The sequence below is a fragment of the Kordiimonas sp. genome (genome assembly GCF_048260245.1).
In the GTDB taxonomy this organism is placed as follows: domain Bacteria; phylum Pseudomonadota; class Alphaproteobacteria; order Sphingomonadales; family Kordiimonadaceae; genus Kordiimonas.
On record NZ_JBLXGZ010000005.1, the window covers coordinates 57,672 to 115,342 of the forward strand.

At 54.3% G+C, this 57,671-nt stretch carries 51 protein-coding genes (2 of these 51 cut by a window edge); 14 read left to right on the forward strand and 37 right to left on the reverse strand.

The window, feature by feature from the left end:
• The 7 genes from ACN0VM_RS04395 to ACN0VM_RS04425 all read left to right on the forward strand — a co-directional run.
• Positions 1–2,077, forward strand: the 3' portion of a protein-coding gene (locus ACN0VM_RS04395) for a TonB-dependent receptor family protein (RefSeq protein ID WP_417449632.1). The gene continues 146 nt to the left of window position 1, outside the view; the window shows 2,077 of its 2,223 coding nt (coding positions 147–2,223); its start codon lies beyond the left edge, outside the window; it ends in the stop codon at positions 2,075–2,077.
• 511 nt (positions 2,078–2,588) lie between these two features.
• Complete coding sequence (locus ACN0VM_RS04400) at positions 2,589–3,815, forward strand: 3-methyl-2-oxobutanoate dehydrogenase (2-methylpropanoyl-transferring) subunit alpha (RefSeq protein ID WP_417449633.1); 1,227 nt, start codon at positions 2,589–2,591, stop codon at positions 3,813–3,815.
• A 2-nt stretch (positions 3,816–3,817) separates the two neighbouring features.
• A complete protein-coding gene (locus ACN0VM_RS04405) occupies positions 3,818–4,831 on the forward strand; it encodes an alpha-ketoacid dehydrogenase subunit beta (protein WP_417449634.1) in 1,014 nt (337 codons plus the stop codon).
• Between the two features lie 2 nt (positions 4,832–4,833).
• Positions 4,834–6,135 carry a dihydrolipoamide acetyltransferase family protein gene (locus ACN0VM_RS04410; RefSeq protein ID WP_417449635.1) on the forward strand — a complete coding sequence of 434 codons (1,302 nt, stop codon included), beginning with the start codon at positions 4,834–4,836 and terminating at the stop codon, positions 6,133–6,135.
• A complete protein-coding gene (lpdA, locus tag ACN0VM_RS04415; protein ID WP_417449636.1) occupies positions 6,136–7,533 on the forward strand; it encodes a dihydrolipoyl dehydrogenase in 1,398 nt (465 codons plus the stop codon).
• Positions 7,534–7,942: 409 nt separating this feature from the next.
• Positions 7,943–9,067 (forward strand): Glu/Leu/Phe/Val family dehydrogenase, encoded by a 1,125-nt coding sequence (locus ACN0VM_RS04420; RefSeq protein ID WP_417449637.1) that lies wholly within the window; start codon positions 7,943–7,945, stop codon positions 9,065–9,067.
• 84 nt (positions 9,068–9,151) lie between these two features.
• Positions 9,152–9,481: a helix-turn-helix domain-containing protein gene (locus ACN0VM_RS04425; protein ID WP_417449638.1), complete on the forward strand. Its 330-nt coding sequence runs from the start codon at positions 9,152–9,154 to the stop codon at positions 9,479–9,481.
• Positions 9,482–9,638: 157 nt separating this feature from the next.
• On the opposite strand, the gene phhA is transcribed toward ACN0VM_RS04425, so the two are convergent.
• The 5 genes from phhA to hppD all read right to left on the reverse strand — a co-directional run bounded on the left by phhA (position 9,639) and on the right by hppD (position 13,993).
• Positions 9,639–10,520 (reverse strand): phenylalanine 4-monooxygenase, encoded by an 882-nt coding sequence (phhA, locus tag ACN0VM_RS04430; protein ID WP_417449639.1) that lies wholly within the window; start codon positions 10,518–10,520, stop codon positions 9,639–9,641.
• Positions 10,521–10,568: 48 nt separating this feature from the next.
• Positions 10,569–11,222 carry a maleylacetoacetate isomerase gene (gene maiA / locus ACN0VM_RS04435; RefSeq protein ID WP_417449640.1) on the reverse strand — a complete coding sequence of 218 codons (654 nt, stop codon included), beginning with the start codon at positions 11,220–11,222 and terminating at the stop codon, positions 10,569–10,571.
• Positions 11,223–11,232: 10 nt separating this feature from the next.
• Positions 11,233–12,240 (reverse strand): fumarylacetoacetate hydrolase family protein, encoded by a 1,008-nt coding sequence (locus ACN0VM_RS04440; protein ID WP_417449641.1) that lies wholly within the window; start codon positions 12,238–12,240, stop codon positions 11,233–11,235.
• Positions 12,241–12,290: 50 nt separating this feature from the next.
• A complete protein-coding gene (locus ACN0VM_RS04445) occupies positions 12,291–12,839 on the reverse strand; it encodes a VOC family protein (protein WP_417449642.1) in 549 nt (182 codons plus the stop codon).
• 65 nt (positions 12,840–12,904) lie between these two features.
• A complete protein-coding gene (gene hppD, locus ACN0VM_RS04450; protein ID WP_417449643.1) occupies positions 12,905–13,993 on the reverse strand; it encodes a 4-hydroxyphenylpyruvate dioxygenase in 1,089 nt (362 codons plus the stop codon).
• A gap of 153 nt (positions 13,994–14,146) precedes the next feature.
• On the opposite strand from hppD, the gene ACN0VM_RS04455 reads away from it, so the two are divergent.
• On the forward strand, positions 14,147–14,596 hold the full coding sequence (locus ACN0VM_RS04455) for a MarR family winged helix-turn-helix transcriptional regulator (RefSeq protein ID WP_417449644.1): 450 nt from the start codon (positions 14,147–14,149) through the stop codon (positions 14,594–14,596).
• A 2-nt stretch (positions 14,597–14,598) separates the two neighbouring features.
• Here ACN0VM_RS04455 and ACN0VM_RS04460 read toward each other — a convergent pair whose 3' ends face one another.
• The 3 genes from ACN0VM_RS04460 to ald form a co-directional block, all read right to left on the reverse strand.
• A complete protein-coding gene (locus ACN0VM_RS04460) occupies positions 14,599–15,534 on the reverse strand; it encodes an EAL domain-containing protein (protein ID WP_417449645.1) in 936 nt (311 codons plus the stop codon).
• A 149-nt stretch (positions 15,535–15,683) separates the two neighbouring features.
• Positions 15,684–16,649, reverse strand: a complete 966-nt coding sequence (locus ACN0VM_RS04465) for an asparaginase (RefSeq protein WP_417449646.1) — start codon at positions 16,647–16,649, stop codon at positions 15,684–15,686.
• A 24-nt stretch (positions 16,650–16,673) separates the two neighbouring features.
• Positions 16,674–17,792 (reverse strand): alanine dehydrogenase, encoded by a 1,119-nt coding sequence (gene ald / locus ACN0VM_RS04470; protein ID WP_417449647.1) that lies wholly within the window; start codon positions 17,790–17,792, stop codon positions 16,674–16,676.
• A gap of 173 nt (positions 17,793–17,965) precedes the next feature.
• Between ald and ACN0VM_RS04475 the strand changes: the two genes are divergently transcribed.
• Positions 17,966–18,439 carry an Lrp/AsnC family transcriptional regulator gene (locus ACN0VM_RS04475; RefSeq protein ID WP_417449648.1) on the forward strand — a complete coding sequence of 158 codons (474 nt, stop codon included), beginning with the start codon at positions 17,966–17,968 and terminating at the stop codon, positions 18,437–18,439.
• Positions 18,440–18,442: 3 nt separating this feature from the next.
• Here ACN0VM_RS04475 and ACN0VM_RS04480 read toward each other — a convergent pair whose 3' ends face one another.
• Both ACN0VM_RS04480 and ACN0VM_RS04485 read right to left on the reverse strand, forming a co-directional pair.
• Complete coding sequence (locus ACN0VM_RS04480) at positions 18,443–19,441, reverse strand: cysteine synthase A (RefSeq protein WP_417449649.1); 999 nt, start codon at positions 19,439–19,441, stop codon at positions 18,443–18,445.
• A 178-nt stretch (positions 19,442–19,619) separates the two neighbouring features.
• Positions 19,620–21,413: a DUF885 domain-containing protein gene (locus ACN0VM_RS04485; RefSeq protein ID WP_417449650.1), complete on the reverse strand. Its 1,794-nt coding sequence runs from the start codon at positions 21,411–21,413 to the stop codon at positions 19,620–19,622.
• A gap of 178 nt (positions 21,414–21,591) precedes the next feature.
• On the opposite strand from ACN0VM_RS04485, the gene ACN0VM_RS04490 reads away from it, so the two are divergent.
• The gene (locus tag ACN0VM_RS04490) at positions 21,592–22,578 is read left to right on the forward strand and encodes an isoaspartyl peptidase/L-asparaginase family protein (protein ID WP_417449718.1); all 987 of its coding nucleotides are present in this window, start codon (positions 21,592–21,594) and stop codon (positions 22,576–22,578) included.
• A 72-nt stretch (positions 22,579–22,650) separates the two neighbouring features.
• Here ACN0VM_RS04490 and ACN0VM_RS04495 read toward each other — a convergent pair whose 3' ends face one another.
• The 18 genes from ACN0VM_RS04495 to ACN0VM_RS04580 form a co-directional block, all read right to left on the reverse strand.
• Positions 22,651–24,864 carry a TonB-dependent receptor gene (locus ACN0VM_RS04495; protein WP_417449651.1) on the reverse strand — a complete coding sequence of 738 codons (2,214 nt, stop codon included), beginning with the start codon at positions 24,862–24,864 and terminating at the stop codon, positions 22,651–22,653.
• A gap of 74 nt (positions 24,865–24,938) precedes the next feature.
• Positions 24,939–25,235, reverse strand: a complete 297-nt coding sequence (locus tag ACN0VM_RS04500) for a hypothetical protein (RefSeq protein ID WP_417449652.1) — start codon at positions 25,233–25,235, stop codon at positions 24,939–24,941.
• 91 nt (positions 25,236–25,326) lie between these two features.
• A complete protein-coding gene (locus ACN0VM_RS04505) occupies positions 25,327–25,641 on the reverse strand; it encodes a hypothetical protein (RefSeq protein ID WP_417449653.1) in 315 nt (104 codons plus the stop codon).
• 113 nt (positions 25,642–25,754) lie between these two features.
• Positions 25,755–27,518, reverse strand: coding sequence for an ATP-binding protein (locus ACN0VM_RS04510; protein WP_417449654.1), 1,764 nt, complete (start codon positions 27,516–27,518; stop codon positions 25,755–25,757).
• 88 nt (positions 27,519–27,606) lie between these two features.
• A complete protein-coding gene (locus ACN0VM_RS04515; RefSeq protein WP_417449655.1) occupies positions 27,607–28,365 on the reverse strand; it encodes an SDR family NAD(P)-dependent oxidoreductase in 759 nt (252 codons plus the stop codon).
• A gap of 32 nt (positions 28,366–28,397) precedes the next feature.
• Complete coding sequence (locus tag ACN0VM_RS04520; protein ID WP_417449656.1) at positions 28,398–30,107, reverse strand: long-chain-fatty-acid--CoA ligase; 1,710 nt, start codon at positions 30,105–30,107, stop codon at positions 28,398–28,400.
• A 34-nt stretch (positions 30,108–30,141) separates the two neighbouring features.
• Positions 30,142–31,209, reverse strand: a complete 1,068-nt coding sequence (locus tag ACN0VM_RS04525) for a patatin-like phospholipase family protein (RefSeq protein WP_417449657.1) — start codon at positions 31,207–31,209, stop codon at positions 30,142–30,144.
• 104 nt (positions 31,210–31,313) lie between these two features.
• On the reverse strand, positions 31,314–32,630 hold the full coding sequence (locus ACN0VM_RS04530) for an NDP-hexose 2,3-dehydratase family protein (RefSeq protein ID WP_417449658.1): 1,317 nt from the start codon (positions 32,628–32,630) through the stop codon (positions 31,314–31,316).
• Positions 32,617–33,687, reverse strand: a complete 1,071-nt coding sequence (locus tag ACN0VM_RS04535; protein ID WP_417449659.1) for a glycosyltransferase family 2 protein — start codon at positions 33,685–33,687, stop codon at positions 32,617–32,619. Before ACN0VM_RS04535 ends, ACN0VM_RS04530 begins: the two co-directional genes overlap by 14 nt.
• 87 nt (positions 33,688–33,774) lie before the next feature.
• Complete coding sequence (locus ACN0VM_RS04540; protein WP_417449719.1) at positions 33,775–34,749, reverse strand: NADPH:quinone oxidoreductase family protein; 975 nt, start codon at positions 34,747–34,749, stop codon at positions 33,775–33,777.
• Positions 34,750–34,826: 77 nt separating this feature from the next.
• Complete coding sequence (locus ACN0VM_RS04545) at positions 34,827–36,008, reverse strand: acetyl-CoA C-acyltransferase (RefSeq protein ID WP_417449660.1); 1,182 nt, start codon at positions 36,006–36,008, stop codon at positions 34,827–34,829.
• A gap of 11 nt (positions 36,009–36,019) precedes the next feature.
• Complete coding sequence (locus tag ACN0VM_RS04550; RefSeq protein ID WP_417449661.1) at positions 36,020–36,940, reverse strand: SDR family NAD(P)-dependent oxidoreductase; 921 nt, start codon at positions 36,938–36,940, stop codon at positions 36,020–36,022.
• A 34-nt stretch (positions 36,941–36,974) separates the two neighbouring features.
• Positions 36,975–37,439 carry a MaoC family dehydratase gene (locus ACN0VM_RS04555; protein ID WP_417449662.1) on the reverse strand — a complete coding sequence of 155 codons (465 nt, stop codon included), beginning with the start codon at positions 37,437–37,439 and terminating at the stop codon, positions 36,975–36,977.
• Positions 37,440–37,471: 32 nt separating this feature from the next.
• On the reverse strand, positions 37,472–38,260 hold the full coding sequence (locus tag ACN0VM_RS04560; RefSeq protein ID WP_417449663.1) for an SDR family oxidoreductase: 789 nt from the start codon (positions 38,258–38,260) through the stop codon (positions 37,472–37,474).
• A 9-nt stretch (positions 38,261–38,269) separates the two neighbouring features.
• On the reverse strand, positions 38,270–39,505 hold the full coding sequence (locus tag ACN0VM_RS04565) for an acyl-CoA dehydrogenase family protein (RefSeq protein ID WP_417449664.1): 1,236 nt from the start codon (positions 39,503–39,505) through the stop codon (positions 38,270–38,272).
• A gap of 14 nt (positions 39,506–39,519) precedes the next feature.
• Positions 39,520–41,256 (reverse strand): class I adenylate-forming enzyme family protein, encoded by a 1,737-nt coding sequence (locus tag ACN0VM_RS04570; protein ID WP_417449665.1) that lies wholly within the window; start codon positions 41,254–41,256, stop codon positions 39,520–39,522.
• Positions 41,257–41,264: 8 nt separating this feature from the next.
• Positions 41,265–42,401, reverse strand: coding sequence for an acyl-CoA dehydrogenase family protein (locus ACN0VM_RS04575; protein WP_417449666.1), 1,137 nt, complete (start codon positions 42,399–42,401; stop codon positions 41,265–41,267).
• Positions 42,402–42,415: 14 nt separating this feature from the next.
• Positions 42,416–43,582, reverse strand: coding sequence for an acyl-CoA dehydrogenase family protein (locus ACN0VM_RS04580; protein WP_417449667.1), 1,167 nt, complete (start codon positions 43,580–43,582; stop codon positions 42,416–42,418).
• A gap of 254 nt (positions 43,583–43,836) precedes the next feature.
• Between ACN0VM_RS04580 and ACN0VM_RS04585 the strand changes: the two genes are divergently transcribed.
• The 3 genes from ACN0VM_RS04585 to ACN0VM_RS04595 all read left to right on the forward strand — a co-directional run bounded on the left by ACN0VM_RS04585 (position 43,837) and on the right by ACN0VM_RS04595 (position 47,024).
• A complete protein-coding gene (locus ACN0VM_RS04585; RefSeq protein ID WP_417449668.1) occupies positions 43,837–45,264 on the forward strand; it encodes an MATE family efflux transporter in 1,428 nt (475 codons plus the stop codon).
• 87 nt (positions 45,265–45,351) lie between these two features.
• A complete protein-coding gene (locus ACN0VM_RS04590) occupies positions 45,352–46,131 on the forward strand; it encodes a class II aldolase/adducin family protein (RefSeq protein WP_417449669.1) in 780 nt (259 codons plus the stop codon).
• Between the two features lie 29 nt (positions 46,132–46,160).
• Positions 46,161–47,024: an acyl-CoA thioesterase gene (locus ACN0VM_RS04595; protein WP_417449670.1), complete on the forward strand. Its 864-nt coding sequence runs from the start codon at positions 46,161–46,163 to the stop codon at positions 47,022–47,024.
• 54 nt (positions 47,025–47,078) lie between these two features.
• On the opposite strand, the gene ACN0VM_RS04600 is transcribed toward ACN0VM_RS04595, so the two are convergent.
• From ACN0VM_RS04600 to pdxH, 9 genes are all read right to left on the reverse strand, one after another.
• Positions 47,079–47,828, reverse strand: a complete 750-nt coding sequence (locus ACN0VM_RS04600; RefSeq protein WP_417449671.1) for a hypothetical protein — start codon at positions 47,826–47,828, stop codon at positions 47,079–47,081.
• 181 nt (positions 47,829–48,009) lie between these two features.
• On the reverse strand, positions 48,010–49,092 hold the full coding sequence (locus tag ACN0VM_RS04605; protein WP_417449672.1) for a phosphotransferase family protein: 1,083 nt from the start codon (positions 49,090–49,092) through the stop codon (positions 48,010–48,012).
• Between the two features lie 3 nt (positions 49,093–49,095).
• Positions 49,096–49,863 (reverse strand): glucose 1-dehydrogenase, encoded by a 768-nt coding sequence (locus ACN0VM_RS04610; RefSeq protein ID WP_417449673.1) that lies wholly within the window; start codon positions 49,861–49,863, stop codon positions 49,096–49,098.
• Positions 49,864–49,876: 13 nt separating this feature from the next.
• A complete protein-coding gene (locus tag ACN0VM_RS04615) occupies positions 49,877–50,680 on the reverse strand; it encodes an SDR family NAD(P)-dependent oxidoreductase (RefSeq protein WP_417449674.1) in 804 nt (267 codons plus the stop codon).
• Between the two features lie 32 nt (positions 50,681–50,712).
• Positions 50,713–51,153 (reverse strand): acyl-CoA thioesterase, encoded by a 441-nt coding sequence (locus tag ACN0VM_RS04620; RefSeq protein WP_417449675.1) that lies wholly within the window; start codon positions 51,151–51,153, stop codon positions 50,713–50,715.
• 2 nt (positions 51,154–51,155) lie between these two features.
• The gene (locus tag ACN0VM_RS04625; RefSeq protein WP_417449676.1) at positions 51,156–52,292 is read right to left on the reverse strand and encodes an iron-containing alcohol dehydrogenase; all 1,137 of its coding nucleotides are present in this window, start codon (positions 52,290–52,292) and stop codon (positions 51,156–51,158) included.
• A 26-nt stretch (positions 52,293–52,318) separates the two neighbouring features.
• Positions 52,319–53,767: a coniferyl aldehyde dehydrogenase gene (locus tag ACN0VM_RS04630; RefSeq protein WP_417449677.1), complete on the reverse strand. Its 1,449-nt coding sequence runs from the start codon at positions 53,765–53,767 to the stop codon at positions 52,319–52,321.
• 121 nt (positions 53,768–53,888) lie between these two features.
• Positions 53,889–56,033 (reverse strand): methyl-accepting chemotaxis protein, encoded by a 2,145-nt coding sequence (locus tag ACN0VM_RS04635; RefSeq protein WP_417449678.1) that lies wholly within the window; start codon positions 56,031–56,033, stop codon positions 53,889–53,891.
• 146 nt (positions 56,034–56,179) lie between these two features.
• Positions 56,180–56,782: a pyridoxamine 5'-phosphate oxidase gene (gene pdxH / locus ACN0VM_RS04640; protein WP_417449679.1), complete on the reverse strand. Its 603-nt coding sequence runs from the start codon at positions 56,780–56,782 to the stop codon at positions 56,180–56,182.
• Positions 56,783–56,943: 161 nt separating this feature from the next.
• On the opposite strand from pdxH, the gene ACN0VM_RS04645 reads away from it, so the two are divergent.
• A protein-coding gene (locus ACN0VM_RS04645) for a DnaJ C-terminal domain-containing protein (protein ID WP_417449680.1) crosses the window boundary here: on the forward strand, positions 56,944–57,671 show its 5' portion. The gene runs 244 nt beyond the window's last position; only the first 728 of its 972 coding nucleotides appear in the window; it begins with the start codon at positions 56,944–56,946; its stop codon lies off the right edge, out of view.

Here is a 57,671-nt window from a genome sequence, read left to right on the forward strand (position 1 = left end):
TCCCGGAGCTGCGACCCGGCTCAGTGAAGAAGATCTCGAGCTATTCAAGTATCAGGACATTATGCGCACGCTGCGAATGGTACCCGGCGTCAATATTCAGGAAGAAGACGGCTTTGGCCTGCGTCCCAACATTGGGCTGCGTGGGTCGGGCGTTGAGCGTTCCTCCAAAATCACCCTGATGGAAGACGGCGTGCTGATCGCCCCGGCCCCTTATGCGGCGCCTGCGGCATACTATTTCCCTACAGCCGCCCGTATGCAGGCGGTTGAGGTCCGCAAAGGCTCAGCCGCTGTCAAATTTGGTCCGCGATCCGTCGGCGGCGCAATCAACCTGGTGAGCCGCAGCATACCTGATGATTTTGCCGGCTTTTTTGACGCGCGTATCGGCAGCGATAATCTCTTCACCACACACGGCAGCCTGGGCGCCTCCGGTGACCATGTCGGCGGCATGGTTGAATTTTTCAGTTCCTCAAGCGACGGTTTCAAAAAGCTGCCGGGCGGTGAGGAAACAGGCTATGAGATTGAGGATTATCTGGGAAAATTCCGTATAAAAACGGATGCAAACGCCGAGATCCAGCAATCGCTGACCCTCAAGCTGTCGAAAACCAACAATGATTCAGATGAAACCTATCTTGGTCTTTCCGACAGTGATTTTGCTGCCTCGCCCTATAGCCGCTATGCCGCAAGCGCTCTGGATCATATGGATACCAGCCACGAGCAGATACAGCTCACGCACCAGATCAAGCTTGGCGATGTCGAGGTTGTCACAACCGCCTATAAAAACAGCTTCGAGCGCGACTGGTTCAAATTCAACGACCTGCAAGCAAGCACCGACAGCTGCGGCAGCACGAGCGGTGCCTTTGTCCTTGCCAATGAGGGCATCTGCGCCACTGAGCTGGCCTGGCTCAAGGGTACACAGGACAGCCCCGAAGGCGCGATCCGCCTGCGCCACAACGCCCGCGCCTATGACGCCAAGGGTATCCAGTCGCTTGTTGCCATTCCGTTTGTAACCGGCGATGCAAGCCACGATCTTGAAATGTCGGTGCGCTATCATGAGGATTCGGAAGACCGGCTTCAGAACAACGAAACCTACACCATGGTGAATGGCAGCCTGATCTTTGAAAATGAGACTGCGCTTGGCAGCGCGGGCAACCGCCTTGTGGAAGCAGAAGCCTGGGCTTTCTTCGCGCAGGACACCATCAGCTACGGCAACTGGACAATCGTCCCCGGCATCCGCTTTGAAAGCATCAAGCTCAACCGCACAGACTGGGCCGGATCGGACCCAAGCCGCGCAGGCACAGCAACAACCCGCCCCGAGGCAGATATTGACGCCGTCATCCCCGGGCTTGGCGTTACTTATAAGTTGACCGACCAGCTCACGCTGACAGGCGGTATTTTCAAGGGTTTCAACCCGCCCGGTGCCGGCAACGCCGATACACAGGAAGAAAAAAGCCTGAATATTGAAGCGGGCGCGCTATACGACCAAAACGGCTTCTTCGCCGAAGGTATCGTATTCTTTTCAGACTATAACAATATCCACGGCGACTGCACCGCATCCTCTGGCCAGCCTGGGGACTGTGAAATTGGCGACCAGTTTAATGGCGGTGCGGCGCGTATCTTTGGCCTTGAGCTATCCGGCGGCTATACCGCACTGCTGGGTGGCGAGTGGTCCGCGCCAATCCGCTTCAACTATACCTTCACGGATGCCGAGTTCCGCACAAGTTTTGAGGACAGCTTCTGGGGGTCTGTAGTCAGAGGCGATGAATTTCCCTATCTGTCCCGCCATCAGTTCACCGTCAGCGCAGGTGTCCAGAACGACGTGTTCAGCACAACGTTACAGGTCAACTATGTATCAGCCTCACGCGCGGAAGCTGGCACGGGTACAATAGCCGAAACAAACCGGATCGACGGGCGCTTTGTGGCAGACCTCGCGGCGCATTACCGCCTGACAGATAACCTGCAGCTTTTTGCCAGCGTCGATAACCTGTTCGATGAAACTTACTCGGTAGCAAGGCGACCGATGGGCCTTCGCCCCGGCAAACCGCGGACCATTATTGGCGGCGCGAAATTTACATTCTAACAGTACCCGTCATACTGCGTTTTGAAACCGGTGAGCCGCCTAGGCTCTCCGGTTTTATTTTATATTGCGGGCCCATATTGGCATCAGTTTCGAGAATCGGATAAAATCGTTTTACCTTAAGTATCTAGATGCTAATTCTTCAACAATCGCTGAAATTTGAAATTAGCCAGTTTTCGGGGTACAACTTGGCTCTGTATGTTGCAGTCGGGCAGCGCTATGTAGCCCAAGATAATGCCTCCTTTGGCATAGAACACACCTGTGAATAGCACCGTTTAATCCAGCGCTTTCAAGGGCCGGAACTCGTTTTCAGACCTTTCTTCACCGCGACCGGACCAAATCACGCTATAGTTGCAGCAGGCGGTCGGCTGCAGCAGCAATTTCAAGCTGGCAATGCACTCGTAATGACCATTGAGAAAAAGATTGATTTTTTGAAAAAATACGTCAGTGTTGCTGACATATTTTCGGGGTGAGGAACCCATTGCTGACAACCACGATAGAGGTGTGAAGCGTCATGTCTGAATACGGACCACTAAAATTTCATGTACCTGAACCGCCGGGACGCCCCGGTGATGCGCCGAACTTTGACGGCATTGTCATTCCTGAGGCCGGATCGGTACGCCGACCGGATATCGCCTGCCCAGCAGCCGATATGAAGGAACTGGCATCCACCATGGTGCGCGTCCTGAACACCGACGGTGAAGCCGTAGGCCCGTGGGCCGAAGGACTGGACGATGATGTTCTGCTGCAGGGCCTCAAGAATATGATCCGCGTCCGCGCCTATGACGAGCGTATGATGACACTTCAGCGGCAGGGCAAGACATCCTTCTATATGAAATGTACAGGCGAGGAAGCGATCGCGGTCGGCTTTCGGGCTGCGCTGTCAAAAGGCGACATGAACTTCCCGACGTACCGCCAGCAGGGCCTGCTCTTGTCAACCGATTACCCCATGGTTGATATGATCTGCCAGATCCTCTCCAACTCGCGCGACCCGCTGAAGGGCCGCCAATTGCCGATCATGTATTCCTCCAAGGAACATGGCTTTTTCTCGATCTCCGGCAACCTTGGCACACAGTTCATTCAGGCGGTTGGCTGGGCGATGGCATCGGCGATCAAGGGAGACACCAAGGTGGCTGCGGGCTGGATTGGCGACGGCTCCACAGCCGCGACAGATTTTCACGCCTCACTCGTGAACGCATCGGTGTACAAACCGCCGGTTATCCTCAACGTGGTGAATAACCAGTGGGCGATCTCCTCTTTCCGCGGCATCGCAGGCGGTGATCACGCCACCTTTGCCGAACGCGCGCTTGGCTATGACATCCCTGCCCTCAGGGTCGACGGCAATGACTTCCTGGCCGTCTATGCAGCCAGCAAGTGGGCAGTAGAGCGTGCCCGTCGCGGATTTGGCCCGACGCTTATCGAATGGGTCACTTACCGTGTAGCACCGCACTCCACCTCTGATGACCCGAGCCAGTATCGGCCGAAGGAAGAATCCGACGCGTGGCCGCTTGGTGACCCGATCCTGCGGCTCAAGAACCACCTTGTCGCCCGCAAGCTCTGGAGCGATGAGCAGCAGGTGCAGGCCGAAGCCGAATATAATGATGAAATTCGTGCCGCGACCAAGGAAGCCGAGAGCTTCGGCGTCATGGGTTCCGGTTCGAGCCCCAAAGACATGTTCGACGATGTTTACAAGGAAATGCCACAGCACCTGCGTGAACAACGCCAGAAGATGGGAGTATAGACATGCCGCGTATGTCCATGATTGAAGCCATCCGCGATGCGATGGATGTAAAACTGGGCCAGGATGACAATGTGGTCGTCTATGGTGAGGATATCGGCTATTTCGGCGGCGTGTTCCGCTGTACCGCTGGCTTGCAGAAAAAATATGGCACTAGCCGCGTGTTCGACAGCCCGATCAACGAAAGTGGCATTGTCGGCACCGCCATCGGCATGGGTGCCTACGGTATCCGCCCTTGTGTAGAGATCCAGTTCGCGGATTATATCTACCCGGCCTATGACCAGATTGTGTCGGAAGCCGCGCGTATCCGCTACAGGTCGAACAAAGACTTTACCTGCCCGATCACCATTCGCACACCCTGTGGCGGCGGTATTTTCGGCGGCCAGACCCATAGCCAAAGCCCGGAATCGCTCTTTACCCATGTTGCCGGGGTGAAAACAGTCATCCCGTCAAACCCCTATGACGCCAAGGGCCTGTTGATCGCCTCGATTGAGGATGATGATCCGGTAATCTTCTTTGAACCCAAGCGGCTATATAACGGCCCGTTTGACGGTCATCATGACCGCCCGGCGTCCAACTGGTCCAAACACCCGCTGGGTGATGTGCCGGAAGGCCACTATACGGTCGATATCGGCAAGGCCAAGGTGTTTGCTGAAGGTGAAGATGTTACCATTCTGACCTATGGCACCATGGTTTATGTGGCAGAAGCGGCAGTCAAGGAAACCGGCATCAATGCCGAGATCATTGATCTGCGCACGCTGATGCCGCTTGATATCGACACCATTGTGCAATCGGTCGAGAAAACCGGCCGCTGTATGGTTCTGCATGAAGCGACCTTAACGTCCGGCTTTGGCGCGGAGCTCGCGGCACAGGTGCAGGAACGCTGTTTTTACCATCTGGAAAGCCCGGTTGTGCGTGTCGCAGGCTGGGATACCCCCTACCCCCACGCTCAGGAATGGGATTATTTCCCCGGACCAGCGCGGGTTGGCAAAGAACTCAAAGCGATGATGGAGGCTTGATCATGGGTGTTTACAAGATACGCATGCCGGATGTCGGCGAAGGCATCACCGAAGCCGAGATCGTCGAATGGAACGTAGCTGTTGGCGACGTCGTCAAAGAAGATGACGTGTTGGCTGCGGTCATGACCGATAAGGCAACGGTTGAGATCCCATCGCCTGTTGACGGCACGGTTAAGGACATTATGGGCGAGATTGGCGAAATGACGCCAGTCGGCACCGTGATCATCGCGCTGGAGGTGGAAGGGGAAGGTAACAATATCCCTGACACACCAAAGGCCGAAGAAAAGACGGAAGAAGCACCAAAGGCTGAGGAGAAAGCCGACAAACCTGAGCCTGAAAAGACTGCAGCGCCAAAGCCGGAACCAAAGAAAACACCGGTTCCCAAGCCGTCGGTTATGAAAGCCCAAAGTGGCGCACCCCGTGCTGAGGGCGAAAAGCCGTTAGCCTCCCCCGCTGTGCGCAAGCGCGCGATGGACGCGGGTGTCAAACTTCAGTATGTGCACGGCACCGGCCCTGCTGGCCGCATCAGCCATGAAGACCTGGATGCCTATATCTCGGGCGAGAGTGCGCCTGCGGTTGTTGGTTCCGGTCGCAGGCCCAACATGGATGTCAGTGAGACCCGTGTGATCGGCCTGCGCCGCAAGATTGCCGAACGCATGCAGGACGCCAAGCGCCGTATTCCCCACATCACCTATGTGGAGGAAGTGGACGTCACCGAGCTTGAGAGCCTGCGTGAGCATATGAACGCCAGCAAACAGGCGGACCAGCCGAAGCTGACCATCCTGCCTTTCATCATGCTGGCTATGGCTCGGGCGCTGAAAACCTCGCCCAAGCTGAGCAGCCACTATGACGATGATGAGGATATGCTCTACACCTATGGTGCGGCGCATATTGGCATGGCGGCACAAACACCGGGTGGCCTTATGGTGCCGGTGGTACGGCACGCAGAGGCGCTTGATGTCTGGGGTATCGCCAGCGAAGTGCAAAGGCTGGCCACGGCTGCGCGTGACGGCTCGATCAAGCGCGAAGAGCTGACAGGCTCCACCATCACACTTTCAAGCCTCGGTCGCATGGGCGGCATTGTGTCCACCCCGGTAATCAACAGCCCCGAGGTAGCGATTGTGGGTGTCAACAAGGTTGCGGTGCGCCCTGTGTATCAGGACGGCGGCTTTGTCCCCCGCAAAATCATGAACCTGTCGTCCTCCTTCGACCACCGTATTGTCGACGGATGGGACGCGGCCGAGTTTATCCAGCGCATTCGAATGCTGATGGAAAACCCGGCAACCCTGTTTATGGAGGCGTAAATGACCAAAACAATTGAATGCAAGGTTTTGGTGCTTGGCGGCGGCCCCGGCGGTTATATCGCTGCCATCCGCGCTGGCCAGCTTGGCCTTGATACCGTGTGTGTTGAAGGCGCGGAACTGGGCGGCACCTGCCTGAACGTGGGCTGCATCCCATCCAAAGCCATGATCCACGCGGCGGACGAGTTTGAAAAAGCTGTGCATTTCACGGGCAAAAATGCGCTGGGTATCTCGCTTGAGAAACCCAGCCTTGATTTCAAACAGACAGTGGCGTGGAAAGACGGCATCGTGAAGCGCTTGACCGGCGGTATTGGCGGCCTGTTCAAGAAGAACAAGGTCAAACATGTGGCCGGTTGGGGCACCATGGTTGACGGCAAAACCTGTGAAGTCGCGACCGAAGACGGCACCGTGACCATCAAGGCGCAGCATGTGATCCTTGCCACCGGCTCAGTACCGGTTGAGATCCCTTCTCTGCCTTACGGCGGCAATGTCATCTCCTCAACCGAGGCGCTCTCGCTCGACAAGGTGCCGGGCAAGCTGACGGTGATCGGCGGCGGCTATATCGGCCTTGAGCTCGGCATCGCCTATGCCAAGATGGGCTCTAAGGTGACTGTAGTGGAAGCGCTTGGCCGCATTCTCGCGCAGTATGACAAGGACCTGACAAAGCCTGTGGCCGCCAGCCTCAAGAAGCTCGGCATCAAGGTCTTGACCGACACAAAGGCCAAAGGCCTGTCGAAGGACGGCAAGGCACTCCTGGTTGAAACCAAGGATGGCAACGAGGAAGAGATCAAGTCTGACAAGATCCTTGTCACCGTCGGCCGCCGCGCCAAGACGGAAGGCTGGGGGCTTGAAGGCCTTGACCTCACCATGAACGGCCGCGTGGTGGCAATTGATGACAAGTGCCAGACCTCAATGACCGATGTCTATGCCATCGGTGACCTGACGGGTGAACCCATGCTCGCGCACCGCGCCATGGCGCAGGGCGAGATGGTGGCTGAGATCATCGCGGGCAAAAAGCGCACCTTCGACAAGGTCTCCATCCCCGCAGTTTGTTTCACCGACCCCGAGATCGTCACCGCAGGCCTGTCGCCGGAGCAAGCCAAAGAAGCCGGCTTTGACATCAAGGTCGACCAGTTTCCCTTCATGGCCAATGGCCGCGCCATGACCATGGAGGCCGAGGACGGTTTTGTGCGTATAGTGGCGCGTAATGACAACCATGTTGTGCTTGGCATCCAGGCTGTTGGCAAAGGAGTAAGCGAGCTTTCGGCTGCCTTTTCGCTCGCGCTTGAAATGGGCGCGCGGCTTGAAGACATCGCAGGCACCATCCACGCCCACCCGACACAAAGCGAGGCCTTCCAGGAAGCTGCGCTCAAGTCGCTCGGCCACGCGCTGCATATTTAAGCGAAACTACATAATCCAGATCAAGGGGTGCTCCTGTGGGGCACCCCTTTTTTATGTGCAGCATCTTTTGCCATATCGCCGTAACCCTCTGATTCCGTAACGTCGGATGCTGCCTTGCGTGAGAGAAAATTGTGCATTGATACTATATTTCTTAAGCCTATTCACAAATTTCAAAACACCGGCAAAAACAGACAGAAGATTGCAAAAATTGCTAAACTTCGAAAGCTCATTTCAAAGGAGAAGTGCAATACTCCGCGCAACTCAAATCCCGTGAGGTATAATGAAAATACGCGGCGGATCTGCCATTATAAAACCGGCAGGCAAGACCGAAGGAGCAGGCGGGAGTTGAGGTGCGTTCGTCTGGGGCGATGCCCCCGAACGGGAGATCAACTTGGAAGGGATCATGTAAATGCCCGTATTCGATTCACGCAGCTTCAGAAACCACGAACAGGTTGTGTTCTGCTCTGATGAAGCCTCCGGCCTCAAAGCTATCATTGCCGTTCACTCAACGGCCCTCGGCCCTGCAACAGGCGGTACCCGTTTCTGGGACTATGCCGCCATTCACCGCCGCTCCGCGCCTATCGACATTGCCGAAACACGCGGCGAACAGGACGCTGTCTATGACGTGCTACGCCTGTCGCGCGGTATGTCGTTCAAAAACGCCATGGCTGGCCTGCGCCTTGGTGGCGGCAAGTCCGTTATCATCGGCAACCCCAAAGAGCTTGGCACGCCTGAACTGATGCGCGCCTTTGGCCGCATGATCAACCGCCTTGGCGGCAGCTATTATGCCGCTGAAGACGTTGGCACCAGCCCCGACATGCTCGCAGCCGCGTCCGAGACGACTGATTATGTCTGCGGCCTCGACGGCGGCGACTTTGGCACCGGCGACCCGTCGCCACACACAGCCCTCGGCGTCTTCGAAGGCATAAAAGCCTCCGTCAAGCACCGTCTTGGCAAAGATAACCTGAACGGTGTACGCGTTGCGGTACAGGGCCTTGGTCATGTTGGACAATATCTTGTAGACCACCTGCGCGGTGCTGGCGCCAAAGTCATCGTCACCGACATTGTGGAAGCCAACATTCAGGCTGTGCTTGACCGCGGTGATGCCGAAGTTGTCAGCCCTGACGTTATCCATGCTGCGGACTGTGACGTTTACGCACCTTGCGCACTTGGCGGCACCCTGAATCCAAAAACACTTGGCGACATCAAAGCCACAATCATTGCAGGCGCAGCCAACAACCAGCTTGAAACCGAAGGCCGGGAAGACGAACAGCTGCGCCAGCGCGGTGTGCTTTATGCCCCTGATTATGTTATCAATGCCGGTGGTATTATCTCCGTGGAATCAGAGGTTTACAAAGAAAAGGTGAGTTCAGCAGCTCGCGAGGAAAAAGTTCTCCGCATTGGCGAAACGCTGACAAAAATCTTCAACACAAGCGACAAGGAAAAGCGCCCGACAGGTGTTATCGCCAACGAGATGGCAGAGAATATCATCCGCAAGGCGAATGAAGCCAAGCTAGCCACAGCTGCCGAATAAAGCTGATAAAAGAATTACAAGAAAAGCTCCCGCGTCGCCGCGCGGGGGCTTTTCCTTTTTGAGGCATCCAGCTAAAAGACAATCATGACCCAAGAAGATGTCAGCACTGAAACGTTAGGCTCCAATATTCGCAATGCACGTTTTGCATTGGGTTGGAGCGTGGACCAGTTGGCGGAGAAGGCTGACCTTGCCTCTGAGGTGGTACGCAAAGTTGAGCATGGCGGCCACTGTGCCGACGGCGATCTCCTCGCCCTGTCTCGCGCGCTGGGCATGCCTCTTCCTGTGCTGGTGCCCGACCATGCGCGCGATGAAGATGACGGGCCTACCATTAAAAAAAAGTGGCCAATGATTGTTGTGACCCTGCTTTTCCTTCTGGTGGCCGTGCGCACCCTGCTTTCCAGCCTTAGTCAGTAGCCGTTTTTGCACGGAATTACGTCTTCGTCCTGCGGCAAACCCAGCCATTCAGAATAATAAACGCGGAAGCCTAGGTAAAACTCACAATAAAGGGCTGCCAACATGCGGCAGCCCTGGCATGTTCCAACGGCTATTCTGGCCAACGGCTATTCTGGCGTCAGCTTGCGACTTTCGCGAGGCGTCCTCCTGCGTTGGCATAAGCTTGTGTGCCGTGGTTGTGCACGCGGTCCCCATCAAGCACCGCATCGACAGGATAGACCGTTTTATCTGCTTCAAGCTCATCATAGATAGGACCAAAGTCCTGATAGGTTGCTTCAAGCAACTCCTCAAAGCTGTCAATCGCCCAGTAGGTCTGCTGAAAGTCGTCAATGCGGTAATCGGTTTTCATCAGGCGCACCAAGTCAAAATGAATACGGTTCGGGCTGTTGTCCTCGAGGCAGAAAATGCTCTCGGATTTTGAGCTTAAAATGCCCGCACCATAGATGCGCATGCCTTTCGGCGTATTGATAAGGCCAAATTCCACCGTATACCAATATAACCGCGCCAGATTCTTCAGCACACCGCGCCCCATCGCGCGCTGGCCGCCCTTGCCGTATGCTTCCATATAGTCAGCGAATACCGGGTTGGCCAGCAGCGGCACATGGCCAAACACGTCATGGAAAACATCCGGCTCTTCCAGATAGTCAAGCTGCGCTTCACTGCGAATGAAATTGCCTGCCGGAAACCGGCGATTGGCGAGATGGTCAAAAAACACCTCGTCCGGTACAAGGTCCGGCACGGCAACCACCGTCCACCCGGTGCGTTCCATCAGCTTTGCCGACAGGTCCGCGAACTTTGGAATGCCGCCATCCGATAGTTTCAGCAAGTGCAGGCCGTCCATAAACTCGTCGCAAGCCCTGCCCTCAAGCATCTCCGCCTGACGGGCATAGAGCCGGTCCCAGCGGTCATGCTCCTCGTCTGTGAAATGTTCCCAGTTCTGGTCAACGGTATAGTCCGCGTTAACCTCAACTTCACGGCCCAGCCTTGTTTTAATCTTCATGACTTACTCTCCGGTTACATATGGCAGTCGGTAGCCGTGATCCCGCGCTTAGTCCCGTGGGGCGTCTGGCTGGTTTGCCGGTGCCGAAATTTTAAAGGCTTCCAGTTCGTTACAGGCTGCATCAATCCGCACGAGTGTCGGAAAGGCACTCACATCAACCTCAAAACGGCGCGCATTCCACATTTGCGGCGCAAGGTAAATGTCGGCCATGCCCGGCTTATCGCCGAAGGTGAACTGGCCGGTGTGGGCGCTTGCGCTGACGATTTTCTCAAGGGCGCTAAAGCCCTCAACAATCCAGTCCGCATACCAGCGCTTGGTTGCCTCGTCATTGGCGCCAAATTCCGCCTTCAGCTTCATTAACACCGACAGGTTATTGAGCGGATGGATATCGCAGCCGATAATGCTGGCCAGTTGCCGCACATAAGCCCGGTCTTCCGCCTTGGTCGGCAATAAAGGTGTCTCGGGATATACTTCGTCCAGATACTCAAGGATGGCGGGTGACTGCGAAAGTTTCACCTCACCATCAATGAAGAACGGCACCCTGCCCTGCGGGTTGAGCGCGCGGTAGCCGTCTGATTTCTGCTCGCTCACACCGGGCATCAGGTTCACCGCTTTGTGTGTATATTCAAGCCCTTTAAGCGCAAGGGCAATGCGCACGCGGTAAGCTGCGGATGAGCGAAAATACCCGAAAAGTGTGCGCATGCCTGCCCCCTTATGCTTTCTCTATCACCTGATCAATGGCGCCAAAGATTGATGCGCCGCTCTTGTCCAGCATCTCAATGCGGATCGTGTCGCCAAACTTCATGAAGCTTGTTTTTGGTGCACCGTGTTCGATGGTTTCAATCATGCGGATCTCTGCGATACAGCTGTAGCCGACACCGCCTTCAGCGACGGGCTTACCCGGCCCACCATCCAGTTTGTTGGATACTGTGCCTGAGCCAATGACAGCTCCGGCCCCAAGCGGGCGGCTTTTGGCCGCGTGGGAAATCAGCTTTGCGAAGCTGAATGTCATGTCCACACCGGCTTCAGGCTTGCCGAATAGCTCGCCGTTATAATGCGACAGCAGCGGCAGGTGCAATTTGCTCTCATGCCAGACGCCTTCAAGCTCATCCGGTGTTACGCACACTGGGCTGAAAGCGCTCGACGGCTTGCTTTGGAAAAAACCAAACCCTTTTGCCAGCTCACCCGGGATCAGGCCCCGGAGCGACACGTCATTCACCAACATCAATAGTTTGATGTGGTTATCAGCATCTTCTTCCGCAACACCCATGGGCACGTCATCGGTGATCACAGCAATTTCAGCTTCAAAATCAATGCCCCAACCTTCGTCCTGCGGCATTATTACCGGGTCATGTGGGGCAAGAAAAGTGTCTGAGCCGCCCTGATACATCAATGGGTCGGTCCAGAAAGTTTCCGGCATTTCGGCGTTACGTGCTTTGCGCACCAGTTCCACATGGTTGACGTAAGCAGAGCCATCAGCCCACTGATATGCCCTCGGCAACGGGGAAGCGCAGTCGGCCTCGTTAAATGCCTCGCCTTCAATGGCGCCGGAATTCAGTTTGTCGTATAGCGCGCTCAGACGCGGCGCAGCCGATGCCCAGTCATCAATCGCCGCCTGCATCGTCGGCGCGATATCACCCGCAGGAGTCATGCGCTTGAGGTTCTTTGAGACAACAACCAGTTTGCCGTCACGGCCATGTTTTAGGGATGCCAGTTTCATATATATCTATCCTGATGTTTTTGGTTTAGCTGTGTGGCGCCAGTGGTGGATCAGTCGCCAATGCTGTCAAATTCACCTTCACCGTGCAGCCATGCAGCGTGCTTCGGGGCTTTTTTGGTTTTTGACCATTCCTCAATCATATCGGGCGCCACGCGCTTGAGTTCCGCCAGCATACCCGGCTTGGCCGTATTGGCCGCCAGTTCCAGCCTGTGACCGTTCGGGTCAAAAAAGTATATTGACTTGAAGATGGTATGGTCCGTCGGCCCCAGGACTTCAACACCCGCTGCTTCCAGGCTTGCCTTCGCTTCATGGAGCGCGTCCATATCAGCCACTTCAAAAGCAATATGCTGCACCCACTCAGGCGTGTTGCCGTCGCGGCCCATCTCAGGCTGGTTCGGTAGTTCAAAGAAAGCGAGCACGTTGCCGTTCCCGGCATCAAGAAAGATATGCATATAAGGGTCGAACGCGCCCGTAGACGGCACATGGTCTTCCGCAATCGCAAGCTGGAAGTCCATATTCAGGTGTTTCTGGTAAAATTCGATCGTCTCTTTGGCGTCTTTACAGCGGTACGCCACGTGGTGGATACGCTCTAACTTCATGGCATTGCCTCCGGTTACACGGGAATTCGGGTTTGGAAGGGCTGCCGGGGCAGCCCACCCAAGGCTCAGGCTGCGTTTTCGTCAACCTTCAGGGCACCGCGGCGGATCTGATCGCGTTCCATGGATTCGAACAGCGCCTTAAAGTTGCCTTCACCGAACCCTTCATCCTTCTTGCGCTGGATAAACTCGAAGAAAATCGGGCCAACTTGCGTTTCAGAGAAGATCTGAAGCAGCAGACGATTGTCACCGTCTTCGGTCGAGCCGTCCAACAGGATGCCGCGACTTTTGAGCTCCTCGACCGGCTCACCATGCCCTGGCAGGCGACCTTCGAGCATTTCATAATATGTCTCAGGTGGTGCGGTCATGAACGGCACACCCTTTTCTTTCAGCCTGTCCCAGCACTCGAGAAGGTTATCGCACGAAAAGGCGATATGCTGGATACCTTCGCCGTTATAAGCCATCAGATATTCTTCGATCTGGCCGCTGCCGCCGGCTGATTCTTCATTAAGCGGGATGCGGATAAGCCCATCCGGCGCGGTCATGGCGCGTGAGGTCAGCCCCGTATATTCGCCTTTGATGTCGAAATAGCGGATTTCTCGGAAATTGAAGAAGTTTTCATAAAACTTCGCCCAATAATCCATACGGCCACGATAAACATTATGCGTCAGGTGATCGATAACCTTGAATCCACATCCCGCAGGGTGGCGGTCGACGCCCTCAATCCACTCAAAGTCGATGTCATAGATGCTCTCACCGTCCTTGAAACGGTCGATCAGGTAGAGTGACGCACCGCCAATGCCCTTGATCGCAGGCAGGCGCAGTTCCATTGGCCCGGTTTGGGTGTCAATCGGCTGGGCGCCCTTCTCCAGCGCCATTGTATATGCCTTGTGCGAATCTTTTACACGAAACGCCATACCGCAAGCGGAAGGGCCGTGTTCTTCACCGTAGTAAAATGCCGGGCAGTTCTTTTCATAGTTGGTGATAAAATTGATATCGCCTTGGCGCCACAGCTCCACATCCTTCGAGCGGTGGCGAGCCACCCTGGTAAAACCAAGTGTTTCAAAGGTGTCCTCAAGAAGGCCCTTTTCGGGTGCGGTAAACTCGACAAATTCAAAACCGCACAGGCCCATTGGGTTTTCAAAGAGATCGGCCATGTTCAAGCACTCCATCATTCTCTATACATTACATGATTGGCACCATTAGCCTTTACGTGGCTGTGTTTTATCTTGAATACTGATGCCGATTTATATTTGAAGGTATATTAGTTTCATTCGTAACTAATTGCAAGGGGTGTGAACGGGGTAGCTATGAAAAAAAGTGACGATACGCTGCATTTGGGCGAGTTTTTGCCCTACCGGCTTTCGGTTCTGTCAAACCGCATCAGCCGGGCGATTGCCGACGGTTATGAAGAACAGTTCCAACTCAGCCTGCCCGAATGGCGTGTGATGGCGGTTCTGGGCGGGGAGCCTGACCTGTCTGCCGCGCAAGTCGCCGAACGCACAGCGATGGACAAGGTCGCGGTGTCACGCGCTGTCAACAAGCTGCTGGAAGCTGGCAGGCTCGAGCGTCATTTTTCCCCCGAAGACAAACGCAGGTCTGTGCTGGCGCTGTCGGCAGAAGGCGCAAAAATCTACCGGGAAGTGATCCCCATTGCGCTAGGCTATGAAAGCAGGATTCTGGACAAACTAAGCGAACCGGAGAAACTTGCGTTGATGTCGTTGCTTGAAAAGCTGGAGGATATTCAGTTGCACACCTGAAGTTAAAGCGGGGTATCTGCCGGATAACCAAAAAGATACCCCTGAAGGTATTCAACGCCCGCGCTTTCCAGCATGCGGGCTGTCTTTTCGTCTTCGACTCCTTCGGCAATAACCTTGATGTTGGACTGGGTGGCCGAATCGACAATATTGGCCACCAGAGTCCACTTGCGTCCATCCTCAATCAGGCCTCTCGTGAGAGACTTGTCGAGTTTGATGTAGTCCGGCTGGATCTGTGTCAGAGTGGCAAGGTTATTGAAGCCCGTACCAAAATCATCAAGCGCGATGCGAATACCTTGATCCTTCAGCCGTGAGACAAGGCGCTGCAACGTCTCGAAATCTGGTAATTGCTGACTTTCAACAATCTCGAAAACCAGTTGCTCATGCGGGAAGTCAGTCTTCCCCAGCACAGCATTCAACCAATTGTTCAGCCCGTCTTCGCTTTCAACGCTGTAGGGTAACACGTTGACGAAAATATTTTCCTTGATGTCAAATCGCTTGGCAGTGCGTAGCGCACTTTCTCCTGCAGCCAGATCAAGCGCGTGTAGCATACCCGCCTCTTCCGCCGTTTCGAACAGGGCCGGAGCAGTAATCTCACTACCGTCGGTGTGCAAGCCACGAATGAGAAATTCATACCCGAGAACATCACTATGGTCATTTGCCGACACGATAGGTTGCATAAGCGATTTATAGCGCCGGTCGGCAAGCATATCGCCCAGCCAGCGCGCCGTAAGCCTGAGCCCCAATTCCCGCAGTGACTGCATCGCGCCGAACTCGCCTAAATCGGGGTGAGCCTTGCTTGAAAGTAGTGCGCGAATTGTACGACACTCCTCGCTGGACAGCTTTGCCTCAAGGATAGGCAGCAGGCTCTCCATATCATCAGACAGGAAACAAACCACGGCTGGCTCAGCCAACGGCACCTCAATAACCTTCGCAGACACGAGTATTGCCCGGACCTTTTCGGCCATAGACTCGTTGTAACACCAGAAAAAAGCATGACCGAACCCGGTTACATGCGGATATAGCGATTCGTCAGGCAACACTCGACCCCTCAAGCAGTCTGAAATTCGTTTCAGCGCCTTTTCTGCACTCAAACACTTTTTACTATGGTCGTAAAGACTTGTTTCCAGTTCTGTTTTTCGGCCCCGAGCAAAAGTGAAAGCAAAAGCCGTGCCTTGCGCCCCCTCATACCACCGGTTGGAAGAAGGCCACGGCCGATAAGGTCGATCTCTGCCCCTATGTATCCGTAGGTTTGCTCGAAGACACGTCCAGCGCGTGCGCGGCTGGCCAGCAACACCGGCATATGTTCCGTAAGTCGTGCCGCCTTGTCGGCCCAAATTTCCGAAAGGTGCCCGGCACCGTATGCTTCAATAACGACGGCTTCATACCCAAGCGACGGCAACGCATCAAGCTGCCTGCCATCGTCGTCGAGCACCGCACTCACCAGCGCCACGGGTGCCGGCCGCTCACATTCATAGCCCAATCCGGTCCGCGCAGCGCCCCGCCAAATAACACCGCCTTCAACCACAGTGCCAACCGGCCCGTGCTCAGAGATGAAAGCCTGCAGGCTGGAGGTGTGTTCTTTTGCCACATGCCATGGATCATGCACTTCCGCATTCATGACAAGACTGACACTACCCTCGGGCGCGCTTAGCGCCACACGCGCAGCATCCAGCAAATTGGCTGGGCCGTCAGCGCCTGGCTGATCTGACGAGCGCATAGCGCCCGTAAAAACAAGAGGCGCGTCGCCCTTATACAGAAGACTCGCGAGGAAAGAGGTCTCCTCCATCGAGTCTGTGCCCTGCGTCACAATAACAGCCTGTGCGCTCGAGGCCTCGGCACGGCGACACAAGTCGGAGATCAGCTCAAAAGTGAGATTGGCGCTACCCTTTTGTACAAGGGTTTCCGCGTGAAATTCTGCCATTCCCATAAGGTCCGGCACCGCACGAATGAGATCGGCGGCAGATAGGGTCGGCGTAACCCCCGAACTTGCGCAGGGGGTCATCGCGATGGTTCCGCCGAGAGCGAAAACCTGTATGACGGGCATTTTTTCCATGCCCGCCTTGTAACCTAGTTTACGTTACGCGCCAATAGCTTCCAGCGCCGGAACGTAAGTCAAATTCTGATCACGAGCGACAGCCTCATAGGTGATCTTGCCCTCACAGACGTTCAAGCCTTCAAGCAGGTGCCTGTCGTCAGCGAGCGCTTTTTTCCATCCCTTGTTGGCAATTGCCAGTGCATGGCGCAGGGTCGCGTTGTTCAGAGCGAGCGTGGAGGTGCGCGCGACACCGCCCGGCATGTTGGCAACGCAGTAATGCACCACTTCGTCAACAATGTAGGTCGGGTTTTCGTGTGTGGTTGCTTTTGATGTTTCAAAACAACCGCCCTGGTCAATTGCAACATCTACCAGCACGGACCCACGCATCATCTGGCCGATCTGCGTACGGTTGACCAGTTTTGGTGCTGCGGCGCCCGGGATCAGGACAGCGCCGACGACAAGGTCCGATGCCAGAACATGTTCCTCAACCGCATCATTGGTGGAAAAAACCGTCTTCACCTGGCCTTTGAAGATATCGTCGAGCTGCTGCATACGGCGGATTGACCGGTCGAGAATTGTGACATCAGCCCCCATGCCAACGGCCATGCGGGCCGCGTTTGTGCCCACAACGCCACCACCGATCACGGTTACTTTAGCAGGCGCCACGCCCGGTACGCCGCCAAGCAACATGCCGCGGCCGCCTTGGCTCATCTCCAGTGCATGAGCGCCAGCCTGGATGGACATACGACCAGCAACCTCGGACATGGGCGCGAGAAGTGGCAGGCCACCAAACTGATCTGTCACCGTCTCATAAGCGATGGCGATGGCACCTGATTTGATCAGGCCCTGCGTTTGTGCGGGATCGGGCGCAAGATGCAGGTAGGTATAGAGGATCTGGCCTTCGCGCAGCATTTCACACTCAACGGCCTGAGGTTCCTTGACCTTCACGATCATGTCTGCTTTGGCGAAGACCTCGGCCGCTGTATCGATGATTGTCGCACCAACCGTTTCGTACATGTCATTCGTGAAGCCGATCTCAAACCCGGCATTATTTTGCACGATCACCTCATGGCCATTCTCAATAAGCTCACGCGCGGAAGCCGGCGTCAGGCCGACACGATATTCACGGTTCTTGATTTCCTTAGGAACACCTACAAGCATTATGCCCTCCTCAGATACTGGTGCTTGTGCCGAAGCTGGCGTTTCCACCCTCCCCGAAATTGGCGCTCAATCTACGCCAAAGCGCTTGGAATGTCCTTGCAAAGTCATGCGTTTTATCGCAGCATATTGCAAGAATATCCCATTAATTTACATAACCAAGCAAGATTCTGTGAATGAGTGACATTGATAAGATTGATCGTGCGATCCTGGACGCCCTGCAACAAGACGGACGTCAGTCCAATGTGGATTTGGCGAGAAAGGTCGGCCTGTCTGAAAGTGCCTGCCTGAGGCGGGTGCGAAACCTGGATGAAAAAGGTATCATTACCCACTATACCGCCAACGTAAGCGCTGCAGCCGTAGGCTTGCCCGGCTCCGTGTTCGTGAGGGTATCCCTTGTCGATCAACAGGAGGAGAAACTGCGCAAGTTTGAGCAATCTGTGCGCAGTGTTCCTGAAGTGATGGAATGTTACCTCATGAGCGGCGATGTGGACTATATGATACGCGTGGTGGTGGGCGGCGCACCGGATTACGAGCGTGTCCACAACACCCTCACGCGCCTACCGGGCGTAGCGCGCATACATTCAAGCTTTGCCCTTCGGACCGTGCTTAAACGCACACGCCTGCCGCTGGGTGGCCGCTCCAGCTAAAACTTACAACCAACCCGGAACCGGCAGGTTCTTGGAGCGCAGGAATTCGGGATTGAACAGCTTGGACTGGTACCTGAGGCCACTGTCGCATAAAAGCGTGACAATGGTGTGCCCCGGCCCCAGTTCACGGGCAAGACGTATGGCGCCGGCTACATTGATACCCGTTGAAGAACCCACGCACAGCCCCTCTTTCTTCAGGAGGTCAAACGCAATCGGCAACGCCTCGTCGTCTGATATCTGGAAAGCTTCATCAATCGGCGCACCTTCAAGGTTTTTGGTGATACGCCCCTGTCCGATACCTTCGGTGATCGAGCTACCTTCGGACTTCAGTTCACCGTGTTTAACGTAATTATAGATAGCCGCCCCCATCGGGTCAGCAAGGCCAATCACAATATCCTTGTTAAATTCCTTCAGCCCCATACCAGTACCTGCAAGCGAGCCGCCAGAGCCGACGGCGGTGATGAAGGCATCAACCTTGCCGTCCGTCTGCTGCCAGATTTCCCGCGCCGTGGTTTTGATGTGCGCCTCACGGTTTGCAACATTGTCAAACTGGTTGGCCCAGATAACCCCGTGTTGTTCTGTGTCCGCCAGTTCGTCAGCCAAGCGCTTGGCGACATGGTTAAAATTGCCGGGGTTGGAATAAGGCGCTGCGGGCACAAGTTTCAGCCCTGCGCCCATGATGCGCAACGTGTCTATCTTTTCCTGAGACTGGGTTTCCGGCATGACGATCAGCGTGCGGTAACCCTTTGCATTGGCAACAACCGTCAGGCCGATTCCGGTGTTGCCCGCAGTGCCTTCAACGATCAGTCCACCGGGCTCCAACTCGCCGCGCTTCTCGGCTTCCTCGATGATATTGAGCGCAGGGCGGTCCTTGAGCGACCCACCGGGGTTGGCGTATTCCGCTTTACCAAGAATGGTGCACCCTGTCAGTTCGGACGCATATTTCAGCTTGATCAGGGGCGTATTGCCAATGGCGGCCAAGGCACCGGTATACTCGCTCATCTGTCTCTCCACTTTCGCCCGTATAGCCGGGCTCTTTTCAGAAGCAGGTTCTTAAGTGGCATGGCCTTGCGCCATTTCAAGAGCGAGATCAAGTGGATTTTCGAAGTTTACTAGAAAATTTTTCTTTTAAACAAAAACAGGCGCCGAAGCGCCTGTATGAAATTCCATATTCCGTGGTTTAGCTGGACTTATCTTCCAAGCCATCTTTGATCAGACGATCAATTTTCGCCTCCAGAAGATCGAGCGGCAAGCCGCCCGAGGACAACACGGCATCATGGAAAGCCCGCACATCAAATTTGTCGCCAAGAGCCTTGGCGGCGCTCTCTCGCAGTTCAACAATCTTCAACTCACCCATCTTGTAAGCAAGTGCCTGACCGGGCCATGAGATATAACGATCAACTTCCGTGCGGATATTATGTGTCGAAAGCGCGGAGTTTTCTTCCATCAGCTTGATGGCCTCAGCTCGGGTCCAGCCCTTCATGTGCATGCCGGTATCCACCACAAGGCGGCAAGCGCGCCACATCTCGTAGGTCAACCGGCCGAAGCGTTCATAAGGTGTTTCATAAATACCAAGCTCAAGACCAAGCCGTTCGCTATACAGCCCCCACCCTTCACCAAACGCGTGTGGATAGATGCCGAGGCGAAACTCCGGCACATTCTCAAGTTCCTTTGAAAGCGCAATTTGCAGGTGGTGGCCCGGCACAGCTTCATGAAGCGTGAGCGCCGGCAGGGTATAAAGCGGGCGCTTGTCGAGCGCATAGGTGTTCACCCAGTAATAACCACCGCGGGGTGCATCGAGTGGCGCACCGGAATAACGGCCCGTGGTGTAATTGGGGGCGAGTACGTCAGGCACTGGCTCAACGCCATATGGCTGACGCGGCAGGGTATTAAAAAGTTGCGGCAGGCGGCCGTCGATCTTCTTCGCAATATAGGAGGCGTGCATCAGGAGTTCTTTTGGTGTCTTGGCGTAGAAACCCTCGTCCGTGCGCAAAAACTCAAGAAAGTCGGCAAAACTGCCTTCGAAGCCAACTTCCTCGATGATCTCTTCCATCTCGGATCGGATACGGGCGACTTCACGAAGACCGATTTCATGCACCTTCTCCGCCGTCAGGTCCGAGACGGTCGTATAGTAGCGCACCATGGCTTCATAATACTCAGCACCGCCCGGTGTTTCGCGCACGCCGATACTCTCCCGCGCTGCGGGATAATATTCATCTTTCATGAAGCGATTAAGTGCCGCATAGGCTGGCATCACCGTATCCATGATCGCGGCTTTCGCCTCCGAGCGCAGGGCCTCTTGCTCGGCCTCGCTTACCGTATGGGCCATTTTCTTGAACGGGTCGTAGAATGTGCTGTCCTCCGCGCTTTCAACCACAATAGCTCCGAAGGATGGTAGCAGGCCATCGAGCACTACTTTGGGCATTGTAAAGCCCTCAGCCATACCTACACGCAGATTCGCTGTGTTTTCGGCCAGATAGCGCGGCAGGTCTTCCAGACGGCGGATATATGCGCGGTAGTCGTCGGCGGTACGAAAGTTAACAGAGCTGCCCATGCGCGTCGGCCATGTATGGAATCCGCTGTCTGAATAAAGTGGCATACGCCACGTGCGAAACTTGGCGTTTGTCAGGCGGCCTTCAACCATGAACTTGAACATGTCATAGTTCAACTGGTCTTCTTCCGACAGCCTGCCGCGCTTGATCGACAACAAATCCGCCAGAAAAGCCTTGTCGGCAGCCTCGCGTCGCGCTTCATCATCCGCGCTTGCACCAGCCATACGGTCTGCCACCGGACGCGGTTTGCCGCGCGGGCCTGAACCCGGGCTTTCCGCATAGTGGTTGTCCCGCTCCTTCTGGAACAAGACGTAAAGCGCGTTGGTCGCCGCCTTGCTGGGCGCAGCACTCACAGCGCCGTTCATAACCAGAACTGAAACAATGAAGGCTGCCACCGCCCCCTGCATGCTGCCAAGTCGCATAACCCGTTCTCCCCGTTTGTCCCATTCATAATATTTTCAGACGATAGGCACTTCCGTCCTTGAATGTATTTCTTTCATGCGAAACAATCACGCGCAAGTCAAATGGGAGGACTTTATGTGGCTTAGAAAAACAATGACCGCTGCGGCATTTCTGGTCGCCGCTGCCGGGGGAATATCCATGACACAGGCAAACGACACCAAACCGGACTATGCCTTGGTCATTCACGGCGGTGCTGGCACCATTACACGCGACAAGCTGACACCGGAACTTGAAGCCGATATCCGCGCCACCCTGAACAGCGCCCTTGCGACCGGGCAAAACATTCTTGCTGGTGGCGGCACGGCAGTGGATGCCATCACGGCTACTATTCAGGTGCTGGAAAACTCGCCACATTTCAACGCGGGCAAAGGCGCTGTCTTTACCGCAGAGGGCAAAAACGAGATGGACAGTTCCATCATGGATGGCAGTGACCTGAACGCAGGCGCCGTCTCAGGTGTCAGCAATGTAAAAAACCCCATCACGCTTGCCCGCTCTGTCATGGAAAAATCGGTACATGTAATGCTGCAGGGTCACGGCGCGGAACAGTTCGCTGACGAGCAAGGCATTGAGCGCGCAGAAGATGCCTATTTTTATACCGATTACCGGTGGGGTCAGTTGCAGGACGCCAAGGCCAAACAGCAAGGGCCGATACTCGACCATGACGGCAAGAAGCATTCGTCAGTAGAGGAGATCACAGGTGGTGACTATAAGTTCGGTACTGTGGGCGCAGTCGCCCGCGATAAAAACGGTAACCTGGCTGCAGGTACGTCCACAGGCGGCATGACCAACAAGTCCCACGGCCGGGTTGGGGACGCACCGATCATCGGCGCGGGCACCTATGCCAATAATGCGAGCTGTGCGGTCTCAGCCACGGGCCACGGCGAATATTTCATCCGCGCAACCGTTGCCCGCAACATCTGCGCGCTGATGGAATATGCTGGCCTGTCCCTTGACGAGGCATCCAAGCGCATTGTGAAGGACGAATTGGTGAAAATGGGCGGCGACGGCGGTATCATCGCGGTGGACAAGGACGGCAATACCGCCATGCCCTTCAACACACCTGGCATGTTCCGTGGCCGGGTGACAAACTTGATGGATGCGGAAGTCGCGATCTACGAAGACTGATTTACCGCCGAATAATCACATAAAGTAAGGGGAGCAAACTATTAAATTTGCTCCCCTTTTTTGTTGTAGTTTTTAGAAAGCAGCGCGGAAAGACACCTTCACATTCCGCCCCGGCAGTGGCACAAGGTCCTTGAGGAAGCTTGTGTGCTGTCGTGCTTCCACGTTGCCAAGATTGCTGCCGCGCACCTCAAAAGCCAGATCCTTATTGTCAAAAGGCCGCAGGGTCAGAGAGGCATTCCACAGCAAATAATCATCGGTTGGCAGTTCATGCTCTGTCACCCGGGTCTGTTTCGCTTCATACTCAAGCTCTGTACGGAGATCGAATAGTGCCGCCCGCGCCTCTATGCCAAACAGTGCGGAGAAAGGCGGGATACGCGGCAGGTTGTCGTTACCCGTCACATTCTTGAGGTCAGCGCGCACCATATCGGCTTGCGCATCCAGATGCAGGTCAACCTCACCAAACATTCGGGTGTCATAAGTCCCGGCATGAAATTCGGTTTTTGCCTCAAAACCATACAGGCGCGCGTCGCTGGCCGTGAATGCGAACACTTCCAAGCCGTCCTCTTCCTCACCCGTTGCCCGCTCATAGATGAAATCATCATAGTCGGTCATATAGGCGTTCAACACCAGACTGAGCGGCCCGGCACCATAGGTAAACGTCGCCTCAATACCGAGCGCGGTCTCCAGCCCCAGAGTTTTGTCACCCAACTCATAGGCGCTGGTGGCGAGGTGTGGCCCATTCGAGAACAGTTCTTCGGTCGAAGGAGCACGCTCAGTCCGGAAGACAGACACACCGACAAAAGCAGCGTCTGACAGGTCATACCCTGCCCCGGCCGAAAAACTGAAACCATCAAAGCTGCGGTTATCTTCCGGCGCATCATCGACCTTGTATTTGCTATGCTCGTAGCGGCCACCCACATCAAGCTGCCAGCGACCAAGCGTGAAGTCCTTTACTGTGTAGACACCAGCCTGTGTACTCACTGTAGGCGGCACAAAGGCTTCGTCGCCGATGGCGGAGAAATCACGGCGTTTCACCTGAAATCCGGTTGAACCTTTCCACAGCTCCCCGCCTTTTTCGGCAAGGTCAAGGCGCCCTTCCCAACCTTTGTTCTTGAACACAGTACCAATCGCCGCACCTTCAAGTTCCGTGTGCTCATAATCAGCATAGCCAAAGCGAATCTTGGCCTTACGGAACCAGCCAAAGTCACCCTCGATCTCACCGTTCAGGTCATAGCGGATCTGGTCAAGGTCGATGGTGACGCTTTCTTCTTCGTCATGACCTTCCTCGTCATGATCGTCTTCGTCATGATCTTCGCCTTCATGATCGTGCTCCTCCTCGTGGGCATGACTATGGCCCGGCACACCGTACTGGCTATCGGTTTTACGCACATTCATACCGATGAAACCATTATCGAACACAAGGCTAAGCCCAGCCGAGCCACCTTTTGTCTCAGTCGCGGAATTTTCGGCGATGCCGAAAGCTTCCTCGTGATCTTCCTCTTCATGCTCACCTTCGTGTTCATCCTCGTGTTCATCCTCGTGTTCATCCTCGTCTTCGTGCTCGGCCTCTTCGAGTGCGCGGAACGCAGCAGATTCCGAATATCCCGGAATTTTATAATCTTCCGTCTTGCGGTACATGGCATCACCGTGCAGCACGAGATCCGCGCCGCCCAATGCGCCAACACGCACGTTAACCGCCCCTGTCAACTCATCCCCATCATCCACCGTGCTGTGGCTGTAGCGGAAGGCACCTTCTGCACCATTCTCAGGCACATAGGTCGGGATACGGCCATCAAACACGTTGACCACACCGCCCGCCGCCGAACTACCGTACATCAGCATGGCCGTACCGCGCAGAATCTCGATGCGTTCAGCGAGCGCAGGCTCCACAGCCACAGCGTGATCCGGGCTGGTGGATGAGGCGTCGATGGAGCCAATACCGTTATCCAGCACACGGATACGGTCACCGCCAAGCCCACGAATAATCGGTCGGCTGGCACCGGGCCCGAAGAAAGTAGACGACATACCCGGCTGATGTTTAAGCGTCTCGCCAAGGGAACCATCAAGCTGGCGGAGGATATCTTCCTTGCGCATCACCGTCGCACCCAGAATCGTCTCACCAAGCTTGCGGCCTTCGAAAGCGCCTGAGACAACAATTTCCTCAAGCCTTTCCTCAGGCGGCGCGGCAGCGCTTGCCGCATACGAGCAGGCGGAAAATGCAAGTAAAGACGCGGATGTATATAGCGCTATTTTGCGTTTGGACGTGTGTGTTTCACTCTTGAACATGATCATTTCGTTTCCTGTTTCCCTGATGGAAATAATTCATCAATGGCGCGTTAGGGCACCAGCCTGTGGCAGTTTCAGGAAACAGAAGGCGGACCACGGATCGCCTGATAAGAGGAGAGAACGCCAAAGACCCCACTATCAAGCGGTATTATGTCGGCAATGACGTCGTCCTGCGGCAGCACGCCGCATCCGTCCTCGGGAGCAAGCGCTGGAGCACTGTCCGCGAACTTGCACAGCGTACAGCTGTTATCGGCAGGAGTATCAACGTCGTGGCTTACTGCGTGGACTGCCCCAGCAGACTGCAGCGCGATATAGATAAACGCTGCCAATAACCTGACTGTTTTTTGAATATGTGTGACCTTGATCACCATACACCTCATTAATCACATAACCGTCACGGAGTTGCCTGCACCAAGTAAAGCAAGCCGCACCAATATCCCACTCATTGGCGGGCAAGGCTGGTCAGGATTTTGAGGGCGGCCCGCGAATTGCCGACGCCTTGACAGGCGCAGCAACTTCAACATGGTTATGCGCAACGGCGTAAAACTCTTGCCATTCGCGTGGCTCAACCACGGGGGCCGGTTGGGCGAGATCGCCGTCCGAGGACTGTTTACATACCGTTGAGATGATGCAGGGGTGCCCGTCGTGCAGATGCTTGCTATCGCCATAGGCGCCAGCGTGAGCAGTCGCAATGAGTTGGGCGGCAACAAACAATGCAATCAGCCAAGGCACAAGCCTCGTTATCTTCACTGATGTATTGACCGTCCTGATATGCATGTTCGTCCCACATGGGCAGGGTTTATGAAACCGTAGTCTCGATAAGGCCCTTCTTTACGCTATACTATAGCGTCAATCAAGTATGGCCTTAATCAAACGCCGCCTAAGGCGACTTAACCCAGTTCCTGTAGTAAGGAGTCCAACGGATCAGTCGGTTTTTTACTGCCTGTGGTATCCGGCACGTGATCTTCGTCGACGCTTTCAGGCATGATCTTGTCTGCCGCTTTTTCTGTTGGTTCATCATTCACAGTACGGTGAATTTCTTCCCCTAGAACCTGGTTGATCACCAGTAGTAACTGGCGCCGGTTGATGGGCTTCGTAACCACATCTTCCATGCCTGCCTGCTTGAAACGTTCAAGCTGTTCGGGGAATGCGTCTGCTGTACAGCCCACAATAGGAACACTGGCTTTCGCCCCGTCCATCGCCCTGATCCACTTTGTAGCATCTATACCGCCCAGCACCGGCATTTGTATATCCATCAAGACCAGGTCGAAGTCGCGTTCCTCAACTAGGCTGCATGCCTCTGCACCATTTTCGACCGCTGTGAGGTCATGCCCCATTTTACCAAGCATATTAGCCAATATTCGTTGATTGATCAGATTATCATCAGCGACCAGTATTTTGAGTTGCCGGCTTGCCTTGGCATTGACAACGGTTGAGCTTGAATCAAATACGTGCTCTTCGCTCAGATCGCTTTCATCGCCCTCGTGACATTCAAATGTAAACCAGAAGGTCGCACCCTCGCCTTCATCACTATCAACGCCAATTTCGCCACCCAACAGCGCACATAATTGCTTACAGATCGCAAGACCAAGTCCGGTGCCGCCAAACCGGCGTGTAGTAGACGCGTCAGCTTGTGTAAATTTCTGAAAGAGCTTCCGCTGCGCCTCTTTGCTTATGCCAATTCCGGTATCAATTACCGATATTTTGACGCGGATCGCTTGGCCCTCTCGGCTTTCCTGAACTGCCCGTATCGTCACACCGCCATTTTCGGTAAACTTCAGGGCATTCCCAACCAGATTAAACAATATCTGCCGCAAGCGGGTGGGGTCGGAAAAGATAACGGCGGGCAGTTCCGGTGCACATTCCCACGCGACACTCAGGCCCTTTTCTGTTGCCTTTGGTTTCAGGAAATACACCGTATCGGCGATAACCTTTTCCAGTCGCGTACCTTGATTCTCAAGTTCAACCTTGCCTGCTTCCAGCTTGGAAATATCCAAAATGTCGTTGATCACTGTTAGCAGTGTCTGGGCTGATTGATGCAAAGTGAGGGCAAAGTGGTGCTGACTTTCGTCCAGCTCCGTATCCATCAGCAAGTCTATCATGCCGATCACACCGTTCAGCGGTGTCCGTATTTCGTGGCTCATGGTTGCGAGAAATTCTGATTTCGCAATATTCGCTGACTCCGCAGCATCGCGGGCTTTTGATAATTCATTGGCAAGCTTGGCAAAGGCTTCGCGTTGTTCCTTCAGCACGGCTTCATTGCGCCGCTTGTCCTGCACCACCTGTTGCAGATTATATTCAACCTCAGAAAATTCCGCGAGACGGGCCCGTGTATTTTCGGATGCACGACGAAGGTGCGCTATCACACTCAATAGCTCTGGTTCCTCGTGCAGAGCGAACTCCATGTCCTCGTTCAAGGGCTCTCCGGCGAGAACAACCGATTGCACGCCTTGTATAAACGCTTCATTGGGCCGAACCAGACGCCTCTCAAGAGCGATCTGAAGGAGCACCCCCCCTATTCCGCCCAAAAAGCCGGCAGCCAGAACGGGCAAAAAAAAGCTGGTCACGCCCGGTACAAGGATAAGCGGCACCACAGCACCACCGGCGGCAGTCAGCCCCGAAATCCATGGTAGTGCTTTCAGTGTCTTCGACATATGTACGTGACAATCTACTGGTCTGCGGGCATTACAACCGAAATGTACTTGGTTAACCCTCGTTAGGCAACCAGCAGATACACCGGTTCTAAAACTGGATTCGTTTTGTAAAACCGCCATCAACAATAAGATTGGTCCGGGTGATCCATTTGGCTGCCGGGCTAGCCAGAAATAGAACTGCGTTAGCAACCTCTGACGGAAGACCCAGCCGCCCAAACGGCTGCCGCGCTACAGTGCCCTTGTAAGCTTCAGGCTGCTGCCGCTTGATGTCTCCCCAGAAACCATCTTCCACATGAATAGGACCGGGAGACACACAGTTGACCCGGACCCCATGAGGAGCCATAGCGGCCCCCAACTGGCTGGCATAGGCGATAAGGCCAGCCTTTACGGTATTGTAAGCGCCTGGAGACCCAAAATCTTCAAGAGCAGCAATACTGGATATAACCACTATTGCACCGTCATCGGATGCTGCAATATGCGGTAAAATCGCTTCACAACCCCTGACTGTTGCCATCAGGTCTACGTCAAAAGCGCGTTGCCAGCCCTCCTCTCCCGACAGTGCGCCGGCGCTGACATTAGGGATAAACACATCCACGCCGCCAAGAGTGGCTGCACTTGACTGAATCCAGTTTGCGTACGCCTGAGTATCCGAGACATCGACGGCAGCGCCGATAACGTCGCCGCCCTCACCTGACAATGCACTCACTTTCTGGTTCACCTGCTCAGCGTGACGGGCACACAAGGCGACCCGGGCACCTTCACGCACAAACCCGTCAACAATAGCGGCACCGATACCGCGTGTACCGCCAGTTACCAGAACACGTTTGCCTTTGAGACCAATATCCACCAGAATCGCCCTTTCTGTTTATGGCTCCGGAGTCAATTGCCTTCGGCATCCGCGCGGGCCATGCCCCTCAACTCACGGCGCAGAACCTTACCGACCGGAGACTTGGGCAATTCATTTATAAAACATATGGTTTTGGGAACCTTATACCCGGTCATGTGCTCACGGCAATGGGCGATAACCTCACTCTCTGTCAGACTCTCGTCCCGCTTGACGATATAGGCCACGACTTTTTCACCACTTTCCAGGTCTGGTGCGCCAACCACAGCTGCCTCAGCGACTTTGTCGAAACGTGTCAGCACATCCTCAATGTCAGTCGGGAAAACATTAAAGCCCGAGACAATGACCATGTCCTTCTTTCGGTCTACAATTGCAAGATACCCTTCATCATCAACGACGGCCACATCACCGGTCATCAACCAGCCACCCTCCACGATTGTGCTGGAGGTCGCATCCGGATTATTAAGATAACCACGCATGATCTGCGGGCCGCGTATCCAAAGTTCACCCGGTTGCCCGCTAGGGACCTCATTGCCCTCGTCATCCACAATGCGGATTTCCGTACCCGGAATGGGAATACCACAGGTTCCGCGCTTTGGCGGCCGGTTTAGCGGCATCGACGAAACGACACAGGTACCTTCCGTCAGGCCATAACCCTCATAAATAGACGCGCCCGTCAATTCTTCCCAGCGCTGCGCTGTCGCAGGTTGCAACGGGGCCGCTCCAGAGAAACAATAACGCAGTGTTTTAGGCGGGTTGCTCACGAACCATTCTTCCTGCATGAGACCCAAATAAAGCGTATTGACGCCAGGCATCACCGTAATATCGAATTTCTCAAACACCGGCTTCAGGTTCGACAACGGCCGCGGCACAGGCACCAGAACCACATGCACGCCCGTATACATGCTGTTCAACATACCCACAGCCAAGGCATAAACATGATAGAGAGGCAACACCAGCAGCAGACTTTCGGCGTCGCCTCGTTCGATGCCGTCATCGCGCTTGTTGGCTTGTGAAATATTGCCCACGACATTGCCGTGCGTCAGTTCTGCACCTTTACTACGCCCTGTCGTACCGCCCGTGTACTGGAAGATAGCCACGTCAGAATGATTTTTACCTGCCTGATACGCACTCACACTGACACCGCGAGCCATATGTTTCATGCCAGCCTTAAGCACATCCGAGAGAGTCCCCGCGACTGGCGCATTCAAGGGCGGTACTGCCTTTTTGAGATACTTGAGTGCAAAACCGAGCAGTGCCCTCTGCACCTTTGGGAAAAGATCCACAAGAGATAATGTGTAAACCCGATCAACTGACGTTCCCTCAATGGATTGTTTGATCCGATCACCAAAAACATCAATAACGAACCAGACCTTGGCTCCACTATCCCTCAGTTGGTGGTTGGTTTCCTCCGTTGTGTATAGCGGGTTGACGTTGGTAGCCACCAGACCGGCCTTGAAGATACCGAAAGCCAAAACCGGATATGCAAGTGTGTTGGGGCATTGGATAGCCACCACTTCTCCAGGCTTCAGCCCGAGGTCTTCTCGCAGGTAGGACGCAACGGCGTCAGACATCCTGCCGATATCTGCAAAACTCAGCGTATGCGAATGCCCGGTAGGCAAAATACAGCTTACAGACGGTTTTTCGCCATGTTCAGCAACACATTTATCCACCAGTTCTCCCAAATGAGAGGCCAGCATATCTTCTTCGGTGAACGTCACCTGATCCATTTTAGAACCTTCCATTATCACTCCTCTCCCCAAAAAAACCAGACGATGACTATGCCGTTACGGTTTCAAGCCTGTCCATGAGTGCGCCCGGTTTTTCGAGCAGTGTCGCATACTCATCGGCCAAGCGCTCACTCTCTCCCACCACCTGACGCCAATAAGTTCTGCGGTCAGTATCCGCCATATCAGTAAAGTTTTTCCTATCCGGAATACGGCCATGTGGCAGAGTAGCTACAAATTCGTCGCTCGGAGCCAAAATCAACTGCTGTTTCAGGACAGCGGGGCCTGCTCGCCTTGTCTTCCGCATTTTATCAAACCATCCCGGAGTCAGGTGGCCGTAGAAATGCGGATAAAGTACGATACCACTGTCATAGGACCACGGCACATCAAAATGATAGTCGATGACGCCCCCATCCCGGTAAACACCTTCCGGCGCACCCTCAATGTCACGCACGGGTTCAATAGCAAATGGTATGGAGCCGGATGCCATCAACGCATCATGCAGCGCCGTCGGACGCAACTTCACGTCGATACGGCCAAAATCCTGCCACACCGATGAGCACGCAACCCCGCGACCCGAATAAAATACAGCCCGCTTGAAAAACTTGCCCAACGCCGCGCGGCTGATGGCATTCATAGAGGCCGCAGCCAATAAGCCAGCCCCTTCCACCACCAAAGTTTCGCTCGCGGTTGGGCCTTCGCACCGTACCGCAACAATGTTGAGGTTCCGTCGCGGGTTGCCAACAATGGCATCTCGCACCTCGGGCCCCATTATTTTTTCCAGAATTCTGTATGAGGCCATACTAACAGCTTTCGGGCTGGCTCCGTCCTCGCTCCCGAAGCCGAAGTACGCCTCCTCAAAGCGTTCAAGCATAGGACCTGGGTCGGGATGACTGGCAATGGTCATGCGCCAGGCGCCGATAGAAGACCCCACCATGTCGATAGTCTGGTCTGCATTCATCAACCAGTCACCAAAAACAAAGCGGTCAAGCCCGCGCAAGACAAGCCATTTAGGCCCGCCTGAAGCGCCGACAACCATGCGTATCAGCGACGGAGTCAAGCCATGTTCTTCGATGCGTTCACGCGCTGTGCTCCCGGCAATAAGCCTCAAGGCCGGCATATGTTCCCCGATCGTTATCATTCCCACGTGGAATGGAAAATATACGGCTTGACGGCTTTTTCAAGACCAACCAGTCCAGAAATTTATTTACCGGGGGTGATCCATTAAATGAATGCCAGCAAGAGCGAGATGACCGAGCGCGCTTCGTTCGTCAATATTCCGGGGGCTGCACAGAGTTTTTCAACCTCCTGAAGGGTGACCCAGAAATTCTCAGTATCCTCAAAAACGCTATAGTTTGCAGGAATTTGCCGAATGCTATACACGCAACAGGCCCCCATGAACCTGCCCCCTTCGTCCGACTGTTCAACCTGAATCAGGGTTTCCCATTCCTGATGCTCAGCCAATGTGCGTAACCATTCAGGCTGAGTAACAACTGTTTCAAGCTTATGACTAGGGCCAAACTCAACCCCGCCCGTCAGCCCTACCTCATACGCCGGACGCAAGAGAAAGTGCAACACCCCATCGCGCTGCTGACAGAACAGCATTACTTCATCAGATGAAGTTGACAGAACAAGCGGCTGATCCCATTTATCTTTTTCCCTTTCAGGAGACGTTACGTGGTAATGCCGAACCTCAAGGGAGGACTCGCCGGCATCCGAAACTACGATAGACGTGTCTCCGAACCGCCACCCAGATAAAGCTTCCAAAGGCACGGTCTCAAGTTGCAGATCCATTGATAGTCGCAACTTGTCCAGCTTCTGTTGCGCGGTACCTACAATATCCCGTGACGATGTGTGCGCGTATGACCTTGAGAGCACGCGCTGTATCGGCATTGTACCGCCAAAGGCACCCTTTGGGTCGGCAAGATATTTCCATGGAGAGCAAACAATGACGGATCTGGCATCAGTATTGATTGCGAAATCAAGCGCCAGTGCGGCACGCATCTGCGCTGCCGAAAACCAGCAATATTGCTCATTCACCAGCGGCAAGTCACATGAAACGTCGCACAGCATGTTCCGGTTGAATTTTGTCAGAAACCGCGTTCCCTGCTCGGACTGCAGGCTATCACCGACAATACTAACGTCAGGTGCGGCGAAACATTCAAGATAATGTGTCGCTGCGCCCCCATGCTTGCGGGTGTAATTGCTATACGTTGCCTGCACGCTGGGCGCCAATTGCACAGTACCCACATTGCCAGGCTCAGCTTTGGCCTGCACAAGCCAGCGGTAGGCACCGCCGCTACCGGACACGATGAAACCAAGAATACCGATCTCGGGTTGGTTGATAATGGGCTGTGCAAAGGCACTCAATCCAGATGCCATGGACTTTCCAGCAATGCCCTGAACGGAGAAAAAGCCGCCCGTTTCATGAACCAGCCCCTTTTCTGTCAACCGCCACTCTCTGCTATCAGCAAAGCGGATTTCCTCAAAGCGCATCTGGCACGCAGCACGACGTTCTTCCAGCCACTTAAGCATCAGCATTCATTTTCCGCCAGCGTGCATCGGCCTGCAGCCTCGTTTTTGCGGTGTGCGCAATCGCTCGCCAATTTTCGTGGCGCGGCAGATCCTCGCCGGTTCGGCGCTTCAGCATCAAAGCCATGGCTTGCCCACGCCGCGTGCTCAGCATGGAACAAGCCTGAGCGTGTGCGTCCCAGCCAAATTCTTTGTAAAGTCGGGCGGTTTCCTTGGTCAGAAGGCCATCAAACACCCAAGCGCTATCTTTCATCTCATACTGGCGTCTGAGAAATGTCCACTTACGCTTACCGTCAAATGACCTCAGCTGTTTACCTATCAGCGACCTTAAATTTTTGCCCCCCTTCTCTTCCAACAATTTCAACCAAAATGCCCCTTCGCACTCAGCATTATTATCTTTATACCCACTCGCCGGACCAGATCCGCGCACCTTCTCCGCGTTACAATAAATGACAGATATTTCATCATCAAAATGGCAAGATACATCGGCACGCCAGGCTCTTAACACCCAGTCCTCAAGTGGCGTACGATATATTTGACTGGCCGGACGCCAAGCACCAACCGTCTTTAACAGGCTGCGCCTGACCACCCACGCCGAGACGGGTTCGAACAACACAGGCATATTCAAAAAGGCATCGGCGGCTGAACGCCCCAGCGGCGTTCGTTCCCAGGCCACAGGCAAGTTACGCGGCAACGCAGAAACCGTCAATGCGGCGCCCGCGGCGTAAAAATCCGTCTCACCAGTCTCTAACGTGCTTATCGCGCGCTGTAGGTGGTCGGGAAGCCAGATGTCATCATGGTTGGCAAAAGCGACATATTCTGTTTCGGCGGCGTAGAAACCTGCACTGTTAGGCCCCCCTTGCTCTCCGCAGCGCTCAGCCAAATTTAAATAGAAAATTCGCTCATCATTAAAAACTTCCATAGCCTCCTGTGTTTCAGGGGAGCACGCATCACCCACCACAAGCAGCAGCCAATCTTCGAATGTCTGGTGCAAAATGGAAGAAATAGTATTCTTCAAATGAAGTGGCCGGTCATATGTGGCCACCACAATCGTAACTGTGGCCATCTCAAAATCTCAAAGAAAGTAATTTATTTCGGCCACCTTATGGAGCGCCGCAGCACTCCACAAGTTTTATTAAACGCCTTCATGCTTTTAAGGCTTTAAAATAACTTTACCCTTGGCACGGCGCTCGGTCAGACAGGAAAAGGCTTCCACGGCCTCATCCAGGCTGAACACATCGTTGACAAGTGGGTCGATGATGCCGTCATCAAACATCTTGAACATGTCCATCATGTTTTGAACCTGCAAACCTGGGTTTGCGCGCGCCCAGTTGCCCCAGAACACACCGACGATTGAGCATTGTTTGAGCAGACACAGGTTCAGTGGCGGCTTTGGGATATCGCCCGCAGCAAACCCGATCACCAAGAGACGCCCCCCTGGGGCCATGGTGCGCAAGGCGGCTTCGGTATAGTCACCGCCAACCGGGTCATAGATCACATCCACGCCCTTGCCGTCGGTTATTTCCTTTACCCGCGCTTTCAGATCTTCGCCTGAATAGTTGATGACATGGTGCGCACCGGCTTTCTTGCAGACTTCGAGCTTCTCGTCGCTGCTGGCCGCCGCAATCACAACCGCACCCATGGCTTTACCAAGCTCCACAGTGGCGAGACCCACACCACCAGCCGCGCCCAGTACCAACAGCGTTTCACCTTTCTGGATGTTCGCCCGCTGCTTCAGGGCATGATAGCTTGTGGCATAGGTAATCGTGAAGCCAGCAGCCACTTCGAATGGCATCTTCTCCGGCATCGGTACCAGCGTTTTGGCTGGCGCCGCGATTTTCTCAGCAAACGCGCCCGTCTGGTTGAAGAAGATCACCCGGTCGCCGACCTTGACGTTCGTAACCCCTTCACCCAACTCATCAACAACACCCGCACCTTCGCCACCCGGCGTGAACGGCAGCTCGGCCTTAAACTGATATTTGCCCGCCACCATCAGCACATCAGGAAAGTTAAGCCCTGCAGCCTTGACGTCTATCAGCACCTCGCCCTTACCCGGCTTTGGCGTGTCGACGTCTTCAACTGTCAGTCCCGTGTGTGACCCAAGAGCGTTACACCTTACTGCTTTCATCATCTCTCTCCCTTGAAACATTTGGGGCGAGCTGAGCCATTGCCCTAGCCCGCCCCACAAAGCTTTACCGGTTACGATCAGGCAACTTCGAAGAGGCCTGCCGCCCCCATGCCACCGCCAACACACATGGTGCAGACCACATATTTTGCACCGCGGCGCTTGCCTTCGATAAGGGCATGACCCACCATACGTGCACCGGACATACCGTAAGGATGGCCGATAGAAATGGCCCCGCCGTTTACGTTCAGCAGGTCGTTCGGGATACCCAGTTTGTCACGGCAATAAAGCACCTGGACAGCAAAGGCCTCGTTAAGCTCCCAAAGGCCGATATCATCCATCTTGAGGCCATTGGCTTTCAAAAGCTTAGGGATGGCATACACCGGACCAATACCCATCTCGTCAGGCTCAAGGCCCGCAACGGCGATACCACGGTAATAACCCAGTGGGCTAAGACCGCGTTTTTCAGCTTCCCTGGCATCCATGACAACAGACGCCGACGAGCCGTCGGAAAGCTGGCTGGCGTTACCTGCTGTGATGGTGCCGCCTTCAATAACCGTCTTCAGACCAGAAAGGCCTTCAAGCGTCGTCTCCGGGCGGTTGCCCTCATCTTTTTCAAGAGTGACGTCGTGGAAGGTCATTTCCTTCGTTTCTTTGTTCACCTGCACCATTTTGGTGGAAATGGGCACGATCTCGTCATCAAACTTGCCCGCCTGCTGTGCAGCAGCTGTACGCTGCTGAGACTGCAGGCTGTATTCATCCATCGCGTCACGGCTGATGCCATAGCGCTCCGCCACGATTTCAGCGGTTTGCAGCATCGGCATGTAAGTATTCGGATGCATTTCAACCAGGCTTTTATCAACCGCCTGCCAGCGGTTCATATGCTCATTCTGAACCACGGAAATACTGTCGAGGCCCGCGCCTACAACGATGTCCATGCCGTCATACATAACCTGTTTGGCCGCGGTTGCGATTGCCATCATACCGCTGGAGCACTGGCGGTCGATGGTCATGCCGGACACGCTGACCGGTAGCCCAGCGCGTAGCGCTGCAAGGCGTCCGATATTTGGCCCCGAGGAACCTTGTGTCAGCGCACAACCCATGATCACATCGTCAATTTCACCACCTTCAAGACCGGCACGCTCAACTGCATGTTTGATCGAATGTGCACCAAGGCTTGGCGAAAGCGTGGCATTCAAGGAGCCCCGATAGGCTTTACCGATCGGCGTCCGCGCTGTTGATACAATTACTGCTTCCCGCATTACTTTGCTCCTTAACCCATTTTGATGCCGAGCGCTGCTGCGGCTTTTCCGATAAATTTCATTGATTGCTGCCCACCTTGCACCAACTCCTGTTGGCCTTCGGCAATATTGATGTCGGCCATCTGAGCACGCACATTTTCAGGCGTCTGTTCATCCGGCTTTAGGTAAATGCCGTCTGTCTCATACACCACAGCACGCGCATAACCGCCAGCACCCGCCGCGAGAATCGTGCGGTTCGGTGCATCATCATCACACAGCGTGATCAGCCCGGCCGTCACCGATTCCGGTGTCGAGAGCTTGAGCGCCGCTTCAGGCAACAGCCCTTCGGTCATGCGTGTTGCGGCCATAGGTGCGAGACAATTGGTGCGAATGTTATATTTCGCGCCTTCAAGGCACAGTGTGTTCATGAAACCAACAACCGCCATTTTGGCCGCACCATAGTTTGACTGGCCAAAGTTACCATAAAGGCCGGAGGAGGATGTGGTCATGACAATGCGGCCATAGCCTTGCTCGCGCATGATTTCCCACACAGCTTTGGTACATACGACTGCGCCCATGAGGTGAACCTGAACAACAAAGTTGAAGTCTTCCACGCTCATTTTAGCAAAGGTCTTGTCACGCAGCACACCAGCGTTGTTTACCAGAACGTCGATACGGCCCCATTTTTCCATGGTTTTCGCTACCATGTCGGCAACCTGTTCTTCGTTGGTCACATTGGCACCATGGGCAAAAGCCTCACCGCCTGCGTCTATGATCTCCTTAACCACGGCTTCCGCTGCCTCGCTGGAGCCGCCCACGCCATGCACGTCACCGCCAAGATCGTTTACTACAACCTTGGCGCCGCGGCGCGCCAGTTCAAGCGCATGCGTGCGCCCAAGACCACCACCAGCACCGGTTACTATTGCAACCCGATCATCAAAGCGAATGCTCATCTCACTCTCCACAATTATCTAATAAATTAAACGCTTAACCGGCCAACACCTGCATGGTCAACCATTCGGCGATCAATGCCGGGCGCTCTTCACCTTTAATTTCCATGGTCAGCTCCGTCTTGAGAAGAAAGCGATTGCCCGGCTTCTCTGAAACGCTCAGAAGCTTTGACCGTGCGCGAATTTCGCTGTTCACTTTCACCGGGCTCATAAATCGAACTTTATCGGAACCATAATTGATGCCCATCACGGCCCCCTCAAGACCAATAGCTGCATCAGCCATCAGGTAAGGGGCCATCGACAGCGTCAGAAAACCGTGCGCGATGGTTGTACCAAATGGGGTTTTCGCCGCCTTTTCCGGGTCAACGTGGATGAACTGGTGGTCAAGGGTCACGTCGGCAAACGCGTTGATGCGTTCCTGATCGATCTTGAACCAGTCGGACACGCCGGTTTCTTTGCCAATGTAATCCTGAATATCATCTTTATTTACGGTGATCGCCATTGTTCAGTTCCTACTCTCGAATTGTTTCAAGCTTAAGGTAGCGCGGAAACGCCGCCGTCAAGCGGAATAATACCGCCGGTAATATAACTGCCTGCGCGCGAACACAGCATAATCAGCACCCCGGCTACGTCTTCAGGCTCACCGCAGCGATGCAGCGGCACCCTTTCTTCGGCAGCGCGCCTGCGTTCCTCATTGTCGGTCACAAAAGCCATCATGCGGCTGGGGAACGGCCCCGGCGCGATCGCGTTGACAGTGACGTGAAATTTCGCAAGCTCGTTTGAGAGCATTTTGGTCAGATGGTGGACGGCCGCCTTTGACGCACCATAGGAATAAGCGCTGTTGGACACGGGCCGTGTACCAACAACAGAGCCCAGGTTGACCACCCGCGCCGGTTCTTCCTTGGTGCCCGCTTTTTTAAGAAGCGGCAGCACAAGCCGCGTGAGGTCCGCCACGGCGGTAACGTTGAGGCGGAAAACATCGTCCCACTTCTGGCGCGGGAAGTCCTCAAACGGCGCGCCCCACGTCATGCCCGAGTTATTGACAAGGATATCCAGCTTGCCTTCGCGTGCTTCAATTTCTTTCGCCAGCCCTTCGGTGCCTTCAGCCGTCGACAAGTCCGCCTGCAAGGCAATCACTTCGCCGGGTCCTACTGCGTTCAGCTCATGGGCGACATCCTCGCAGCTCGCCAACCGGCGAGAGGCGATATAGACCTTACACCCCGCCCGCACGAGCGCTTCGGTTGCCATTGCCCCAATACCGGAGCCGCCGCCGGTGACAAGGGCAACCTTGCCACCGATCTGGTATAATGTTGAAAGGTCCATGGTCAGGCCCTAAACGCTATTGGTGCGGTACTTTTTGAGCTCGGTTCGCGCAATCACCATACGGTGCACGGCATCCGGCCCATCGGCGAAACGCAGTGTACGCTGGCCGTGCCACATGGCCGCAAGAGGGAAGTCCTGACTGATACCCTGCCCGCCGTGCATTTGCATCGCTTCATCAATCACTTTCAGCGCCATACGCGGTGCGACAACCTTGATCTGGCTGATGTACGGCTGTGCAGCTTGTGTGCCGATAGTATCCATCATATGCGCGGCTTTAAGGCACAGCAGTCGCGCCATCTCGATCTCGATCCGCGCTTCCGCGATAATGTCATAGTTGGCACCAAGCTTGACCAGTGTCTTACCGAACGCTTCTTTCGAAAGGGACCGTTTGATCAACAGCTCAAGTGCGCGTTCAGCCGCCCCGATGGAGCGCATACAGTGGTGGATACGGCCAGGGCCCAAGCGGCCTTGGGATACTTCAAAACCGCGACCTGTTCCCAGTACAAGGTTTTCCTTCGGTACGCGCACATCTGTGAAACGAATGTGCATATGGCCATGCGGGGCATCGTCGTGGCCGAACACCATCATCGGGCGCAAAATTTCAATGCCCGGCGTGCCTGCTTCAACAAGGATCATGCTGTGCTGGCTCTTGCGCGGTGCATCCGGGTCTGTGCGCACCATGGTGACATACACAGCGCAGCGCGGGTCGCCGGCGCCAGACGCCCAGTATTTTTCCCCGTTCAGCACGTACTCGTCGCCGTCCAGCACTGCACTCATGGAAATATTGGTCGCGTCCGATGACGCCACCTCTGGCTCCGTCATCAGGTAGGCAGAACGAATTTTGCCTTCCAGCAACGGCTTGAGCCACTTTTCCTTATGTTCGTCAGTGCCGTAGCGCTCGATCACTTCCATGTTGCCGGTGTCGGGCGCGGAGCAGTTAAAGCTTTCCGCCGCCAGGTGAGAGCGACCCATTTCTTCCGCCAAATAAGCATATTCAACAGTCGTGAGGCCAAAACCGGAATCAGAGCCCGTCAGCCAGAAGTTCCAAAGCCCTGCTTTTTTGGCTTTCGCCTTCAGGTCTTCCAGAATTTCTGTCATGCGCGGCGTAAATTCGAACCGGTTGCCTGTACTGCCGACCTCGTGGTGATATTCGTCTTCAACCGGCACAACGTGCTCATCGATGAAGTCGCGAACCCTGTCCCGCAGTTCCTGGCCCCGTTTTGTTAATCCCAAATCCATGGACATGCTCGTTTCCCTTCTTACTGCTGTTCGGACCGCCAGCGGTCCCGGTACATTGTTTTGATTCCGTTACGATCAATTTTACCCGAGGCAATCATCGGTAACGGTTCATTTGTGATCCAGATTTTTTCGGGCACCTTGAATAGCGCCAGATGTTTGGCTACTTCCCCCTTCAGAGCATCCTCAGAGAGTTCACCGTCAGTGGAAACCACAGCGCCAACCAGTTCGCCCAGGCGTTCATCGGGCAGGCTGAACACCGCCACATCCTGAACGCCGGTAATGCCGTGCAGCACACCTTCGACTTCAAGTGTGGAAATATTTTCACCACCGCGAATAATGATCTCTTTGAGCCGATCAACAATATAGATGTAGCCCTCTTCATCGAGATAACCAATATCGCCGGAATGAAACCAGCCGTCGCGAAACGCGCGGGCGGTCGCAGCCGGATTGTCCCAATATTCGCGAATATTGGTTACGCTTTTGATGCATATCTCGCCAGCCTGCCCGGTTGGCAATTCCTTACCTGTCGCAGGGCTTAAAATCTTGACATGAATAAGCGGTGGCGTGGCCTTACCCGTGCTTGTTGGGTGCTCGACATATTCATCTGCCGACAGAACCGCCGTGAGCGAGTTGGTTTCTGTCAGGCCATAGCCAATGCCCGGGCTGGAGTCAGGGAAGGCTTCCTTGATAAGTTTGACGTGCTCAGGCGGGCGCGCCGCACCACCACCGCCAAGGTCCTGAAGCGTCGACAGGTCGTATTTATGCCTGAGCGGCGATGTAGCCATTTCAAACGACATGGCCGGCACGCCTGTCATACCGGTAACACCTTCGGCTTCAATGAGCTTGAAAGCTTCTTCCACATCCCATTTATGCATAAGCACAAGCTTGCGCCCAAGCGTGGCAGACACCAGCAACACCGGCAATAGGCCGGTAACGTGGAAAAACGGCACAGTAGCCAGCATAACTGGCTGAAATTCCGGGTCCGGATTAAGACGCCCCAGCATCTTGAGTGACAAAGCGATACAAACCCAGTTCATCAGTACAGACACAACCGCCCGGTGGGTGGACAAAGCCCCCTTCGGAAAGCCAGTGGAGCCTGAGGTATAGAGCATCATGGCATCATCTTCGTGCCCGAGCTCAACCGACGGCCAGACCATCGGCTTTTTACCCGCGAGGCTTTCAGTAAATGAGGACAACCCAGGGCCGGCCTCATACGCATCCCGCGCGATAATAATCTGGAGGTCGCCCCTGCCCAAAAGTGGCTTCATACGCTCCGCGCGCGGTGCATCGGTCACGGCTACACGCGCACCACAGTTTTCCATCGCCCAAGCAACTTCTTCGTCGGTCCACCAGGCGTTCATCAGCACCGCTATACCGCCTGCCGCAATGATACCCATATAGGCGATCGGCCATTCGGGATAATTGCGCATGGACAGGGCGACCCGATCCCCCTTCTTGACGCCATAGTCTTCCGCGAGGGCCTGTGAAAACTGCGACGCCATGGCGACCGCTTGGGCGTATGTGTAACGGTCTTCGCCGTAAACAAGAAATTCCTTGTCTGCATGCCCCAGGAACATCATGAAGGCGTCCCTCAGGCTGGGCGGCTGGTTGAGAAAGGCGGTGTGTTTTATACCGTCAATTTCAATTTCGCCCGTGGTAAACGGCGTTCCCGGCTTCGTAAGCAGGCCGATGACCTGATCAAGCGGGGTGTCCGGATCGACACTGGGTAGCTCTAAGCTGTCAAATACACTTGCCATACTGCGTCTCAATAACCGGAACAGCGGGCAAAACGGTCCGCATGATAGTTGAAGTCACCGTATAGATGCTGAAGCACCCGCGCACGCTTGATATAAAAGCCCATATCAAATTCGTCGGTCATGCCGATACCACCGTGCATCTGGATGGCCTCATTGGTGGCAAGTTCTGCAGTTTTACTGGCTTTTGCCTTGGCAAGGCTGGCGAACCAAGCCACATTGCCGCCGGCGTCTGCCACCTGCAGCGCCTTAAGGACCGCAGACCGTGTGACCTCGATCTCGCTATAGAGCTGCGCCGCGCGGTGCTGCAACGCCTGAAACGACCCAATTGGCACGCCAAACTGTTTGCGTTCCTTCAGGTATTCCACCGTTTCATCAAAACAGTGCTGGGCAATGCCCAGTAGCTCCGCCGCGACAACGATCCGCGCGCGATCCAATGCGCTGTCTAGCGCGGCAAACACTTTCCCCTCTTCCCCCAGCAAAGCGTCCGCACCGACAGTTACACCTTCAAAGGTCAGCTTGGCCCAGTTGCGGCTGTCCACCGACACAGTGCGATCGGTGATCAACCCGGAGGCGGTACCCTCCACAAGAAACAGGCTCAGCCCGTCAGTGTCCCCAGCCGCACCACTTGTACGGGCCAGCACAATCACCTTGTCGGCCACGTGCCCTTCCGGAACAAATGTCTTCATGCCGCTCAGCTTATAGCCGTCGCCTGACTTTTCTGCCTTCAGTGCGGTGTCCTCCGGCGCATGACGGCTGCTTTCATCCACAGCGAGGGTTACGATAAGCTCACCAGCAGCGATGGCTGGCAAAAGCGCGCCTTTCTGGCCCTCGCTTCCCGCAGCTTTGATAACGGAAGCCGCCACCACACCGCTCGCCAGATATGGCGATGCTGAAAGCGTTTTACCCATGGCTTCCGCGACGATACCTGCACCGACGCAGCCAAAAGCCGTGCCGCCGTGGTCTTCTTCGATCAGGAGGCCCGCGAAGCCCATTTCGGACATTTCATTCCACAGCTCTTTGGAAAAGCCCGTCTCGTCAGCGTCGTCACGCAATTTACGGAGTTGGCTGACCGGCGCCTTTTCCTTGAGAAACCCCTCAGCAGATTCTTTGAGGAGCTGTTGTTCTTCATTGAGTACTAGTGCCATGATGTGTCTCCCCCTTAGCTTGGCAACCCAAGAATGCGTTTCGAAATAATATTGAGCTGCACTTCGGTGGTGCCGCCCTCAATCGAGTTACCCTTGGTGCGAAGCCACGTTCGGGCAATTTCGCCATTGTTGGAGAACTGGCCTTCCCACTCAAACGAGTCTGAACCATTGACCTTCACGATCAACTCATGACGGTCTTTGTTGAGTTCTGTGCCATATCCTTTGAGAAGCGATGAGAAAGCGCCCTGATCACCGCCGCTTTTGGCCGCGTCTTTAGCGCGCTCAAGTGTGAACATGAATGACGCTGCATCGATCTCATGCTCGGCAATCTGATGTCGCAACATGGTCACGGAAAGTTCGCCGTCCTTTGTGCCCAACTTGTCCTTCGCAAGCATATTCAGTGGCGTTGGCACACCCATGTCACCGATATTGCTGCGCTCGTGTGTCAGCAGATATTTCGCGATGGTCCAGCCTTTGTTTTCTTCACCCATGAGGTTTTTCTTGAGAACCTTCACGTCATCAAAAAATGTTTCACAGAAGGGGGAATTGCCCGAAATCAGTTTAATCGGCTTGGTCGATACACCCGGCGTTTCCATATCAAACAGCACAAAACTGATACCGTCATGCTTGACAGTGGTGTCGGTACGGATAAGGCAGAAAATCCAGTCCGCCTTGTCGGCGTATGATGTCCAGATTTTCTGGCCATTGATGATATAGTGGTCGCCGTGGTCCACGGCTTTGGTGGCCAGCGCGGCAAGGTCTGAGCCTGCGTTGGGTTCTGAGTAGCCCTGACACCAGCGGATTTCTCCGCGCGCAATTTTTGGCAGGTGTTCTTTCTTTTGTTCTTCCGTACCGAATTTGAGCAGCGCGGGACCAAGCATCCATATGCCAAAAGAAACCAAGGGCACGCGGGCATTCAGCCTCTTCATCTCGGTAGCGAGAATTTTTGCCTCGTCTTTGGTGAGGCCGCCGCCACCATATTCCTTGGGCCACGTTGGCACGGTCCAGCCACGTGCTGCCATACGTTCGAGCCATACTTTCTGATCTTCACTCTGAAACGTATATTTGCGCCCGCCCCAACAGAAATCCGCTTCGCCCTGCATGGGTGTGCGCATTGCCTTTGGACAGTTCTCTTCAAGCCATGCCCGCGTCTCGGCGCGGAACGCTTCCAAATTACTCATGGACCTTATCCCTCTCCAATTCTTTCCGGGCTTCCCTTACCCGAATATCGAGACCCCACACTCCCGTCCGGGGCCTGAAAACTAATGGTAAGGATTAAGTCGGTTTTGCTTCGCTTCAAGGCAGGACAGAAAAGATAATGCATAATGTGTCAAAATGCTGAGGCTAATCGCCCTCAAGCTGGCCCCGCGACAAATTCGGCCTACTTCACGGCGTTAACCCCTCCGCTGGCGCAACAGTCAACTCACGAGATTTTATGGCGGTATTTTCCTATAGAACAGTCTGGAGCCTAGCTGGCCCCAACATCATCAGCAACGTATTGATGGTCTCCATCTCGTTTGCACATCTTTCTATCGTCGCGCCGTTTGGTCGCGAAGCCAGTGCCGCAGTTGTCACAGGCGGGCGTGTGCATTTCCTCCTGATGGCCGCGTCAATGGCACTTTCCGTGGCAACCACAGCCGTTGTAGCGAGGGCATGGGGTGCCGACGACAAGGCAGAAGCGTCAGCGGCCACCACAAGCTCGCTGGTACTGTCCGTCCTGCTATCCCTGATCCTCGGCTCTATAACCTTTGCTGCGGCACCGCAGATTGTCAGCCTGTTTGGCTTAGATACCCAAACGGCAGCACTAGCGGTCGATTATATTCGCCCCGCGAGCCTGCTGAATATTGTTTTTTCCCTCATGCTGGCCGTCGCCACATCGTTCCGGGCGATCGGCGATGTTATCAGGCCGCTACGCTTTATCGCTTTTGGCACCTTGTTCAGCATTGCCGGGTCTTACGTGTTGGTACGCGGTGCTTTTGGCCTGCCAGCCATGGGCGTCTCGGGCATTCCGTGGGGCACCGCTGGCGGACAGTCCATTATTGTGCTTTGGTTTGCCTGCCGTTGGTTTTCACGGCGCTATGTACTTACCCCACAAACCGGTGATGCCCTCAATATGTCGCGCTTGCGGCTGCTTGCCAATATCGGAGGCCCCGCCGCGCTGGAACAGATTCTTATTCAGGTCAGCTTTCTTCTGTTCATGATGCTTATCTCAGGCTATGGCACCGCCGCTTTCGCAGCTTACGGCATCGGCATAACTGTGCTGAGTGTTACCATAGTGGTTGGTCTCGGCTTTGGTACCGCGAGCGCCACGCTCTCGGGACAGCGGCTCGGTGCAAAGGATGCTGCTGGGGCAGTCGCCAGCGGTTGGGCCGCGATGCGGCTGGCAATTTTAGGCATGTCGACCCTCGCCGTGTTGACCTTCTTTTTCCGCGGCCCGATCGCTGCGGTCCTGTCTGCTGACGAGGCTGTCAGGGCCCATACCGAATATTTCGTACTTATCCTCGCTATTGTACAGCCGCTCATGGCCGTGGAATTTGCCATAGGCGGCGCCTTGCGCGGAGCCGGAGATACAAAATTCCCCCTCATTGTCACCTTTGCCGGCATGATTGTCGGGCGCTTAAGTATCGGACTCCTTGTCCGCGCAGTTGGCGGACCGATTGAAGCCATGTACGCCGTTATTATCGTGGATTATACGATCAAAGCGCTTCTTCTGATCCTCAGATTTCGCAATATCAACTGGCTTGAGTTGGAAATTCACCCTCAGGCACCTCTTGCCCTGCAATCCGTCGCAGGGGTCAGTAGGGGCACTGTGCGTTCCTTCTTCTCCAGGCGAAATGGCAGCGGCAGCGCCTCAGATAAATAAATCACGCTTGGCCTTTGGACGACTATCAAATTCGCACTACCTTCTGCAGGGAAGAAAATGTCACTATCGGAGTTGTTGGAGGGGATCATGGCAAAACCGGGAATGTTGAGCATAGGCTCAGTCAAGGACAAGGTATCGGCGACCGAGTGGGAAACAAGAGTAAACCTGGCAGCAGCATACCGTATGGTTGCGCACCTGGGCTGGGATGATCTCATCTACACGCATATATCAGCGCGCATACCTGGCACAGATCATCATTTTCTGATCAACCCGCTTGGTTTGATGTTCGAGGAAATAACCGCTTCAAGCCTTGTGAAGGTGGACCTGAGTGGCAAGCAACTGATGGACACGCCATTTATTCCCAATGCCGCTGGTTTTGTGATTCATAGCGCCATTCACGCAGCACGAGACGACGCCATGTGTGTGCTTCACTTGCACACGGATTACGGCATCGCGGTCTCCAACCAGAAAGACGGCCTGCTACCGATGTGCCAAAGCTCAATCCCGCCATGGATGATGGTGGCCTATCACGATTATGAAGGCTTTGCGGTTAATGACGGGGAAAAGGAACGGCTTGTTGCCGATATGGGCGACAAAAATTGCCTCATCCTCCGCAACCACGGCACCCTGACCGCAGGAAGCAGCGTCGCGAAGGCGTTCGAGATGATGTTCTTTCTTGAAAAAGCCTGTAAAATCCAGATCCTGACACAAAGTGCGGGAGCGCCCGTTCACGCTCCAAGTCAGGATTCGGTGGATAATGCCATGCGAGATGTACGGGTCGTGGCAGGCGCCAACGGAGCAGACAATTTTGTATGGCCAGCCATTTTGCGAAAGATGGACCGGCTTGACCCCAGTTTCAGGGACTAAGCCAAACACGGGCGTTAACACGAGGTTTTATGAACACGGTACAACCGATTATTGATGCGCTGGCAATTGAGCGGCTGGACAATCTGCTGTTTCGCGGCGAGCCGAACAAGTGGCCCAATAACCATGTTTTTGGGGGACACATCCTCGCACAGGCGATGGAGGCCGCGACATTGACGGTCGAGCCGGAATACCGGCTACATTCCCTGCACTGTTATTTCCTGCGGCCCGGCATTGCGGGCCAACCCATCATTTATGATGTGGACCCCATCCGCAATGGCCGCAGTTTTGTAACGCGCCGAGTGGTGGCCATACAGAACGGCGAGGCAATTTTCACCATTTCCACATCGTTTCATATCGGCGAAGAAGGTGTGTCCCACCAGATTGATATGCCCGAAGTACCGATGCCGGAAGACCTTGAGGACGATGAAGCATATTATTCGCGTGTTCTGCGTGCCTTTGGCAAACAGCCGAAGGATAAACCCTTCATGCCCTTTGAGATGCGGTCCATCGACCGCATGGATATCGAAAACCCAAAAGCCAAAAGCCCGGAAACCGGTTATTGGTTCAAACTCAAGGCGCCAATCTCGGATGACCAGGCGCTGCATGGTCGCCTGATGGCCTATATCTCTGATTTTGCCTTCCTGTCAGCCAACCTTCGCCCCCACGCCATGATACCCCGTGACCCACGCCTGAAAACCGTCGCCAGTCTTGACCATGCGATGTGGTTTCACCGCGACAATTTCCGCGTTGATGACTGGGTTTTCTATAAAACCGATGGTTACTGGACCGGCAAGGGCCGTGGCCTCGCCCGCGGTGCACTATATGACCGCAATGGCAGGCTTCTGGCATCGACGGCCCAAGAGGCGCTTCTAAGGCTCAAGAAAGAAAATTGACCATAAAAAAGGCGGCATCTTCGCCGCCTTTATCATATCTTTGATCCACTAACCTTAATCCGCAGGCCAGATTTTGGACCGGGAAACCGGTTCAGTTTTTGCTGGCTTAGGTTTACATTTCTTACGCCAAACTACATACCGCACCTCTACACCGTCGCGGATACTTCGCCTTAGCTGACGGCCTGATTTCACCATATCCAAAGCCTCAAGAGCAGTGCGTTTTTCACTATCCTCCGGTTCCCACTCAGCCAGTTCCATATAACTGTCCCGAACCATCTGCGCAGTATCTTCGGAAACATTGTAGTTGCCAGACAAGTCGAAATAGCGATGTAAGGTATTTTTTTTGGTCGGTAACAGGTTTGACATCTGCGAATATACAAAATGGCCGTCGTCCTTGATCATGGCCTGAACATGCTCTGTCCATTCCTGATCCTCACGAAATGCCCGCAAATCATCCATGCAAAACATCGCATCGTAGCTCATCTTTTCCCGTCGTGTCGGGTCCTCAAGATGACGCGCAGGGAAAACCCTGACAGCCCGGTTTCCAGCAAAGGTACGCTCCAGATGTTCAAGGCACTCGTGACGGCCTTCGAATGCATCGACATTAAAACCACGCTCAACCAGGGTGCGCACCAAACGCCCGCCACCGGCTGCCACAACAGCCACATGGGCGCGGCGCGGCATATCCCCGAACATGGCCATCTGGTCGAGAATGGTCAAGCTGATCGGGCGCTCACAATAATCCATATCCTGACCGTTAAACATCAGGTCGAGCGCTAAGGAAAACGCAAGTTTTTCAGACACTAATAATCCCCTCGTCGGGCCCCACCCGCCTCAGTTAAACAGAACAAAACACGCCAGCTCACCGGAATCAATAAAATCGCGGCGAGACCTGTGCAAAACTATCTGATCACAGAAAGGTAAACAAAATGCATCACGACGGCCAGCCAAGATGCATTTTATCAACCGAAAGGCGGAAAAGTGATTAAATATCTGATTTTTCGATCAAAAGGCGCGCGTATTGGCCTAACTGATTGGTTCGCTTACCAAACATAGCAAAAGCCTTGTTCTTGGTCTGACCGTGATAATAGCGATAATATATCTGCTGTATGATCACGGCGAGACGAAACACCCCGTAAACCAGATAATAGTCAAATTTAGACAGGTCATAACCTGTCTCTTTTGCATATATATCGCAGATTTCCTCACGTGTCAGCATACCTGGCGCCATACAAGGTTGCATACACATGGCAATCATATCGTCCGGGTCACCTTTTTGCGACCAATAAGCCAGCGTGTTGCCCAAGTCCATCAGCGGATCTCCAAGCGCGCTGATCTCCCAATCAAGAATAGCCTTGATCTCAAAAGGGTTTTCCTCGCACAAAATGACATTGTCGAGCCTATAATCACCGTGCAGCACGGCGTGGCCGACTTCGCCCGGCGGCATATGATGCTCGAGCCACTGGCGCACATCCTCAAAACTTTCGACGTCATCAGTGACCGCTTTTTCAAAACGCCTGTTCCACCCAAGCACCTGTCGTTCAACATATCCTTCAGGTTTACCGAAGTCTCCCAGACCGGCCGCCTTATAGTCCACCTGATGCAGGTCAATGAGCTTATGGAAGAAAGACAGGCATAACTTATGTCCCTCTTCCGCACCAAATCCCCAGCTTTCAGGGATATCGCGCTCAAGCTTACGGCCGTCCACCTGCTCCATCACATAGAATTCAGCGCCTAGAGGGCTATCTTCCTCTGCTAAATGGAAATAGGTCTCGGGCACAGCCGGGAACGTTGGTTTCAAAGCGTTCATGACGCTATATTCTCGTATCATGCTGTGGCCAGATTTGGGGCGGGTGCCAAATGGAGGGCGTCTCAGCACAAAATTTTTGTTCGCATACTGAACGGAATACGTCAGGTTTGAATGCCCACTCGCAAACTGGCGGATCATCGGTGTGCCTTCCAGCCCCCCGATACGTTCCTTGATCAGGTTATCCACCAGCCTAACGTCAAGTTCTTCGCCTTCCCGTACTTTTACGGTTTTATTCAGCTCTTCATCTGTCATTGTCACCTCCTACGCCGTCCAGCCGCCATCCATCACCAGCGTCGTACCAGTGGTAAACGCAGCCGCATCAGACGCAAAATACAGCACACCCCCAACCATATCCTCAGGCTTCCCTGCGCGAGGGATCGGAAACTGGCTGGTGTATTTTGACAGCATGTCCTCATTGGAGGTGAATACAGCCGTCATTTTGGTATCAACAAGGCCGGGGCATATGGCATTCACACGGATACCATCATGGCCATATTCCCGAGCAAAAGCCTTTGTCATGTTAATCAGCGCCGATTTGGTCATTGAATAGATGCCCTGAAGGTGGCCGGGTGTGATGCCGTTGATCGATGCCACGTTGACAATCGACCCTCCTCCCTGCGTCTTCATGATCTTTACTGCCTCAGCAGACAGATAAAACGGCCCCTTAAGGTTCACATCGATGGTTTTATCAAAGGCAGCCTCGGGCGTGTCGCCAATGTTACCGTAAAACGGGTTGGTCCCACCACAATTTACCAACACGTCAAGACGGCCATATTGTTCCTTGATCCAGTCAAAAACAGCATGAACATCTTCCATCTTGCCAGCATGTGCAGCTTTGGCTTTGGCGTCACCACCATCGGCATTGATACTTGCCGCAACCTTGTCGCAAGCGTCCTGATCGCGGGAGGAGACAATCACCTTTGCACCATTGGCGGCGAACGCGCGCACAATCGCTTCCCCAATGCCCCGGCTTGAGCCAGAAACAAAAACCACCTTGCCGGTAAAATCCATCAATTTGGTATAATCCACGATATGCCCCCCCTTAAATCGGCTTGCCAGTTGTCGTTAGCTGATGACGGCGAAACTTGCGCATGCCCCCCACCCAACGGTCATAATTCTCCGCCTTGTTGCGGAAATAGCCTTCTACTTGATCATGGGGGCGGATCATAAACTGACTTTGCCGCATACCATCAAGCACACGGCTGGCAAACTCCTCTGACGGCATAACACCGTCACCGGCGGCAGAGCTATCCTCAGCACCTGCCGTCATTTTGGATTTCACCGCCTGCGGGCACAAGCAAGCTACATAAAGCCCGTCATCCCCGTGCGTAATCGCCAGGCTTTCAGTGAAGCCTACGGCTGCATGCTTAGTCGTAGAATAGCTGATGTCGCCAATCTGGCTCAATAGGCCTGCCGCGCTGGCGGTAACAATGAAACCACACCCTTCGCGTTTCAGCATGCTTGGCAGCACCGCCCTACACGCCAGAACATGCGCGAACACGTTAACCTGCCAGATCTTGTCCCACTGCTCGTTAGTCTGGCTGATCGCGGTCCAGTCCGGCGCATCAGAGAAAATGATACCCGCATTCGAGAAATAAAGATCGATCTGTCCCGCATCCACCGTGACATTGTCAGCAAAAGCCTTCACAGCCCCCTCATCAGTGACGTCTAGCTTATAAGCCTTCGCATCCGCACCAATCTCAGCCGCGACCGCCTGTGCTCCAGCTTCGTCCATATCTGCAAGCGCAACGAACTTTGCACCCTTTGCCGCACAGGCCTTAGCTAGTGCTGCGCCTATGCCGCTCGCCGCTCCGGTGATAGCGACAATCTTGTCTTTGACTTCCATAAAAGGCTCCCTCCAAACCGTCTGTCTCAAAACTATAGCCGGATCGTCTCCAGCAGCGCTTTGAGCCGCTCTGGTAATGAAGTGGGGCGCCGTGTCTCCTTGTCCACATAAACATGGACAAAATAGCCTTCGGCCGCTGGCGCCTTGCTGCCTTCGGTGAAGAGCCCAATTTCGTAACGCACGCTGGAGCGCCCAATATGACTGACAGCAATACCTGCCTGAATTGTTTGCGGGAACTCAAGGGGAGCGAAATAGCGGCAACTTGTCTCCACCACCAGACCAATCGTCTCGCCGCCGTGAATATCCAATACGTCACCTTCGATCAGGAAACGGTTCACCACAGTATCGAAAAAGCTATAGTAGACGACGTTATTTACATGACCATAGACATCATTATCCATCCAGCGCGTCTGGATAGCGGAGACATGTCCATAGGCCGACAAAGGCCTGAGCTCTGGCATGTTTTCAGACATAGTTACCAAGCTGCCTCGTAAATCGCGCGCGCATCATCCAAAGTAACCTCCCGTGGGTTATTAACTAAAAGTCTGGTTTGAAGCATGGCATCTTCCGCCAGCATCGGCAGGTCATTATGGCTTACCCCTACATCGCGCAGACGTCGTTCCACCTTTGTATCTGTAGCAATCTTGTCCATCCAGCGGATAAAGTCAGTCGCACTGCTTCCCTGCCCGACCAGCACCGCAAGTTCTCCGTACAGATGCCCTGCGGCTTGCGCATTAAAACGCAGTACATGGGGCAGGACCAGCGAGTTGGACAGGCCGTGAGGAATGTGGAAATGACCACCCAGTGGATATGCGAGAGCATGAACAGCCGCCACGGGCGCATTGGCAAACGCTTGCCCGGCAAGCAGGGCGCCAATCAGCATGGCTCTTCGCGCATCGAGATTATTCCCGTCATTGCACGCCGTGACAATATTTTTGCCCAGCATCAGCAATGCTTGTCGCGCGAACCCATCTGAAATCGGGTTTTTCTTTAACTTTGATGTGTAAGCCTCAATGGCATGGACCATGGCATCAATGCCCGTTGCAGCTGTGATATGGGGCGGCAGGCCGGTGGTCAAAGTGGCATCCAGCACGGCAAGATCCGCCAGCAGGGTCGCGTCCACCACACCCATTTTGGTGGTCTCCCCCGTCGTAATAATGGAGATCGGGGTAACTTCAGAGCCGGTACCTGCCGTTGTTGGGATCTGCACAAGTGGCAAGCGACCGCCACTAATCTGGTCGACGCCGTATATATCCGTGAGTCTTTGTTTGCCATGTGCCAGTACAGCAACCAACTTGGCGACATCCATTGAACTGCCACCACCAAAACCGACAATCATGTCCGCGTTATGCGCCCTTGCAGCTTCAACTGCGGCAAGCACAATGGCCTCGGACGGGTCGGCCTCCACATCGGCAAACTGGGCATACGCAAGCTCAGCCTCGTCAAACGCCGTCAAGACCTTCGCCACCATGCCAATTTTGACAAGCCCTTGGTCAGTAACGACAAATGGGCGTTCAGCGCCAAAGCGGGCACGCAATGTACCGCCAAGCTGGCCCACTGCGCCATCCTCAACGAGGACGGAGGCAACGCTATTGAAATTAAAAGCAATCATCTGGCACCCCGCATGCCAGCATAAAACTACTTCAGCTGGCGTTCGACATTTTTCCTGAGCTTATCAGTATAGGGCGGCACGATCCCGAGAACACCCCCGATCGAAATTTTTGGGTGCCTCAGGACAGGTTTCATATGACTAAATTCCTGAAATCCATCGTACCCGTGATAGCGCCCCATACCCGAATTGCCAACGCCGCCGAAGGGCAGGTTTTCATGTGCGCCGTGCCACAACACGTCGTTGATGGTAACACCACCTGATGTGGTGTTATTTAGCACCTTGGCTTCTTCAGCAGTGTCATCGCCAAAATAGTATAGCGCCAGAGGACGCTCATGCGCGTTGACATAGTCGATGACTTGATTGGTGTCATCGTAGGTTCTCACTGGCAGTAGAGGACCAAATATCTCTTCCTGCATCAGCTTCATGTCCTCAGTGGGATCAAGCACCAGGGCCGGCGGGACTTTATTGGCCTGATTTTGGCCTGCAAAGTCTTCACCGGCGGGGTTAATGATGCGCACTTCTGCCCCCTTGCTGCGAGCGTCATCGATATAGCCTTCTAGCCGTTCGCGGTGCCGCTGGCTAATGATGGAGGTATATTGATCGTTCGACAGCATGGTAGGGTACATTTCGCTAACCTTTTTGGTGTAGCGTTCAACGAACTCATCCCGGCGGCTGCTATCAATGTTCAAATAGTCTGGTGCAAGGCAGATCTGCCCGGAGTTCATCAACTTAAAAGTGGCAACCCGTTCGACAACTTTATCAAGGTCAGCGCTCTTGCCAACAATAACCGGGCTTTTGCCGCCCAATTCTAACGTTACAGGCGTAAGGTGTTCACTTGCAGCCCTCATAATCAGCTTACCCACCACCGGCGCGCCAGTGAACATCAGGTGGTCCCAAGGTTGGCTGGAAAACGCCTGACTGGTTTCAACTGCACCATTCACCACGGCCACTTCATCACGGGTAAAATGCTGCTCAAACACCTGTTTGAAAAACGCGGATGTCCTTGGCGTGTGCTCGCTGGGCTTGATTGTAACCCGGTTGCCCGCAGCCAACATCTGTGCGAGCGGTACAAAAACCATCGTCAGCGGGAAATTCCATGGCGTGATAAGCCCGACGACGCCTTTGGGCTGCGGCACAACTTGCGCCCTCACCCCCAAAAGCCCCAGCGGGAACTGCACAGAGCGCTTGGATGGCTTCATCCATTTGTCGACGTGCTTGATGGCATCCTTGAGCGCCCCGGCAGAGGCCACAACATCAGCAAACAGGGTTGTCTCAGCTGAGCGATTGCCAAAATCTTCCGAGATCAAGCGGATATACTCGTCCTTATTGTCCATAAGGCAGGCCAGTGCTCGCTTGAGGCGATCCTTGCGCACCGCAGCGGTAACTTCGCCTTCCGCCAAGTATGCAGAGCGTTGAGCCGCCAAAATGGCCGCGATCTCTTCTTTTGGTGTTTCAACTTTATGGGTTCCGTCCATGGTCACTCCCCTTCCGACGATGAACTATTACCGCTATAGACTAGAACGCATTTTCTGGACTTCAAAGTCCAAAATTTAAAAAAGACTCGAAAATATGAAACATTTTCGCTTTTCAGCATCGTCAGGCGGATTTCAGGAAGCGGGCCGGTTGTGGGGCTGAATTTTCATTCATCTCTTCACCGGTATCCCTGATATCTGCGAGGAAACGCTCAACTTCCTGCTTTAATGCATCCGCTTCGCCCATCAATTGCATCGCGTGCGATTGCATGTCGGACGTCATGCTCTCGGTTTCAGTCGCAGCTTGTCCAACGATTGACACGCTGTCGCTTACCAGAGACGTGCCTGCCGACACTTGCTGAACATTTTTTGCAATCTCTTCCGTCGCTGCGGCCTGTTGCTCAACGGCGGCAACCACTGATTGGCTGACTTCATTCATCTCGCCTATAATCCTACCAATGCGATTTATGGCACCACCTGCGTCGCCCGATACACGCTGTATTTCAGTGACATAGGTTGCGATTTCCTCTGTCGCGCGACCTGACTGAGCGGCCAGTCCCTTTACCTCATGTGCGACAACGGCAAAACCTCTACCCGCGTCCCCTGCCCGCGCAGCTTCAATTGTTGCATTGAGGGCCAGCAAATTCGTCTGGTCCGCAATGTCGCGGATCATCTTCACCACAACACCGATCTGATCAGCTGCCCTAGCAAGACCAGCAACCGTCTCTGTGGTCCGCGTCGCCTCACTCACGGCGCTTTGCGCGACTTGGGCACTATGGTTCAACTCGCCACGTACCGATTGAAATGACACGGACAATTCCTCCGTAGCACCAGCAACAGCATGCACATTGGCAGATGCTTCTGTTGTCGCGTTATGAGCGTTTGAAATCTCGTTGTTGGTCTGGTGCGCATTATACACCAGCGAACCTGCCGCATCCGCCATTCGCCGCGACGCGGTGTTAACGGCATCAACAACTCCCATCACCCTGCGTTCAAACGCATCGGCCATTTGTAGCCGTTGCTGTAATCGAGCCTTACGGCGCTCGTCCCGCTCCGCCTCTTGCTGTTGATGGTGACGCTGCATCAACTCGGACTGTTCGCGCTCCCGCGCGCGCTGCGCCTCCGCTGCCGACCAGTCAGAACGCCGCTTTTCCTCCGCCATATGTTCTAACTCGAACGCCTTATCTTTAAAAATAGCTGCGGCCTCAGCCATCCGCCCCAATTCGTCGCTTCTTCCCGTATCAGGGATGCTCACCGATTTATCGCCGTCAGCCAACCGTGTTACCGCCTTGGTTATGCGGGTGAGAGGGTTCGCGACTGAAAGGCCGATATACCATGCCATAACAGCGGCTAGCAGCGCGCCAATCAACAAGCCGATGAAACTTTGGGTCATCGAAGCGTCAACCGCTTTCATCATATCGTTCAACGCCGACGTTTGATCCTCTCGGGTGCTGGACTTGATCGTTTCTGTAACAACTTCCACTTGTCGCGCCGCGTTATCGAGTTGTTCGAGGGCATTGTGAACAGCCGAGCCGATCGCCTGCTTCTGGCGCAGGCTCTGCCTGATAACATCACCATCTCGCCGCACATATCTGACGGCGGCCTGCTGTCGTCGGGGCACACCTCGCATAAACGTCATGACGTTCCGAACAAGATCATCAAGTTCGACTGAAGCCGCGATTGCTGCATCAAAGTCCGCGGCCTTACCGGAGGAAACATAGGCGATGCTCGCCTGATTGAAAGTTGTTACAAGCTGGGGAATCTGCGCCGCCAACGCTTTTTCTTCCGCACCGCGAGTTGTTAAAAACTCTACAAGGTTATGCGCGCTGTCCTCGAGTTTCCCGACACCGATCACAATGACTTGCAACGCATCCCCTTCGTTACCAAGCCGGTTTTCCATTGCAGTGAACACCTCGTCAAACGAGGTCGCGGCATCGCGTAGCTTTGCAACTGTATCCTCTTCACCGTTTAGCTTGAGCAGTTCCTCTACCCTCTCCCGACTTTGCTGGGCGCGAGCACGCGCTTCGGCCATCCTGGCCTTGTCCGCATTCAGACCGGAGAAAGCGAACGCACGCAGTGCCATGGTTTGTGCAGCGATATCTGAGGTGTAATCGTTAGCCAACCGGACGATATCGGTTTTAGCGATAATATGATTGGATGCCTCGTCAAGACCGCGAAGCCCGAAGGCCGAAATAAGGTTCGCTGTTGCGAGCGTGACTATCACCGCAACAAAGCCCAAAAGTATCCGGAAACGTACGGAGAAACGCATTCGATTACCTCGCTGAATTGAACCGCGTGCCTGAAAAGCGGATCTCGTCATTGCCTGACTATTTCAGCAGCAAAGCTACGTTGCGAATATTAAACATTTATGGAATGGGCAAAACTCAAGATAGAGGGAAAACGATAAAAAGCGTTCTAAGGGTATAACTCGGACACCGTCCACAATTTGCCTTGCTGTTGCCGAGCAAAAGTAACGCGTTCGTGTAATCTGAATTTTCGGTCACGCCAAAATTCAAAATAGGCAGGTTTCAGCCTGAAACCCGACCAGCAATCGGGCCGAGGCACATCACCCACACCAAATTTCGCCGTATATTGCGCAATAGCCGCTTCAAATTCGAACCGGCCTGCCATTTCACGTGATTGCTTGGATGCCCAAGCCCCAATCCGGCTGGAGCGGGGCCGAGATGCGAAATAGTTGTCCGCCTCCTGGCTTGAAACTGGCTCCACGGCACCTTCAATACGCACCTGTCGCCGTAATGATTTCCAGTGAAATAGCATTGCTGCATTCGGATTTTCAGCGAGTTCGCGGCCCTTCCGGCTTTCCAGGTTGGTATAGAATACGATACCACTCTCATCGCATCCCTTCATCAACACCATGCGTAAGCTGGGAAAACCGCCTAGTGTGCAGGTAGCTAAAGCTACTGCAGTCGGATCATTGGGCTCAGTCTGCTCTGCTTCTGCAAGCCAAGCCTGCAGGCGCTCAAAAGGCGTACTGAATTCCGCTGTTTTATCATCCATGATAGACTCTCAAACCTTCAGAAAATCGCTTCTCTATATGCACATTATAATCAATGGTTTACAGATGCAGATGCACTGCAATATTGCGTCCGCCTCAGGACTGCTTATATGATAGGCAAGCAATTGATTTAATATATGGTTTTACACCCCGAAACAATCCTATGAGCGATCTATATAAAATAATAGGCGTCAGTCGCAATGCAAGTCAGGACGAGGTAAAAAAAGCCTATCGTGACTTGGCAAAAAAGCTACATCCTGACCGCAATAAAGATAACAAAAACGTCGCTGAAGAATTCAAGCGCGTATCCGCTGCCTATGCAATCTTGGGCGACAAAGAGCAACGTGCCCGATACGATCAGGGTGAAATAGACGACAATGGAAATGACCGGCCTCGCGGATATGGTTTCGGCTCCAACCAACACAACGCCCGGCGCTATAGCTCAGACAGCAGATATGACCCGTTTGACTTTGAGGAAGCAAGCGACGTTTTTTCCAGCTTCTTTCGGTCCGCCGCAGGGCGTAACAGTCGGCGTGGCGGCACGACCCGCAACCAGACAAATACCGAACGCGAGAACCCTTTCCAATCTTCTGGACGACGCAAGGGTCTCGATATCAACTATAAGATCACCATCGGGTTTGACGAGTCAATTGTCGGCGGAACAAGACGAATTTCGCTCAATGACGGGCGGTCGCTGGATATCAAAATCCCCTCAGGAATTAAAGATGGACAGGTTATCAGGCTGGCCGGTCAAGGTGGACCGGGCATAGGGGGGGCTCCCAAGGGCGATGCCTTGGTAGAAGTAGCCGTAGCGCCCCACCCCTATTACCGGCGGGACGGGTTGGATATTTTGCTGGAACTGCCCATCTCTCTTGACGAGGCAATTCTGGG

Coding starts and splice junctions, on each gene's coding strand:
- hppD (WP_417449643.1), bottom strand. CDS start 13,993: ATGGCCGATCTCTTTGAAAACCCAATGGGCCTGTGCGGTTTTGAATTT.
- ACN0VM_RS04620 (WP_417449675.1), bottom strand. CDS start 51,153: ATGTCTGAAAACATGCCAGAGCTCAGGCCTTTGTCGGCCTATGGACAT.
- ACN0VM_RS04590 (WP_417449669.1), top strand. CDS start 45,352: ATGGCAAAACCGGGAATGTTGAGCATAGGCTCAGTCAAGGACAAGGTA.
- ACN0VM_RS04520 (WP_417449656.1), bottom strand. CDS start 30,107: ATGGAAGGTTCTAAAATGGATCAGGTGACGTTCACCGAAGAAGATATG.
- ACN0VM_RS04585 (WP_417449668.1), top strand. CDS start 43,837: ATGGCGGTATTTTCCTATAGAACAGTCTGGAGCCTAGCTGGCCCCAAC.
- ACN0VM_RS04475 (WP_417449648.1), top strand. CDS start 17,966: ATGAGTGACATTGATAAGATTGATCGTGCGATCCTGGACGCCCTGCAA.
- ACN0VM_RS04550 (WP_417449661.1), bottom strand. CDS start 36,940: ATGAGCATTCGCTTTGATGATCGGGTTGCAATAGTAACCGGTGCTGGT.
- ACN0VM_RS04535 (WP_417449659.1), bottom strand. CDS start 33,687: ATGGCCACAGTTACGATTGTGGTGGCCACATATGACCGGCCACTTCAT.
- maiA (WP_417449640.1), bottom strand. CDS start 11,222: ATGCGCACACTTTTCGGGTATTTTCGCTCATCCGCAGCTTACCGCGTG.
- ACN0VM_RS04505 (WP_417449653.1), bottom strand. CDS start 25,641: ATGCATATCAGGACGGTCAATACATCAGTGAAGATAACGAGGCTTGTG.
- ACN0VM_RS04465 (WP_417449646.1), bottom strand. CDS start 16,649: ATGGAAAAAATGCCCGTCATACAGGTTTTCGCTCTCGGCGGAACCATC.
- ACN0VM_RS04510 (WP_417449654.1), bottom strand. CDS start 27,518: ATGTCGAAGACACTGAAAGCACTACCATGGATTTCGGGGCTGACTGCC.
- ACN0VM_RS04560 (WP_417449663.1), bottom strand. CDS start 38,260: ATGGACCTTTCAACATTATACCAGATCGGTGGCAAGGTTGCCCTTGTC.
- ACN0VM_RS04490 (WP_417449718.1), top strand. CDS start 21,592: ATGACACAGGCAAACGACACCAAACCGGACTATGCCTTGGTCATTCAC.
- ACN0VM_RS04615 (WP_417449674.1), bottom strand. CDS start 50,680: ATGGAAGTCAAAGACAAGATTGTCGCTATCACCGGAGCGGCGAGCGGC.
- ACN0VM_RS04630 (WP_417449677.1), bottom strand. CDS start 53,767: ATGGACGGAACCCATAAAGTTGAAACACCAAAAGAAGAGATCGCGGCC.
- ACN0VM_RS04455 (WP_417449644.1), top strand. CDS start 14,147: ATGAAAAAAAGTGACGATACGCTGCATTTGGGCGAGTTTTTGCCCTAC.
- ald (WP_417449647.1), bottom strand. CDS start 17,792: ATGCTTGTAGGTGTTCCTAAGGAAATCAAGAACCGTGAATATCGTGTC.
- ACN0VM_RS04575 (WP_417449666.1), bottom strand. CDS start 42,401: ATGGCACTAGTACTCAATGAAGAACAACAGCTCCTCAAAGAATCTGCT.
- ACN0VM_RS04480 (WP_417449649.1), bottom strand. CDS start 19,441: ATGAGCGAGTATACCGGTGCCTTGGCCGCCATTGGCAATACGCCCCTG.
- ACN0VM_RS04485 (WP_417449650.1), bottom strand. CDS start 21,413: ATGCGACTTGGCAGCATGCAGGGGGCGGTGGCAGCCTTCATTGTTTCA.
- ACN0VM_RS04565 (WP_417449664.1), bottom strand. CDS start 39,505: ATGTCCATGGATTTGGGATTAACAAAACGGGGCCAGGAACTGCGGGAC.
- ACN0VM_RS04405 (WP_417449634.1), top strand. CDS start 3,818: ATGCCGCGTATGTCCATGATTGAAGCCATCCGCGATGCGATGGATGTA.
- ACN0VM_RS04545 (WP_417449660.1), bottom strand. CDS start 36,008: ATGCGGGAAGCAGTAATTGTATCAACAGCGCGGACGCCGATCGGTAAA.
- ACN0VM_RS04445 (WP_417449642.1), bottom strand. CDS start 12,839: ATGAAGTTAGAGCGTATCCACCACGTGGCGTACCGCTGTAAAGACGCC.
- ACN0VM_RS04555 (WP_417449662.1), bottom strand. CDS start 37,439: ATGGCGATCACCGTAAATAAAGATGATATTCAGGATTACATTGGCAAA.
- ACN0VM_RS04410 (WP_417449635.1), top strand. CDS start 4,834: ATGGGTGTTTACAAGATACGCATGCCGGATGTCGGCGAAGGCATCACC.
- ACN0VM_RS04400 (WP_417449633.1), top strand. CDS start 2,589: ATGTCTGAATACGGACCACTAAAATTTCATGTACCTGAACCGCCGGGA.
- ACN0VM_RS04420 (WP_417449637.1), top strand. CDS start 7,943: ATGCCCGTATTCGATTCACGCAGCTTCAGAAACCACGAACAGGTTGTG.
- ACN0VM_RS04540 (WP_417449719.1), bottom strand. CDS start 34,749: ATGAAAGCAGTAAGGTGTAACGCTCTTGGGTCACACACGGGACTGACA.
- ACN0VM_RS04570 (WP_417449665.1), bottom strand. CDS start 41,256: ATGGCAAGTGTATTTGACAGCTTAGAGCTACCCAGTGTCGATCCGGAC.
- ACN0VM_RS04525 (WP_417449657.1), bottom strand. CDS start 31,209: ATGCCGGCCTTGAGGCTTATTGCCGGGAGCACAGCGCGTGAACGCATC.
- ACN0VM_RS04530 (WP_417449658.1), bottom strand. CDS start 32,630: ATGCTGATGCTTAAGTGGCTGGAAGAACGTCGTGCTGCGTGCCAGATG.
- ACN0VM_RS04595 (WP_417449670.1), top strand. CDS start 46,161: ATGAACACGGTACAACCGATTATTGATGCGCTGGCAATTGAGCGGCTG.
- lpdA (WP_417449636.1), top strand. CDS start 6,136: ATGACCAAAACAATTGAATGCAAGGTTTTGGTGCTTGGCGGCGGCCCC.
- ACN0VM_RS04580 (WP_417449667.1), bottom strand. CDS start 43,582: ATGAGTAATTTGGAAGCGTTCCGCGCCGAGACGCGGGCATGGCTTGAA.
- ACN0VM_RS04440 (WP_417449641.1), bottom strand. CDS start 12,240: ATGAAACTGGCATCCCTAAAACATGGCCGTGACGGCAAACTGGTTGTT.
- pdxH (WP_417449679.1), bottom strand. CDS start 56,782: ATGGATGATAAAACAGCGGAATTCAGTACGCCTTTTGAGCGCCTGCAG.
- ACN0VM_RS04635 (WP_417449678.1), bottom strand. CDS start 56,033: ATGCGTTTCTCCGTACGTTTCCGGATACTTTTGGGCTTTGTTGCGGTG.
- ACN0VM_RS04425 (WP_417449638.1), top strand. CDS start 9,152: ATGACCCAAGAAGATGTCAGCACTGAAACGTTAGGCTCCAATATTCGC.
- ACN0VM_RS04625 (WP_417449676.1), bottom strand. CDS start 52,292: ATGATTGCTTTTAATTTCAATAGCGTTGCCTCCGTCCTCGTTGAGGAT.
- ACN0VM_RS04495 (WP_417449651.1), bottom strand. CDS start 24,864: ATGTTCAAGAGTGAAACACACACGTCCAAACGCAAAATAGCGCTATAT.
- ACN0VM_RS04500 (WP_417449652.1), bottom strand. CDS start 25,235: ATGGTGATCAAGGTCACACATATTCAAAAAACAGTCAGGTTATTGGCA.
- phhA (WP_417449639.1), bottom strand. CDS start 10,520: ATGAAGATTAAAACAAGGCTGGGCCGTGAAGTTGAGGTTAACGCGGAC.